This is a genomic window from Bartonella occidentalis (genome assembly GCF_037070875.1).
Taxonomy (GTDB): Bacteria; Pseudomonadota; Alphaproteobacteria; order Rhizobiales; family Rhizobiaceae; genus Bartonella.
This window is the reverse complement of the sequence record NZ_JAYMZJ010000001.1, coordinates 785,724-838,558: the sequence shown is the minus strand read 5'-3', so window position 1 is coordinate 838,558 and position 52,835 is coordinate 785,724. Positions and strand designations below refer to the sequence as shown.

At 36.9% G+C, this 52,835-nt stretch carries 44 protein-coding genes and 3 tRNA genes (1 of these 47 only partly in view); 7 read left to right on the top strand and 40 right to left on the bottom strand.

All coding sequences use genetic code 11. The features are described from left to right. The 3 genes from WCP78_RS03485 to WCP78_RS03475 all read right to left on the bottom strand — a co-directional run. Positions 1 to 127: GTP-binding protein (locus tag WCP78_RS03485; RefSeq protein WP_234924853.1), on the bottom strand; the 127-nt coding region annotated here is incomplete at its 3' end. A 147-nt stretch (positions 128 to 274) separates the two neighbouring features. Then, positions 275 to 348 (bottom strand) — tRNA-Gly (locus WCP78_RS03480). A gap of 30 nt (positions 349 to 378) precedes the next feature. Further along, a tRNA-Tyr gene (locus tag WCP78_RS03475) sits at positions 379 to 462 on the bottom strand. 204 nt (positions 463 to 666) lie between these two features. Between WCP78_RS03475 and WCP78_RS03470 the strand changes: the two genes are divergently transcribed. Next, positions 667 to 1,497, top strand: coding sequence for a TrmH family RNA methyltransferase (locus WCP78_RS03470; RefSeq protein WP_336279095.1), 831 nt, complete (start codon positions 667 to 669; stop codon positions 1,495 to 1,497). Here WCP78_RS03470 and WCP78_RS03465 read toward each other — a convergent pair. From WCP78_RS03465 to WCP78_RS03440, 6 genes are all read right to left on the bottom strand, one after another. Further along, the gene (locus WCP78_RS03465) at positions 1,487 to 2,230 is read right to left on the bottom strand and encodes a rhomboid family intramembrane serine protease (RefSeq protein ID WP_336279094.1); all 744 of its coding nucleotides are present in this window, start codon (positions 2,228 to 2,230) and stop codon (positions 1,487 to 1,489) included. The genes WCP78_RS03470 and WCP78_RS03465 overlap by 11 nt on opposite strands. A 552-nt stretch (positions 2,231 to 2,782) precedes the next feature. Beyond that, complete coding sequence (locus WCP78_RS03460) at positions 2,783 to 3,181, bottom strand: DUF2155 domain-containing protein (RefSeq protein WP_336279093.1); 399 nt, start codon at positions 3,179 to 3,181, stop codon at positions 2,783 to 2,785. A 42-nt stretch (positions 3,182 to 3,223) separates the two neighbouring features. Continuing rightward, the gene (locus tag WCP78_RS03455) at positions 3,224 to 3,634 is read right to left on the bottom strand and encodes an NADH:ubiquinone oxidoreductase subunit NDUFA12 (RefSeq protein ID WP_336279092.1); all 411 of its coding nucleotides are present in this window, start codon (positions 3,632 to 3,634) and stop codon (positions 3,224 to 3,226) included. A 191-nt stretch (positions 3,635 to 3,825) separates the two neighbouring features. Next, positions 3,826 to 5,325 carry an Asp-tRNA(Asn)/Glu-tRNA(Gln) amidotransferase subunit GatB gene (gene gatB / locus WCP78_RS03450; protein WP_336279091.1) on the bottom strand — a complete coding sequence of 500 codons (1,500 nt, stop codon included), beginning with the start codon at positions 5,323 to 5,325 and terminating at the stop codon, positions 3,826 to 3,828. Positions 5,326 to 5,454: 129 nt separating this feature from the next. After that, entirely contained in the window at positions 5,455 to 6,918 is a 1,464-nt protein-coding gene (gene tig, locus WCP78_RS03445) for a trigger factor (protein ID WP_336279090.1), read from the bottom strand. 131 nt (positions 6,919 to 7,049) lie between these two features. Then, positions 7,050 to 7,132 (bottom strand) — tRNA-Leu (locus tag WCP78_RS03440). Positions 7,133 to 7,297: 165 nt separating this feature from the next. On the opposite strand from WCP78_RS03440, the gene trmFO reads away from it, so the two are divergent. After that, positions 7,298 to 8,695, top strand: coding sequence for a methylenetetrahydrofolate--tRNA-(uracil(54)-C(5))-methyltransferase (FADH(2)-oxidizing) TrmFO (trmFO, locus tag WCP78_RS03435; protein WP_336279089.1), 1,398 nt, complete (start codon positions 7,298 to 7,300; stop codon positions 8,693 to 8,695). Positions 8,696 to 9,283: 588 nt separating this feature from the next. On the opposite strand, the gene WCP78_RS03430 is transcribed toward trmFO, so the two are convergent. From WCP78_RS03430 to WCP78_RS03400, 7 genes are all read right to left on the bottom strand, one after another. Further along, positions 9,284 to 9,562: an HU family DNA-binding protein gene (locus WCP78_RS03430; RefSeq protein WP_336279088.1), complete on the bottom strand. Its 279-nt coding sequence runs from the start codon at positions 9,560 to 9,562 to the stop codon at positions 9,284 to 9,286. A gap of 232 nt (positions 9,563 to 9,794) precedes the next feature. Then, positions 9,795 to 12,218: an endopeptidase La gene (gene lon, locus WCP78_RS03425; protein ID WP_336279087.1), complete on the bottom strand. Its 2,424-nt coding sequence runs from the start codon at positions 12,216 to 12,218 to the stop codon at positions 9,795 to 9,797. 187 nt (positions 12,219 to 12,405) lie between these two features. Further along, complete coding sequence (gene clpX / locus WCP78_RS03420; protein ID WP_336279086.1) at positions 12,406 to 13,680, bottom strand: ATP-dependent Clp protease ATP-binding subunit ClpX; 1,275 nt, start codon at positions 13,678 to 13,680, stop codon at positions 12,406 to 12,408. A 178-nt stretch (positions 13,681 to 13,858) separates the two neighbouring features. Then, positions 13,859 to 14,491, bottom strand: a complete 633-nt coding sequence (gene clpP / locus WCP78_RS03415) for an ATP-dependent Clp endopeptidase proteolytic subunit ClpP (protein WP_336279085.1) — start codon at positions 14,489 to 14,491, stop codon at positions 13,859 to 13,861. Positions 14,492 to 15,397: 906 nt separating this feature from the next. Next, a complete protein-coding gene (trkA, locus tag WCP78_RS03410; protein ID WP_336279084.1) occupies positions 15,398 to 16,774 on the bottom strand; it encodes a Trk system potassium transporter TrkA in 1,377 nt (458 codons plus the stop codon). 3 nt (positions 16,775 to 16,777) lie between these two features. After that, the gene (gene ntrX, locus WCP78_RS03405) at positions 16,778 to 18,136 is read right to left on the bottom strand and encodes a nitrogen assimilation response regulator NtrX (RefSeq protein WP_336279083.1); all 1,359 of its coding nucleotides are present in this window, start codon (positions 18,134 to 18,136) and stop codon (positions 16,778 to 16,780) included. A gap of 2 nt (positions 18,137 to 18,138) precedes the next feature. Then, on the bottom strand, positions 18,139 to 20,406 hold the full coding sequence (locus WCP78_RS03400) for a sensor histidine kinase (RefSeq protein ID WP_336279082.1): 2,268 nt from the start codon (positions 20,404 to 20,406) through the stop codon (positions 18,139 to 18,141). A 173-nt stretch (positions 20,407 to 20,579) separates the two neighbouring features. Here WCP78_RS03400 and rirA point away from each other — a divergent pair, with 173 nt between their 5' ends. The 3 genes from rirA to WCP78_RS03385 are packed head-to-tail and all read left to right on the top strand — an operon-like array spanning position 20,580 to position 22,730. Next, the gene (gene rirA, locus WCP78_RS03395; RefSeq protein ID WP_336279081.1) at positions 20,580 to 21,032 is read left to right on the top strand and encodes an iron-responsive transcriptional regulator RirA; all 453 of its coding nucleotides are present in this window, start codon (positions 20,580 to 20,582) and stop codon (positions 21,030 to 21,032) included. A 19-nt stretch (positions 21,033 to 21,051) separates the two neighbouring features. Beyond that, positions 21,052 to 22,245 (top strand): bifunctional 2-C-methyl-D-erythritol 4-phosphate cytidylyltransferase/2-C-methyl-D-erythritol 2,4-cyclodiphosphate synthase, encoded by a 1,194-nt coding sequence (locus WCP78_RS03390; protein ID WP_336279135.1) that lies wholly within the window; start codon positions 21,052 to 21,054, stop codon positions 22,243 to 22,245. Beyond that, on the top strand, positions 22,242 to 22,730 hold the full coding sequence (locus tag WCP78_RS03385) for a CinA family protein (protein WP_336279080.1): 489 nt from the start codon (positions 22,242 to 22,244) through the stop codon (positions 22,728 to 22,730). Before WCP78_RS03390 ends, WCP78_RS03385 begins: the two co-directional genes overlap by 4 nt. Positions 22,731 to 23,905: 1,175 nt before the next feature. Here WCP78_RS03385 and WCP78_RS03380 read toward each other — a convergent pair. The 14 genes from WCP78_RS03380 to tpiA all read right to left on the bottom strand — a co-directional run bounded on the left by WCP78_RS03380 (position 23,906) and on the right by tpiA (position 37,642). Next, complete coding sequence (locus WCP78_RS03380) at positions 23,906 to 24,367, bottom strand: type II toxin-antitoxin system RatA family toxin (protein WP_332066145.1); 462 nt, start codon at positions 24,365 to 24,367, stop codon at positions 23,906 to 23,908. A gap of 2 nt (positions 24,368 to 24,369) precedes the next feature. Next, positions 24,370 to 25,332 (bottom strand): lipoyl synthase, encoded by a 963-nt coding sequence (gene lipA, locus WCP78_RS03375; protein ID WP_336279079.1) that lies wholly within the window; start codon positions 25,330 to 25,332, stop codon positions 24,370 to 24,372. Between the two features lie 73 nt (positions 25,333 to 25,405). Further along, a complete protein-coding gene (lpdA, locus tag WCP78_RS03370) occupies positions 25,406 to 26,866 on the bottom strand; it encodes a dihydrolipoyl dehydrogenase (protein WP_336279078.1) in 1,461 nt (486 codons plus the stop codon). A 206-nt stretch (positions 26,867 to 27,072) separates the two neighbouring features. Next, the gene (locus WCP78_RS03365; protein ID WP_336279077.1) at positions 27,073 to 28,401 is read right to left on the bottom strand and encodes a pyruvate dehydrogenase complex dihydrolipoamide acetyltransferase; all 1,329 of its coding nucleotides are present in this window, start codon (positions 28,399 to 28,401) and stop codon (positions 27,073 to 27,075) included. A 14-nt stretch (positions 28,402 to 28,415) separates the two neighbouring features. Next, positions 28,416 to 29,783 carry a pyruvate dehydrogenase complex E1 component subunit beta gene (locus WCP78_RS03360; RefSeq protein ID WP_336279076.1) on the bottom strand — a complete coding sequence of 456 codons (1,368 nt, stop codon included), beginning with the start codon at positions 29,781 to 29,783 and terminating at the stop codon, positions 28,416 to 28,418. Positions 29,784 to 29,799: 16 nt separating this feature from the next. Next, entirely contained in the window at positions 29,800 to 30,840 is a 1,041-nt protein-coding gene (gene pdhA, locus WCP78_RS03355) for a pyruvate dehydrogenase (acetyl-transferring) E1 component subunit alpha (protein WP_336279075.1), read from the bottom strand. 116 nt (positions 30,841 to 30,956) lie between these two features. After that, positions 30,957 to 31,286: an FtsB family cell division protein gene (locus tag WCP78_RS03350; RefSeq protein ID WP_336279074.1), complete on the bottom strand. Its 330-nt coding sequence runs from the start codon at positions 31,284 to 31,286 to the stop codon at positions 30,957 to 30,959. 168 nt (positions 31,287 to 31,454) lie between these two features. Continuing rightward, positions 31,455 to 31,859: a TM2 domain-containing protein gene (locus WCP78_RS03345; protein WP_336279073.1), complete on the bottom strand. Its 405-nt coding sequence runs from the start codon at positions 31,857 to 31,859 to the stop codon at positions 31,455 to 31,457. A gap of 46 nt (positions 31,860 to 31,905) precedes the next feature. Further along, positions 31,906 to 32,322, bottom strand: a complete 417-nt coding sequence (locus WCP78_RS03340; protein WP_336279072.1) for a TM2 domain-containing protein — start codon at positions 32,320 to 32,322, stop codon at positions 31,906 to 31,908. Positions 32,323 to 32,401: 79 nt separating this feature from the next. Then, positions 32,402 to 33,670, bottom strand: a complete 1,269-nt coding sequence (eno, locus tag WCP78_RS03335) for a phosphopyruvate hydratase (protein WP_336279071.1) — start codon at positions 33,668 to 33,670, stop codon at positions 32,402 to 32,404. Positions 33,671 to 33,741: 71 nt separating this feature from the next. Further along, positions 33,742 to 34,578, bottom strand: coding sequence for a 3-deoxy-8-phosphooctulonate synthase (gene kdsA, locus WCP78_RS03330; protein WP_336279070.1), 837 nt, complete (start codon positions 34,576 to 34,578; stop codon positions 33,742 to 33,744). 34 nt (positions 34,579 to 34,612) lie between these two features. Continuing rightward, the gene (gene pyrG, locus WCP78_RS03325) at positions 34,613 to 36,241 is read right to left on the bottom strand and encodes a CTP synthase (RefSeq protein ID WP_336279069.1); all 1,629 of its coding nucleotides are present in this window, start codon (positions 36,239 to 36,241) and stop codon (positions 34,613 to 34,615) included. A gap of 107 nt (positions 36,242 to 36,348) precedes the next feature. Next, entirely contained in the window at positions 36,349 to 36,795 is a 447-nt protein-coding gene (secG, locus tag WCP78_RS03320) for a preprotein translocase subunit SecG (protein ID WP_336279068.1), read from the bottom strand. An 82-nt stretch (positions 36,796 to 36,877) separates the two neighbouring features. Continuing rightward, complete coding sequence (gene tpiA, locus WCP78_RS03315) at positions 36,878 to 37,642, bottom strand: triose-phosphate isomerase (RefSeq protein WP_336279067.1); 765 nt, start codon at positions 37,640 to 37,642, stop codon at positions 36,878 to 36,880. Positions 37,643 to 37,794: 152 nt separating this feature from the next. On the opposite strand from tpiA, the gene WCP78_RS03310 reads away from it, so the two are divergent. Further along, positions 37,795 to 39,681 carry a peptidylprolyl isomerase gene (locus WCP78_RS03310; protein ID WP_336279066.1) on the top strand — a complete coding sequence of 629 codons (1,887 nt, stop codon included), beginning with the start codon at positions 37,795 to 37,797 and terminating at the stop codon, positions 39,679 to 39,681. Positions 39,682 to 40,279: 598 nt separating this feature from the next. On the opposite strand, the gene WCP78_RS03305 is transcribed toward WCP78_RS03310, so the two are convergent. The 10 genes from WCP78_RS03305 to nagZ all read right to left on the bottom strand — a co-directional run bounded on the left by WCP78_RS03305 (position 40,280) and on the right by nagZ (position 49,194). After that, positions 40,280 to 41,137, bottom strand: a complete 858-nt coding sequence (locus WCP78_RS03305; protein WP_336279065.1) for a phytoene/squalene synthase family protein — start codon at positions 41,135 to 41,137, stop codon at positions 40,280 to 40,282. Then, positions 41,134 to 41,520 carry an Mth938-like domain-containing protein gene (locus tag WCP78_RS03300; RefSeq protein ID WP_336279064.1) on the bottom strand — a complete coding sequence of 129 codons (387 nt, stop codon included), beginning with the start codon at positions 41,518 to 41,520 and terminating at the stop codon, positions 41,134 to 41,136. The genes WCP78_RS03305 and WCP78_RS03300 overlap by 4 nt, the downstream gene beginning before the upstream one ends. Before the next feature lie 598 nt (positions 41,521 to 42,118). After that, complete coding sequence (gene yajC, locus WCP78_RS03295) at positions 42,119 to 42,559, bottom strand: preprotein translocase subunit YajC (protein WP_336279063.1); 441 nt, start codon at positions 42,557 to 42,559, stop codon at positions 42,119 to 42,121. Between the two features lie 339 nt (positions 42,560 to 42,898). Further along, the gene (locus WCP78_RS03290) at positions 42,899 to 44,074 is read right to left on the bottom strand and encodes a peptidoglycan DD-metalloendopeptidase family protein (protein WP_336279062.1); all 1,176 of its coding nucleotides are present in this window, start codon (positions 44,072 to 44,074) and stop codon (positions 42,899 to 42,901) included. Between the two features lie 169 nt (positions 44,075 to 44,243). Further along, positions 44,244 to 44,903: a protein-L-isoaspartate(D-aspartate) O-methyltransferase gene (locus WCP78_RS03285; RefSeq protein WP_336279134.1), complete on the bottom strand. Its 660-nt coding sequence runs from the start codon at positions 44,901 to 44,903 to the stop codon at positions 44,244 to 44,246. A 133-nt stretch (positions 44,904 to 45,036) separates the two neighbouring features. Beyond that, on the bottom strand, positions 45,037 to 46,314 hold the full coding sequence (gene serS / locus WCP78_RS03280; protein WP_336279061.1) for a serine--tRNA ligase: 1,278 nt from the start codon (positions 46,312 to 46,314) through the stop codon (positions 45,037 to 45,039). A 50-nt stretch (positions 46,315 to 46,364) separates the two neighbouring features. Then, the gene (gene tatC, locus WCP78_RS03275) at positions 46,365 to 47,153 is read right to left on the bottom strand and encodes a twin-arginine translocase subunit TatC (protein ID WP_336279060.1); all 789 of its coding nucleotides are present in this window, start codon (positions 47,151 to 47,153) and stop codon (positions 46,365 to 46,367) included. Next, positions 47,150 to 47,569, bottom strand: coding sequence for a Sec-independent protein translocase protein TatB (gene tatB, locus WCP78_RS03270; protein ID WP_336279059.1), 420 nt, complete (start codon positions 47,567 to 47,569; stop codon positions 47,150 to 47,152). Before tatB ends, tatC begins: the two co-directional genes overlap by 4 nt. Before the next feature lie 102 nt (positions 47,570 to 47,671). Then, entirely contained in the window at positions 47,672 to 47,944 is a 273-nt protein-coding gene (gene tatA, locus WCP78_RS03265; RefSeq protein ID WP_336279058.1) for a twin-arginine translocase TatA/TatE family subunit, read from the bottom strand. A gap of 218 nt (positions 47,945 to 48,162) precedes the next feature. Continuing rightward, positions 48,163 to 49,194 carry a beta-N-acetylhexosaminidase gene (gene nagZ, locus WCP78_RS03260; protein WP_336279057.1) on the bottom strand — a complete coding sequence of 344 codons (1,032 nt, stop codon included), beginning with the start codon at positions 49,192 to 49,194 and terminating at the stop codon, positions 48,163 to 48,165. Positions 49,195 to 50,836: 1,642 nt separating this feature from the next. Between nagZ and uvrC the strand changes: the two genes are divergently transcribed. Then, positions 50,837 to 52,835 carry the 5' portion of an excinuclease ABC subunit UvrC gene (gene uvrC, locus WCP78_RS03255; RefSeq protein WP_336279056.1) on the top strand. The gene runs 38 nt beyond the window's last position, so only the first 1,999 of its 2,037 coding nucleotides appear in the window; the start codon lies at positions 50,837 to 50,839; the stop codon falls past the right edge of the window.

The window sequence follows — 52,835 nt, the reverse complement described above, 5'->3', positions numbered from 1 at the left end:
CATACGCTTTAAATTCACCAAAATATTTCGTGATCGCTGCTGTCAACGAAGTCTTACCATGATCAACATGACCAATCGTACCTATATTAACATGCGGCTTCGTACGTTCAAATTTGCTCTTTGCCATGGCTGTCAATCTCTTGTCTGTTAGAACCTAAAATAGACCCTTATAATTGAATTCAAACAGTTTAATATATCACCCAGTAATTACAACTATTAAATGAAAATCCCGCTTAATTTCCGGTAAAATATCTATACTGTCATAGATGTTTTCTGGAGCGGGTAGCGGGAATCGAACCCGCATATTCAGCTTGGAAGGCTGCTGCTCTACCATTGAGCTATACCCGCATAAATTAACTCAAACTCTCCTTCGATGAATGGTGGAGGGGGTTGGATTCGAACCAACGTAGCATACGCAACGGATTTACAGTCCGCCCCCTTTAACCACTCGGGCACCCCTCCATTACATCGATAAAGCTGTACGATAAAATACACCTACAACCAAACTTAATATCAATTAATTTAAACTGGTTGCCGAGCGGTTATGACGATTAGGATCGTATCTGTCAACAAAATAAATACAATTTTATACAAATTTCCTGATAATAATTTAGAATTATAATTTTTTTCTATCCCTTTTTATCCTTAATACGCTATAAAAAAAATATGAAAGAACAAACATCTAAAAATTCTCATTACGCTCGTTTGCGTCGTCGATATCGCGATGCCAAAGGTTTGTTTTCCACATCTGCAACGCACCCGAAGAAGAGAGGATTTTCCTTTAAACAAGGACGAGTCCACCTTTATGGTATTCATTCGGTTTGCGCGGCTTTAAAAAACCCCAAAAGAGTTTTTTGGCATCTTTATAGTACACCAAACGCCTTAAAACGCTTAAGCATACCCGAATCAGATTTACCCTGTCCAGTAACATTATGCTCACCAAAACAACTTGATTCCCTTGTTGGAAGTGATGCAGTTCATCAAGGCATTGTTGTGGAAACTGATCCCCTTAAACCATGCCAATTATCTGAACTTACACACACCGATCTTGTCATTGTGATGGATCAAATTACCGATCCACATAATGTTGGTGCTATTATGCGTTCTGCAGTCGCATTTAAAGCTGAAGCACTTATTACCACTTATCGTCATTCTCCTCAAGAAAGTGGCGTTCTTGCTAAAGCAGCTTCTGGAGCTTTAGAACTGCTAAATTATATCACCGTACGAAACCTCTCAGAAGCACTTCAAGAGCTCCATAAATCAGGTTTTATTAGCTTTGGACTTGATTCAGAGGGTAGTTTACCTTTAGAATCAGCGTTAAGAGGAAAAAAAATTGCCCTTATCCTAGGAGCAGAAGGTAAAGGTCTACGCAAGAAAACACGTGAAACTGTTTGCACATTGACGCGCCTTGATATGCCTGGATATATTAAATCGTTAAATGTTTCGAATGCAGCAACATTAGCACTCTATGCAGCTCATAAATACCTTAGGCAGTGACTTTTGATTTGTCCTGTGAAATATTAAAAAAACCCACCAACAAAAAGCCTGAAACAAGCCCACCAACATGAGCTTCCCATGCTATTGAGACATTATCCCTTTCAAATACAGAAGAAAAAACACCTACAATAAAATTGATAATCAGCCATACACTAATGTAACTCAAGACATTCCTTGAACAAAGCGCTTTTTTAATAGATAATAAAGCTCCAATTTTTTTTTCATTCTCTGGACTGGCAGCTCCCAAATGAGTAAAAAAAGAATCATAACGTGCAACCGCTCCCATCATTCCAGAAATAGCTCCTGATGCTCCAACAAGCGATACTATGCTATTTTGATGAAATATAAAATAAGTTAACGCAGAAATAATTGCTGTTAATATCCAAAAAAATAAAAAACGCAAACTACCAAAATGTCTAACCAAAGGAGATCCAAAAACCAAAAGCCAAGCCATGTTAATGGCAATATGTTCAAAGCTACCATGCATAAATGAATAACTAACAATGGTATGACAAAAAGCTAAAGGATCGCCTTTGAATAACATTGGTGTAAATGAAAAAAATTTAAAACTTTCAATGAAGAGCTGGTCAGAAAAAAAATACTGAGAAACAAAATAAATCAAAAAACAAAGTGCTATTAAAGCAACTATAATGAACGGAACATTTAATAATGATTCTTTATACTTTTTTGGTAATAATAAATTATTGTCATCCGGGAAATCAGTATCTTTCATTGTATAAAATCTCATAATTTTTGTAGAATTCATAATTTTTGTACAAAACAGATATATCAGTTTTGATAATAAAAAATTTCTCAGCCTAGTATTACTGTAACTCCACCTCCTAAATACCAAATATTTTTACGTAAAATATTCGATAGCTTATAAAAAATATTCTAAGAACTGGATATCAAGAACATCATCCTTAAAATTTCCATACCATCCTAAAACTTCAACTACTCTCACTTAAATTAGATGGAACTTCTATTGTAAACATGATATGGGCGAGGTACGAATTCATTAATTCATCTCCCCATCAAAATAAAAAAGCCAAGCCGTTATTAAAAAACACGCCAGCTCATAACGGCTTTATCATTTGCCTTTAATAGCTAGATGTGCGCGAAAACAACCATAAGAACCACAGACTGAAATTTAAGTTACAGAACCTGAATCCTGTAATTAAAAATACTTCTAAGAAAGACTTATAAAATCAACAAAATAAAAATTAATTTTAGCTTTAGTGTTAATTCTGGCTAATAAATTATCAGACTAGTAAATTTAGAAATTTTACTTACAATCCTTTAACCACACATCGTAAATAGGATGCTCTACAGCATTCAAGCCAGGACTATCTGCAAACATCCAACCAGTAAAAATACGGCGTACCTTTTTATCTAGAGAAACTTCTTTGACCTCAACGAAACCAGTCGTACGAGCTGGTTCATCCTTAGAACTCGTATAACACACTCGTGGTGTCACCTGCAAAGCACCATATTGATAAACCTCACCGAGAGAAACTTCAAAACGAGTAGTCCGACCAGTAATTTTATCAAGACCTGCAAAAACAGCAACTCCATTGCTAACACGTTTAGCACATACCCCATTGATTAAAGATAGAGCTATTATAATTACCACTAAAGAAATATAATAAGCGCGTTTCAATCCTGACAATACAAAAAAATCCATAATATCAAATCAATTGCATAAAAAAACAGTCCAAACCACAACTTAATTTCCTAATCTTTTAGTAGGTGACCATGCATCATAATCCTCATGCATGTGGGAACTATCACTATTGTGGATAATGGATCCTTTTGGTCGATAAGCGGCACTTGTTCCTGTCATATTTGCAACATGGGATCTTTCCCACTCATATGGCTGATAGTTTTCTTGTGTAGGTGGTATATCACAGCGATGATGAATCCACCCATGCCAACCTGGTGGAATACTGGAAGCTTCAGAATAGCCTTTATAAATCACCCAACGACGCGGATAACCATCTTTATGATAATTACCTTCATAATAAGTATTCCCGAATTGATCCTCTCCTATACGCTTACCTTCACACCACGTAAAGAAGCGTGTACTAACGGTACTACCATTCCACCATGTAAAGATTTTCTTTAAAAAACCCACCATCCTCTATTCCATTTCTTAGAATACCTAAAAATAAATCCTCGAAATCAATTTTAGTATGACCCTGACAAGAGCTTAAAATAAAAAACTATTGATAAAATGCGTCATAATTTTATTTGATAGAAAATCCTATTTTATTTTCTAATTCTAAAAATATCATATTTATAAATTTTGCTCCACCCTATAAATTTATATTAATCTATACCAAGTTTTACCTTGATTAATTCATTAACAATTTGAGGATTTGCCTTACCACCTGTTGCCTTCATTACTTGTCCAACAAACCAGCCAACCAGAGCTGGCTTTTGTTTTGCTTGCATAACTTTATCAGCATTGTTGACAACGACTTCATCAATAGCCTTCTCAATAGCTTTTGTGTCTGTCACCTGCTTCATATTACGCGCTTCTACAATCTGACGCGGGTTCCCACCCTCATTCCAAATAATCTCAAAGAGATCTTTAGCAATTTTGCCAGAAATAGTTCCTTCTTTAATAAGATCAATAATACTTCCTAATTGACTTGGCGTCACTGGTGTCTCTTCAATATCGCGATTATCTTTATTTAAAGCGCCTAAAAGATCATTAATTACCCAATTCGCAACTATTTTTCCATCACGCCCACACGCTACTTCTTCAAAATAATCAGCGATAGCTTTCTCTGTTACGAGAATGGAAGCATCATACGCGGTCAATCCCATCTCATTGATAAAACGCGCTTTTATCTCATCAGGCAATTCCGGTAACCCTGCTGCTAAAGCATCCACAAATGTTTGATCAAATTCCAATGGCAAAAGATCAGGATCAGGAAAGTAACGATAATCATGCGCTTCTTCCTTTGAACGCATAGATCGCGTTTCACCTTTAGAAGCATCAAAAAGCCTAGTCTCTTGATCTATTACACCACCGCTTTCCAAAACCGCAATTTGACGACGCGCTTCATACTCAATCGCTTGTCCAATAAAGCGGATAGAGTTAACATTTTTAATCTCACAACGCGTTCCAAATTTTTCACCGGGACGACGAACTGATACATTAACATCCGCACGCATGGAACCTTCATCCATATTGCCATCGCAAGTGCCTAAATAGCGAACAATAGTACGCAATTTTGTCATATAAGCTTTGGCTTCATCAGATGAACGCATATCTGGTTTAGAAACGATTTCCATCAGAGCTACACCAGAACGATTAAGATCTACAAAAGACATGGTGGGATGCTGATCATGCATTAATTTTCCTGCATCTTGTTCAAGGTGCAATCTTTCAATGCCAATCTCAATATCCTCAAACTGGCCATTTGAATCTGGACCAACAGATATAACAACCTTCCCCTCACCTACAATCGGATATCGAAATTGGGAAATCTGATACCCCTGCGGTAAATCTGGATAAAAATAATTCTTACGATCAAAAACAGATTTCAGATTAATTTTAGCCTTTAACCCTAAACCAGTTCGAACAGCTTGGCGAACACATTCCTGATTAATAACAGGCAGCATACCAGGCATAGCAGCATCAATGAGCGATACATTACTGTTCGGCTCAGCACCAAATTCAGTTGACGCACCTGAAAAAAGCTTTGAATTTGATATGATTTGCGCATGAACTTCCATGCCAATGATGACTTCCCAGTCACCTGTAACTCCAGAAATAAAACGTTTAGAATCAGGTGTACGCGTATCAATGATGCTCATTGCTAATCCACTATCAATATTTTTAATATACCCGATGGCTACCTAAGATTACACTATAAGTGCAAGCTCATAATAAAAATCTAATATGACAAGCCCAAGTTCAATGGGCTTGTTAGGTTAAAATAAAGATCAACCTTTTTTAGGAGATTTTTTCTTAGCTACAACGCCCTCTACACTCTTTTCTTTCTCTACTTTTTTTTCTTTAGCTGCTGACTTTTCTTTAGCTGCTGATTTTTTCTTTACAGCTTTTTTTTCAGTTAAATCTGATTCTTCATCTTCTTTCATCAGCTCTTCAACTGTAACTTCTTTATCTATAACTTTTATATGTGCCAGCAAATGATCAATAACTTTTTCTTCAAAAATTGGCGCACGTAGATTTGCAACAGCTTCTGGTGAATTACGGAAAAAATCCATAATCTCTTTTTCCTGCCCAGGATATTGACGAACCTGATCAAAAACTGCCGCTTTTAGTTCCTCATCACTGACTTGAACACCTATTTTCATGCCAATTTCAGAAAGCACCAAACCGAGACGAACACGACGCTGTGCAAGCACACGATATTCCTCCCGTGCCTGCTCCTCTGTAACGCCTTCATCTTCAAAACTACTACCAGCCTTTTTAAAATCTGCATTAATCTGATTCCAAATATTATTAAATTCGACTTCTAACAGACCTTCAGGAATCTCAAAATTATAATCAGCATCTAAAGCATCAAGAATTTGACGTTTAATTTTTTGACGTGTCACTGAGCCATATTGACTTTCAATCTGCCCACGAACAACTTCACGTAAACGATCCAGAGACTCCAAACCAACTTTTTTAGCTGCTTCATCATCAATCTTTAACTCATCAGGTTTAGAGACAGACTTAACAGTGATATCAAACTCTGCGTCTTTACCAGCCAAATGCACCGCACTGTAATTATCAGGAAATTTAACAGAAATTGTTATCGTATCACCTGCTTTTACACCAACCAATTGTTCTTCAAAACCAGGAATAAATTGTTTTGACCCAAGAATTAATTGCGCATCATTATCTGCTCCACCCTCAAATGGAATACCGTCAAGTTTACCTAGGTAATCTATTGTAATACGATCACCTTCTTCAGAAGACCCTTCCTTCACAGAGTAACTGCGTGTAGAAGAAAGAACGCGCTCTACTTGTTCATCAATTTCTTGGTTGGAAATAGCCGCAATTTCACGAATAATTTCGATATGCTCAAAATCTTTAATTTCAAATTTTGGCAAAACCTCATACTTTAAACTAAAAATAAAATCGGCTTGACCATCTAAAATTTTTTCATCTTCATTTATATCAACCTGCGGCTGCATTGCCGAGCGTTCATTGCGATCAGCTAAAATAGAACGGGGAGCATCACTAACTATCTCATTTAAAATTTCCGCCATAAAAGATTTGCCGTACATTTTACGTAAGTATCCGGTAGGCACCTTACCTGGACGGAAGCCATTAATCCTGACTTTACCCTTGGCATCACCCAATCGCTCATTTAATTTTTCTTCTAAATCTCTCGCCGGAACCACGATCTTAATTTCGCGCTTCAGTCCTTCATTAAGCGTCTCGGTAACCTGCATCAAACAACCTTCATTTTTCTAAAGAGGGATAATCCACTCTGATAACAATTACATCTTAACACTCACGTGTTAAATCACCATGAAGCAGACTTACAAATACGCAGAAATCCATAATATCAAAAGAATTTCTTTGGTGCGGATGGAGGGACTCGAACCCCCACGGTCGCCCGCCAGAACCTAAATCTGGTGCGTCTACCAATTTCGCCACATCCGCTCCAATTTATAAACCGATAACCTCATATAGGCGGCGTTTCTATACCATTAATTAGAGAAAAAAAGCAAATAATATATTCAAAAATATAAATATGTATTCTTATTGCAAATAAAAGAAACAAAATCTATGCTTTTCTGAAGAAACCATTTTCGCTAAAAGTATATTATGTTAGATAAATTCAATACTCCAATTCATGTTATAGGTGGCGGGCTTGCAGGCAGTGAAGCAAGCTGGCAAATTGCTCAATCAGGAATTCCCGTTATTTTACATGAAATGCGGCCTCACAAAAAAAGTGATGCTCATAAAACCGATAAGCTGGCAGAACTAGTTTGTTCCAATTCGTTTCGTTCTGATGATTCATCATCAAACGCTGTAGGGCTTCTGCATGCTGAGATGCGATTAGCAAACTCCTTTATTATGCAAGCCGCAGATACTAATAGAATACCAGCAGGAAGTGCACTCGCTGTTGATCGAGATGAATTTTCAAAACACATAACCACAGCACTTGAACTTCATCCTCTTATAACTATAAAACGTGAAGAGATTCGAAAAATTCCTAATGATTGGGATCACATTATCATTGCCACTGGTCCCCTTACCTCACCAGCACTCGCTCAAGAAGTACAAACAATAATCGGGACAGAACAACTTTCCTTTTTTGACGCTATCGCACCTATTATTTATACCGATAGTATCAATATGGATATTTGTTGGCATCAATCTCGCTATGATAAAATTGGTTTTGAAGGTACAGGAAAAGATTATCTTAACTGCCCCCTCGATAAAGAACAGTATGAGGCTTTTGTTCAAGCATTAAAAGATGCAGAAAAGGTAGAGTTTCGCGACTTTGAAAAAACACCCTATTTTGATGGATGTCTGCCAATCGAAGTCATGGCTGAACGTGGACTTGAAACTCTAAGGTACGGTCCCATGAAACCTATCGGATTAACGAATGCCCATAATCCAGAAGTTAAAGCTTACGCTGTTGTTCAGTTACGCCAAGATAATAAACTTGGAACTCTTTATAATATGGTCGGCTTTCAAACAAAACTAAAATATAGTGAACAAGTTCGCATTTTTAGAATGATCCCTGGTCTTGAGAAAGCAGAGTTCGCACGCCTTGGTGGGCTTCATCGCAATACTTATCTTAACTCCCCAATTATTCTTGATAAAGCCCTTCGTTTAAAACAAAGACCTAAATTACGTTTTGCAGGACAAATTACAGGATGTGAAGGCTATGTAGAATCGTCTGCAATAGGACTCCTTGCTGGACGCTTTGCTGCCGCTGAGTATAACCATAATTTCCCTTCCTTACCGCCCTCAACAACAGCATTAGGAGCTCTTTTAAACCATATTACTGGTGGACATATCGCAACTGCAGAAACAGAAAAGCAATCTTTTCAACCAATGAATATCAATTTTGGTCTTTTTCCACCTATTACTTTTATTCAGCCCTCAGAAAAACGCTTATCGAGCAAAGAAAAAAAATCAGCAAAAAGGCAAGCTATAACTGTCAGAGCTCTAAGTGATTGTAATAAGTGGTTAACAAATGAAAAAAAATAGCTCCGAAACCAATTGTCGTCTCAAATTTTTATGAATTTTATCTAGATAACAATCATCTACCTCTAACCTCATAAAAACCCCGTATTTACCATACAAAAACTCCTATGGTATGGGCAGACTTATTTAACAATAAAACTACTGCATAGCCTATCATTTATTGGAATAGTATGAGCAACTTCAGAGATTTTTACTACAATGAACATTATATAAACGGCTTTCAAATAAACGTAATATAAAAAGAAAGATACAAAGTACGCTCCTATAGCAGTACAAATTAAATATATATCAAATCCTATAACTGATATTTTTAACTGTTACCATTAACTCCTCCCTCTATAAGAAGCAGAAGAAACCTCTGGCGTAATAAAAATCTATATTTTCAATATCAGACTTCCCATACAGTCCAATATTGCACTTTGCAATGCAGAAATAAATGACACACTGCTACACAAATCTCACCGCTAAAAATATACTCAAAAAGTGCTCATCACAATTGAATCCAACACACGCTTAAAAATTTTATATATAATAGAAACGCCGTAAAAAAACCCGCTTAAGTAAACCGGGTTTTTTTAAAAACAGTTCAAATTATTTTTTATTAACAGCCTCTTTAAGACCTTTTCCTGCAGAAAATTTAGGGACTGAACGTGCTGGAATATGAATCTCAACACCGGTTGAGGGATTACGCCCCTTCGTAGCTGCACGATGAGAAACTTCAAAAGAACCAAAACCCGGAAGACGAACATCATCTCCTGAAGCCAAAGCCTCTGTTACAGAATTGATAAAAGCGTCGACAATAGAACCCGCCTGCGCTTTTGAAACACCTGCCTTTTCTGCAACGGAGCTAACCAATTCACTTTTATTCATTGAATATTTCCTTTCCCTATATTACCGAACGACATAACCCAACCCGTCATTGATTAGTTTATTTAAAAGTACAGCAAACAGAAGTCTTATTTTTATCCAAAACATTGTTTTTTAGCAAAAATCACAGTTATTCACGGTTTTTTTCACTTTTTTTCACAAAAAACAAAACAAAAACTCAAAAATAGGTTGCTATAGCTTTTAAAAATGCCACATCGACAAGCTAAATAATGAATCAATGGGCAACTTGTATTCCTCCATTATCGCTCTCTGTCCTGACAGTTGCAGAAACATCAGGAGATTCTGTCCATTCAATAGCATCAGGAAAACGAACCAAAGCATGTTTAAGGACTTCACTTACATGATTGACTGGGATAATTTCCATATTATTTTTGACATCATCAGGAATATCAATCAAATCCTTTGCATTTTCTTCAGGAATGAGCACCTTCTTTATCCCCCCCCGAAGCGCCGCAAGGAGTTTTTCTTTTAGCCCACCAATCGGTAAAACACGCCCGCGTAAAGTAATTTCTCCAGTCATCGCAATATCTTTATGCACAGCTATCCCCGTCAATACCGAAACAATTGCTGTCACCATTGCAATTCCAGCTGATGGTCCATCTTTTGGCGTAGCACCTTCTGGAACATGAACATGAATATCGCGTTTATCAAAAAGTGGTGGTTCAATACCAAAGTCGATAGCACGAAAACGCACATAAGATGCTGCAGCAGAAATTGATTCCTTCATAATGTCACGCAAATTCCCCGTGACCGTCATCTTTCCTTTGCCTGACATCATAACACCTTCAATGGTTAATAATTCGCCACCAACTTCAGTCCATGCAAGCCCAGTAACAACACCAACCTGGCTTTCGCCTTCGATCTGGTTACAACGATAACGCTTAACACCTAAAAAATCACCAATATTGTCTCCAGTAATTTTCACAGACTTTTGATCTGTTTTAAAAATCTTTGTGACAGATTTACGTGCCATCTTCATTAATTCACGTTCAAGACCACGAACACCGGCTTCACGCGTATAAAATTGAATAATTGAGCTTATAGCATCATCAGAAACACTAAACTCTCTTTTAGAGAGGCAATGATCTCTCAAAGCCTTTGGCAAAAGATGCCGCTTAAAAATTTCCACTTTTTCACATTCAGTATAACCAGCAATACGAATAACTTCCATTCTATCCATTAACGGCCCTGGAATACTAAGCGTATTTGCCGTCGCAACAAACATTACATCAGAAAGATCATATTCCACTTCTAAATAGTGATCAATAAATGTGCCATTTTGTTCAGGATCAAGAACTTCTAATAAAGCAGAAGAAGGATCTCCACGGAAATCTTGCCCCATCTTATCAATTTCATCAAGTAAAAAAAGTGGATTAGACTTTTTAGCCTTTTTCATGGACTGGATAATTTTTCCAGGCATAGATCCAATATAAGTCCGACGATGTCCACGAATTTCTGCTTCATCGCGCACCCCACCCAATGAAATACGAACATATTCACGACCTGTCGCTTTTGCGATAGAACGTGCAAGAGATGTTTTTCCTACACCAGGAGGGCCTAGCAAACAAATAATAGGGCCTTTGATCTTTGATGCTCGACTTTGTACTGCTAAATATTCAACAATTCGCTCTTTAACTTTTTCAAGACCAAAATGCTCATTGTCCATGATTTTTTCAGCAAAATTCAAATCATTTTTAATCTTCGACTTTTTACCCCAAGGTATCGCTAAAAGCCAATCGAGATAGTTACGCACAACGGTTGCTTCTGCAGACATAGGAGACATATTCCGTAATTTTTTTAACTCTGCTACAGCCTTTTCACGTGCCTCTTTCGAAAATTTAGTCTTTGTAATACGTTCCTCTAATTCAGATAATTCATCGCGACTATCATCACCAGCGCCCAACTCTTTCTGAATAGCCTTCATCTGCTCATTAAGATAATATTCTCGTTGGTTCTTTTCCATTTGCCGTTTGACATGCGAACGGATGCGCTTTTCAACCTGCAAAACAGAAATTTCTCCTTCCATAAAAGACAGAATACGCTTAAGACGGTCACGTATAGGCAATAAAGCTAACATTTCCTGTTTTTCCGAGAGCTTAATTACCAGATGCGAAACAATCGTATCAGCAAGCTTAGAAGAATCATCGATTTGCCCAATTGCATTGACAACTTCAGGAGAAATCTTTTTATTAAGCTTTACATAATTTTCAAAATAAGAAATCACAGATCGAGAAAGCGCTTTAATCTCAACGGCATCTTCTTCAAGTTCTTCTGGAATAGTGGCAAGAGCCTGATGGTAATCCTTACTTTCAGTAAATTGACTAATTTTTGCACGTGCTGTACCTTCAACCAAAACCTTCACAGTTCCGTCAGGAAGTTTTAAAAATTGAAGAACATTGGCAAACGTACCAATATCATAAATATCTTCTGATTTTGGATCATCGTCAGAAGCATTTTTTTGCGTGACCAGCAGTATTTGCTTATCGGCTGCCATTGCTTTTTCAAGAGCACGAATTGATTTCTCTCGCCCTACAAAAAGCGGTACGATCATATGCGGGAAGACAACAATATCGCGAAGAGGTAAAACAGCATAAAGCCCCTCTCTCACCTCACCCGTTTTTTCATCAATATATTGCATAATTTTCCTTTCTGTAGCTATGGTCTACCCACTACACAAACCGCCTTTATAAAATCCTCCAATTCTTTACAATGCACGAAGTGGTAACTGCGAACACATAAATCAATCATTATATATCTGTAATATTCAGAAACATCTACTCTCAAATGATTATCATTTCTACTTTCCACACCAGCGCAGCACAATTTCATGCCGATACGTTTTCTTTATCTTCTGTGCGTTCTGAATAAATGTAAAGAGGACGAGCTTCTCCATCAACAACATCACTTGAAATTACCACTTTTTGTACTCCTTCAAGAGAGGGTAGTTCAAACATAGTCTCAAGCAGAATCTTTTCCATAATAGATCGTAAACCACGCGCACCAGTTTTTCGTTCAATTGCTTTTTTAGCAATAGCTCGCAAAGCATCTTCATGAAAAGCTAATTCAACACTTTCCATTTCAAAAAGACGCTGATATTGCTTCACCAAAGCATTCTTTGGTTGCGATAAAATTTTAACAAGCGCATTAACATCCAAATCCTCTAATGTGGCTACAATAGGAAGACGACCAATAAACTCCGGAATCAAGCCAAACTTTATAAGATCTTCAGGTTCTAAATCACGAAAAATTTCACCAACACAACGCTCATCAGGCGCCTTAACAGTAGCAGAAAAACCTATAGAAGTTTTTTCACCACGTCCCGAAATAATCCGTTCCAAACCAGCAAAAGCTCCTCCACAAATAAATAAAATATTTGTTGTATCAACCTGAAGAAACTCCTGCTGTGGATGCTTGCGCCCACCCTGCGGAGGAACGGAAGCAATCGTCCCTTCCATGATTTTCAATAATGCTTGCTGAACACCTTCCCCAGAAACATCTCTTGTAATAGAAGGGTTATCAGCTTTACGCGAAATCTTATCGACCTCATCAATATATACAATACCACGCTGTGCACGTTCTACATTGTAATCAGCAGATTGAAGAAGTTTTAAAATAATATTTTCAACATCCTCACCCACATATCCTGCTTCAGTCAAAGTAGTCGCATCAGCCATGGTAAAAGGCACATCAATGATGCGCGCCAACGTTTGTGCTAGATAAGTTTTACCACACCCTGTTGGACCAACAAGAAGAATATTCGATTTCGCTAATTCAATATCATTGCTCTTAGACTGATGCGCAAGCCGTTTATAATGGTTATGAACAGCAACAGAAAGAACGCGCTTTGCATACTGTTGACCAATCACATAATCATCGAGAACTGTTATAATTTCCTGTGGAGTAGGAACACCATCACGCGCCTTAACCCCAGAAGATTTATTTTCCTCACGAATAATATCCATGCACAGCTCTACACATTCATCACAGATGAATACGGTAGGTCCCGCGATGAGCTTACGCACTTCATGCTGACTTTTGCCGCAGAACGAGCAATAGAGAGTATTCTTTGATTCGCTCCCACTATTGCCAATTTTGCTCATTTCACTTTCCTTTCACCACGATATATGAAGACTTCGTCTTTTCAAAGGAAGTTTTTCATAATAACAATTATAAAGACATGGACAAAACCACACGTATCACAGTACCTTTAGGTGTTTATCTTATTTTGAAATATCTTACGAAATTTTCTATTTTAAATAGCTATATTTTTAAAAACCTTTAATCTTTTTCTTCTTTTTCAGTTTCTGCACGATATTGTATAACATCATCAACTAAACCAAATTGTTTTGCTTCTTCTGCTGTCATAAAATGGTCGCGATCGAGAGTTCTTTCAATGACTTCATAATCCTGACCTGTATGTTGAACATAAATTTCATTTAAACGCTGTTTCATCTTTATAATATCTTGAGCATGCCGTTCAATATCCGAAGCCTGACCTTGAAAACCGCCTGATGGCTGATGTACCATAATACGTGCATTTGGCAATGTAAAACGATGACCCTTCGCTCCAGCTGTTAAAAGTAATGACCCCATCGATGCTGCCTGTCCCATACAAAGCGTAGAAACAGGGGGACGAATGAATTGCATAGTGTCATAAATCGCCATACCAGACGTTACTACACCTCCTGGAGAATTAATATAAAGATTAATTTCTTTTTTAGGATTTTCAGCTTCCAAAAAAAGCAATTGCGCACAAACGAGCATCGCCATACCATCTTCAACGGGACCATTAATAAAAATGATTCGCTCTTTTAAAAGACGAGAAAAAATATCATAGGCTCGCTCGCCGCGGTTAGTCTGTTCAACAACCATAGGAACAAGACTTAACATTTTTTTCATTGAATTACTCATTTTTCCACTTCCAATCGTATAACAATCGCTCTTTACTCATTCAATTCTTGTATTTATAAGCTAACATAACTCTTTTACACAAACTACAATCAAAGCTATTCAAGAAAAATTAAAATCTCATTAGTTTAAATAACAATAACGACCATATTTAAATAAATTCATGAATGCCCCAAAAATAGATCTCCTAAAGGGAGGGGGAGCTTCTTTTTTGATATTTAAAATAACCTTTACCTTTCTATGAGTGTAAGATATCAACGAAAGTAAATTTGCACATACCTCAGCACAAAGGCCAGATGAGAAGTACATTCAATTTTTTGCCCAATTCAATATAATAACGCTTCCTTTTCAATTAGCTTATACAAATATGCCGTTTGATTAACGACAGCATACTATCACTGCCAAATACTGCAACTTATAGAATTATTATAAAAAACTAACATTCTCCTTATCTCAAGAAAAACAATTATTAACCACAACGTTAATACCTTGCTAATCATAGCAGTTTTGTGCCTATCCAATAATCATCAAACATCTTTATAAAGAGTTATCAATAATAAAAACACAGAAGTTTTTACTCTTTACAGAGTGTCTTTATCCGCCTAAGAATAAAACCTTTGAACTAGGTAAATATCTATCTCCGATAGAACACAATATAACATGAAAAAAGTCCTAAAACTGGGCAAATCCCCTCGTTGAACGCCAAAAATTAAAATCAAAGAAAATATAACTAACCAAACCTGATGGTTTGATTTAGCTTCATGCAACTCAATATCAATAAATAAATTTTCATTTTATATAATAGTTTAAATGCCTAGAGCTTTACACAACTTCAATCCTTAAGAATAAGCGCTGTATACTAATCTTAATTGCCCACCACATCAAAAAGTTAAATATTACAATGGAAAATTAAAAATACTCTAAACTCACTCGAAATAATTGCTCAACATCATGAACACTATCAGCAAGAGCAAAAATCACTATCCTATCACCAGGTAAAACTCGTGTATCTGCCGAAAGCTGTATTATTGTCTTATTGCGATAGATAGCACCAATTCTCAAACCATCTGATAAATTTAATTCAGACAATGTCTTACCAACCATTGAAGATGTTTGCATAACTTCAGCCTCAATAATCTCTGCTTGACCATTAAAAACCGAGTGAACAGCACGTATACGCCCACGACGCATTTGTTGCAAAATTTTTGATATAGTAACACTATGGGGATTAAGATATGCATCGACACCAACCGCGCGACTAAACTCTTGGTAGACAACATTATTGATTAATACCATATTAGCTCTACATCCCAGTCTTTTAGCAATAATAGCGCTTAAAAGATTGACCTGATCCTGGTTAGTTAAAGTAATTATTAAATCAGCCTGACCAATTCTAGCTTCTTGAAGAATCACTGGATCTAAGACATTACCGTATAAAACTGTTGTTCTCTCAAGTTGATCAGCGATTGTCAGAGCTCTTTCTTTGTGTGATTCTATAATTTTCAATTTTGATTTATGTAAGCGTTTTTCAATAGCTTGAGCAACATAAAGCCCAATATGACCGCCCCCAGCAATAATCATGCGATGAGCATCCTGTTCTGTATGACCAAAAAGTCCAACTGCTCGGCGTATCTGATCACGAGCAGCAACGAGATATGTCACATCGCCAACGCGTAATTGTGTTTCTGAGTGCGCTACCAATAATTCTGACCCGCGTTTTATAGCAGTAACTGTTGTTCGAAGATCTGGGAAAAGCTCTGTTAGCTGACGCAAAGGCGTATTAATAACTGGACAATCTTCCATACATTCTAAAGCTAATGCAACAATATCGTCATTACAAAAATGTAGAACATCTATCGCACCAGGTAAAGCAATACGACGTAAAACCATTTCCCCAACTTCAATTTCTGGGGAAATAACCACATCGATAGGAATATTTTCTCTAGCAAAAAGGATTTTATAACGTGGCTCTAAATAAGATTGTGAGCGAATGCGTGCTATTTTGGTCGGAACATTAAATAATGAGTGTGCCACTTGGCAAGCCACCATATTGACCTCGTCAAATAAAGTTACTGCAATCAACATATCAGCTTTATCCGCACCTGCTGCCAAAAGTACCTCAGGCTGCGAACCATGACCAACAAAACTCCTAACATCCAGCGTATCACGGATTTTTTCAATTAACTTAACTTCAATATCAATAACAGTGACATCATGATTTTCAGCAGCAAGACGCTCCGCTATTCCATAACCAACCTGCCCCGCTCCGCAAATAATAACACGCATAATCTACGAAACTCCAAGTGCCTTCAGCTTACGATGCAAAGCGGAACGCTCCATACCTATGAATTCAGCTGTACGAGATATATTTCCACCTAGACGTCCAATTTGCGCTGCTAAATACCTCTTTTCAAACAATTCTCGTGCTTCACGCAATGGTAAATCCATTATATTCTCATCGGCATCCATTTGCAAACGTGGCAAGGAATCGCTCATTTCTGGGGGAAGAAGATTCGCTGTTATTGGACCATCACCATCACGGACAAGAATAAGAAGACGTTCAATATTATTGCGTAACTGCCTTACATTACCTGGCCAAGCATGAGTCTGCAAAATAGTTATGACATCATCACTAATTTCGCGTGGCTTAATACCAACTTGTTGAGATATTATTTTCACAAAATGGTGTACAAGTTCTGGAATATCTTCACGACGTGTAGAAAGTGGTGGAACAGAAACAGGAACAACCGAAAGACGATGGAAAAGATCCTCTCTAAATAATCCCTCAGCAATAAGATTTTCAAGATTTTGCGCGGTTGAAGAAATTACACGAACATCGACTTTAACACGCTTTGTGCCGCCAACTCTTTCAAATGCCTGCCCTGTTAAAACACGAAGAATTTTACTTTGAGTTTCACGCGACATATCAGCAACTTCATCAAGATATAGTGTTCCTCCATGTGCTTCTTCTAATGCACCAATCTTGCGTTCACCTCCTTCCATTTCATTGCCAAATAATTCAACCTCCATCTTTTCTGAAGTGATCGTTGCTGCATTTATTGTAACAAACGATCCATTTGAACGTGCTGAAAGGGCATGAATGGCGCGCGCTACTGTCTCTTTTCCGGCGCCTGAAGGGCCAGTAATCATAATGCGACTATTGGTCGGCGCTACTTTTTCTATGGTTTGACGCAAATGTTTCACAACAGATGATGTTCCAAGCAACTCTGGTGTTTCATTCGAACGCTTGCGTAATTCTAAAAGCTCACGTTTTAATTTTGAATTTTCAAGAGTTCGTTCAGCAACCAGCAAAAGCCTATCAACTTTAAAAGGCTTTTCAATAAAATCATATGCTCCTCGTTTTATAGCAGAAACAGCCATCTCAATATTACCATGACCAGAAATCATAACCACTGGAAGAGCAGGATATCGCGTTTTAATTTCATCAAGCAACGCTAAACCATCAAGACAGCTCCCTTGTAACCAAACATCCAAAAAAATGAGCTTTGGAATACGTTCACTAATTTGAGCTAGCGCTTCATCAGAATTACATGCAACACGTGTTTCATAGCCTTCATCATCTAAAATACCAGCAACAAGCTCACGAATATCCGCTTCATCATCAACAATTAAGATATCTGATACCATCCTTATTCCCCTATTTTATAACTTGTAGCTTGCATACTGACGTCTTGCACAACTGTTCCATCCGCTGAAAATACCAAACGGATCATTGCACCACGACCTCCATAAAAATCTTTTGGTGCATCATGTAACTCCATATAACCACCATGATCTTCAATAACTTTTCGCACAATAGCTAACCCAAGTCCTGTTCCCTTTTCTCGTGTGGTGATATAAGGTTCTAACAATTTTTGCCTTTGCTCTTTAGGCAGACCTTTACCGTTATCAACGACATCCACAATCAAGAACCCTTCTTGCTGATAAGAACGTATAAGAATATGACCACTAATGTTTTCTTCTCGCATCACTGAATCAATAGACTCACTCGCATTTTTGATAACATTGCAAAAAGCCTGAACAATGAGACGGTTATCAAATGCACCTACAAGTGGTATATTTCCTAAATCTTGCTCAAAATGAATATCATGTCGGGCAACTTCTATCAAGAAACACGCTTCACGGAGCAATTCACGTATATCTAAAATACGCATTCGTGGTTTAGGCATACGAGCAAAAGAAGAAAACTCATCAACCATGCGCCCAATATCCCCAACTTGTCTAATAATTGTATCAATACACCGCTCAAAGACCTCGCGATCCTGTGTAATAAACTTGTTGTAACGTTTAAGAATACGTTCAGCAGATAACTGAATAGGTGTAAGCGGATTTTTGATTTCATGTGCGATACGGCGCGCGATATCCGCCCATGCTGATGAACGCTGTGCTTCAACAAGATCTGTAATATCATCAATTGTTAAAACCCAAGATTGTCTCTGCCCGTCATCCTCTTCCATCGTAATTTGTACATTGCAAAAGCGCTCTTGACTCGCAACATTTAAAGTTACTTGCTCACGGTGATTTTTACGACCCAACGAACGTGCACACTTAAAAACTTGCCAAATTTCAGAACTCAATAATAGAAGACTGCATCCAATAACCTGTTTAGAACAAATACCAAACATTGCTTCAATAGATCGATTGATAATTGTAATATCACCGTTATTATCAATTCCAGCCACACCTGCTGTTACACCAGACAAAACAGCTTCAGAAAAACGCCGTCTTTCATCAATTTGATCGCGAACTGCAATCAATTCATTGCGCCGACTTTTTAATTCACTTACCATGTAATTAAAAGTTTTTGATAATTGCCCAATATCCCCATCGCGCGCGCGTACTGGTACAAAAACCTCCATATTCCCAGACGCAACATCATCAGCTGCACTAATGAGAAGACGAATAGGACGCACCAAGCGATCAGCAACAGCAATACCAGCCCAAATAGCTGATAAGAATAAACTTAAAAAAAGACACAAATAGAGCATCCCGAATGCAATTTGCGTAGGCAGACGATTCGCATTTAAATCATTATAGCGATCTGTATTAATCTCTGTTAACCGTAAAGCAGATAAAACATTTTTGTCAACGTCACGTACCAAATACAAAAACGTGTTTGGAATATTAGTAAATTTTAGAATAACACCAAAATAATCGTGAACCCCCGGTTGAAAAGAAAAAGGGCTCGTGCTAGTTGCCCGCTTTATAAGGCTGGACGGTGGGATAGGCAATTCACTTTCATCGCCAAAATCGCTAGATATAAAAACAGTTCCGCTCGAGCTTAATAAAAATGCACCACGAAGATTTCGCCCCGCAGCATGACGTGTTAATTGTACCCGATATCCAGCTAGGTTGCGCTCCAAGAGCTTTTTATTATCGAGCGCAAATGCCATAGAGTAAGATAAATTTTTCAAATTTTGAAGCATTTCATCCGCATAAGCGTTTGCTAAATCTATAGAGGAGCCTACAATTTGCCGAGTTGTCGTATCAAACCATCGATCAAGCCCCACATTAAGAGCAGGACCTGATACGAGAGCTACAACAACGGCTGGTACCGTCGCAACAAGCGCAAACAATGAAATAAGTCTAAAATGCAGACGTGAACCAGCACGCTTTGATTGCCACGCGTTAATAATAGGAACCATCTCGTAAAAAACGATTACAACAAGCCCTAAAACCCAAACACTGTTAACCCCTATAAGAATTAGTGTTACAACTCTACTGGGAACAATAGGCGTTAATCCGATAAGAATGATAAATGAAACAGCAGCCGTTAATAACGCCAACGCAACAATTATAATACCTAAAAATGTATGCATTTTGCTTAAACGATATTGCTCATCATTATGAGCATCTTGATCCATGTCTTGGCAATTTATTACAGATGTTGTATTCATGATCAGCTTACATTACTTTACCCGGTTGCTCCCATATAACCTCTTGTGATAAAAATTGACAATACTAATACCATGTTTAGGGACAGCTATTTAATAAATAGAGGGAAATTTTTTATACTTCTCAGGGTATATTAAAAATAAAGCGCGTTCAGCAATTATATTAAGGAGGTGAAATGCGATTAACCAAACAGACAAATTACGCCCTACGGATGCTTATGTACTGTGCGGATAATCAAGATTCTCTGAATCGTATTCCAGAAATTGCTAAAGCATATGCTATTTCTGAGCTTTTTTTATTCAAAATTCTTCCACCACTCATTGAAGCAGGTTTTATACAAACAGTACGGGGGCGCAATGGAGGCGTTAAATTGGCAAAGCCTGCAGCAGAAATCTCGGTGGCAGATGTTGTAAAAGTAACGGAAGATAACTTTTCGATGGCCGAATGTTTTGATACTGCAGAGCCTGAGTGCCCATTAATTAACTTTTGCAGCTTAAATACCGCACTAAAAAAAGCATTAAATGCTTTCTTTGATGTATTATCGGTTACATCTATTGCAGATCTGAAAAGACCATCATTTCAAAATCAATTTACAACTAAACAACCACAAAACAATCAGTCGGGATAATAGAATAAGGAGATTAAGCATTTCTATTGCAGCTATAATACTAGCCGCCGGGCGCGGTGAAAGAGCACAATCTTCACAAAAAGTTCCAAAACAATACCGACTTTTAGGACGAGAGCCGGTCATCTATTATGCTGTACGTTGTTTTTTGCAACATCCAGCGATCACAAAAATTGTTTTAGTCATTCATCCAGAAGATCATAAAATCTGTAGACAAGCTATAGCTGATTTTCAAGAACACCTTATCATCGTAGAAGGAGGTGCTACACGTCAAATGTCCACTTTACATGGACTTCGAGCACTTAAAAATATTAAGCCTACATATGTTCATATTCATGATGGCGCACGTCCTTTTATTGAAAATAAGCTCATCGAAAAAATCCATACAGCTATAAACCATCAAGAAGGGGTTCTCCCTGCTCTTCCTATCTCTGATACCATCAAACGCGTAAATAAAGAGCACCATGTCTTAGAAACGATTTCACGAACTAATCTTTATAACGTACAAACACCACAGTGTTTTCCATTTGAGCGCATCTTAACCGCACATGAAAAAGCAAGACAAATCTGCGATCAGGAATTCACCGATGATTCGGCAATTGCAGAATGGTTTGGTATTCCCATGCGTACTATCCCTGGAGATCCGAACAATATAAAAATCACATGGAACGAAGATTTTGATATTGCATATTCATATCTACAAAGGAAATTACAAATGTCTCCCGATATCCGCATTGGAAATGGCTATGATGTTCATTCTTTCGAGGAAGGAACTTTCATTACATTATGTGGTATAAAAATTCCTTTTCACAAAAAATTAAGTGGGCATTCGGATGCCGACGTTGCTTTCCACGCACTCACAGATGCTCTGCTCGCTACTCAAGGTGCTGGAGATATTGGCACACACTTCCCTCCTTCTGATATTCAATGGAAAAATACATCATCAGAAATTTTTCTGCGTCATGCCATTAATATTATTAAGAAAGCAGGTGGTCGTATTGTCAATGTTGATATCACACTGATAGCTGAAAACCCTAAAATTGTCCCATATCGCCATGCAATGGTAACAAACCTCATGACTATACTCACAGTTTCATCTGATCGAGTGTCCATTAAAGCAACAACAAATGAAAAACTTGGATTCATTGGTCGTGAAGAAGGCATTGCTGCTCTCGCATCTGCTAGCGTTCTTTATCCAGGAGAAATTCTTACATGATGCATTTTTGTGAACAACAAGCACATGCAGTTCTTAAGGCTTGTCGCCAAAAAGGCTTGCTTTTAACAACTGTCGAATCATGTACAGGAGGACTTATCGCTGCAAACCTTACTGGTATTTCAGGATCATCAGATGTACTTGATTGTGGATTTGTTGTGTATTCTAATGAATCTAAAACACGTCTTGTTGGTGTGTGTGCTGAACTTATAAAGACATATGGTGCAGTCTCAAAAGAAGTTGCTATTGCAATGGCTGAGGGTGGATTAAAATATTCACAAGCTCAAATTGCAATTGCTGTAACAGGAATTGCAGGACCGAAAGGAGCATGTCCTGATAAGCCTGTGGGGCTTGTCCATTTTGCCGTCGCTCGCAAAAACTATGAAAGCCTGCACACAGAAATGCGCTTCAAAAATTTTGAACGCAATGCTATTCGCTATGCAACTGTTGAAAATGCTTTTAAAATGATCCTAACATCTCTTCAGTAAATCCCTTTTATCCAATTTTCAAACCTCATTTCAACTCATAATCTTATAATTCAAATTTGCCTTTAATTTATAAAGAAATCACAATTAAATAATTTCTCAGAAATGTTTATTAGTATTACAAACGAATTTATTGGATTGTAAGTTCTTAGCTTTTCAGTTTTATAATCTGCAATAATATTCTAAATGTAGGCAAGCATATGACCTTTATCATTATACTAGTCTGATTCTATTTCTTCTTCATCTTGCATCATAAAACTCTTAAGAAAACTAATATCAGCGCATCTAAAAAATCCAATATCAACTTATCGTTAAGTGTTCTCTCTGAATCATTTTATGATTATATTCTACAATCAAGTAAATAGGAGTTTGCTGTTTTAATTTTTCTTTATCTACAAACCCTATTTTAAGGGCGAATTCTCTTCCCTGTAAAGGTTTCATGAGCAAAAAGCCAAACTCACAAACACCCTTTCCAGGTATTTTAGGGGAGTAAGATTAATGTGTTTTAGCTGAATGTCAAAAGTAGCAACTTTTTTCCTCCAAACTCTAATTTTAAAAGAACAAATAAACTTTTAGGAAGAAGTTTTACATACTGTATAAAAATAAATGACTTTGCAGAATTACAAACAACTAAGATGTATTTAATTTTTAATCACCTTGATTATTAGTTTGATCATCTTTACTTATCAATCATATGATCATTAACAAGCTGCAAATAATCATTTTTTTCTCTTTAATTTTTTATATATTTCGCATACAAAAACAATGAAATAGATAACTGAATTTACAATAATCTCCATATTAAAACACAAAATAATACATAAGCTAAGTGCTCAAGAGATAATGAACTTTTTTACGTTTCTTGGTAAATAAATTAAGAAATATCAGCAATTTATAAAAATCTTTATAGATTTTCATTATTCAACAAAAATACAATTCATAACTTTTATGTGAATAACAACATAAGTAGTGCATAATAAACTAGTACTTTAATACAAGATTACAAAAAGAAATTGTTGTTTTGTCAACTCATCACTGTGTCACATATACAGTAACGACAAATATGCCTAATATTTTGGATAGGAATCAATCTTGGTGTTTTAGCAGGATAAATAGTGAGATATAATTATACAGACTATGGATGCTTTTATTCATATAACAATATTAACCCGAAGACATTACACTATTGGATAACCATAAATTTGATGAGCACGCATTTCAAAAGCGTCAGTAAATTTACGAAAAGCAATATCAAACATTGACCCCATCAATAATCCAAGCATTTTGCTTTTGAATTCATAATCAATAAAAAATTCTACATCACACGCATTTTTATCTTCAGTGTGGTGAAACATCCAACGATTTTCAAGGTATTTGAATGGACCATCAATATATTGAACCTCTATGAGATTTTCCTTGGGCTGAAGAACTACTTGAGTTGTAAAAGTTTCTCGAATAACTTTATATCCAACTGTCATATCAGCGAGAAGCAATGATTTTTCTTCACACTTTTTCCGAAAACGCACCGTTAAAGCTTCACACATCGGTAAGAATTCGGGATAGCGTTCAATATCTGCAACAAGATCAAACATTTCATGGGCGCTATGGGCAATCTGCCGATGTGTTGAGAAAGTCGGCATGGTTATCTCTGTAAAGCAAATTTTTCATCACGCGCTTTTTGCAAAATTTTGAAGTCATCCCCTGCATGATGAGATGAACGCGTCAGAGGATTAGAAGCCATATGCAAAAAGCCCTTTACTTTACCAATTTTGGCGAAAGATTCAAATTCTTCAGGAGACACAAAACGAATAACCGGATGATGCTTGCGTGTAGGCTGCAAATACTGTCCAATTGTCATAAAATCAACATCAGCAGAGCGTAAATCATCCATTAATTGAAGAATTTCATTCCGCTCTTCTCCGAGACCCACCATAATTCCTGATTTTGTAAAGATTGTTGGGTCAAGCTCTTTAACGCGTTGTAATAACCGAATTGAATGAAAATAGCGCGCCCCTGGACGAACCTTCAAATATTTAGATGGAACTGTTTCCAGGTTATGGTTAAAAACATCAGGCTTTGCAGCAACAACAATTTCTAACGCACCATCTTTATGACGAAAATCAGGGGTAAGAACTTCTATTGTTGTCGTAGGTGCCTTTTTACGAATTGCATAAATAACTTTCGCAAAATGCTGCGCTCCCCCATCAGTAAGATCATCGCGATCAACAGACGTAATCACAACATGTTTTAATCTCATCTGCGCAACAGCATCTGCCACACGCTCTGGCTCTTCATCATCAACTGCAAGCGGGATACCTGTTGCAACATTGCAAAAAGCGCAAGCTCTGGTACATATTTCACCCAAAATCATAAAACTGGCATGCCTCTGGCTCCAGCATTCACCGATATTTGGGCAACCCGCTTCCTCACATACGGTCACTAGTTTATTGATACGTACAATATTGTGCGTTTCCTTATATACCTGTGACGTTGGCGCTTTTACACGAATCCAATCCGGCTTTTTCTGAATATTTGTATCCGGACGATGCGCCTTTTCAGGGTGACGCAAGCGTCTGTTTGTAACTCTATCAACAACCGTAACCATTTAAGCCTCTGATCCGTATATATGGAACGCCAATGAAATCACAAAATACAAAGCTTTTCATGCAATCCAGCCGTTAAGCATTTAAAACCTGATCATAAGCATCCAATACACTTTCTTTCATCATTTCCGACAATGTTGGATGTGGAAAGACGGTACGCATCAATTCTTCCTCGGTTGTTTCAAGATTCATAGCAATAACAAAACCTTGAATCAATTCTGTCACTTCTGCACCTACCATATGTGCACCAAGAAGCTGCCCTGTTTTTTTATCAAAAATAGTTTTGACTAATCCCTGGTCTTCACCTAAAGCAATAGCCTTACCATTAGCTGAAAAAGAATAACGACCAACACGCACATCATAACCAGCATCTTTTGCTGCTGCCTCTGAAAGTCCTACAGACGCAACTTGCGGTGTGCAGTATGTGCACCCTGGAATTTTTCTTTTATCAAGCGGATGAGTATTCTTTAAACCCGCAAGATGTTCAATACATATCACACCTTCTTCTTCGGCTTTATGAGCTAACATAGGAGGACCTGCCACATCACCAATAGCATAAATACCTTCCACGCCTGTCCAACTCCATTCATCGGTTGCAATACACCCCCGATTAGTTTGTATACCTAATGCTTCTAACCCAAGATTTTCAATATTACCCTGAACCCCAACAGCTGAAATCAATCGATCAGATACGATCGTTTCTGTCTGCCCCTTAACATCAACATATGCAGTGACAGAATCAGAAGATTTTTCAACCTTCATTACTTTTGCTTCAGTCAAAATACGAATACCTTTTTTCTCTAATTGCTTACGAGAAAATTTGGAAATTTCAACATCTTCGACTGGCATAATGTAAGGCATCATCTCAACAACAGTTACCTTGGCTCCCATATCATGATAAAAAGAAGCAAATTCAATGCCGATTGCACCAGAACCCATGACCAAAAGTGATTTTGGCATTACACTTGGGATCATAGCATCAAAATAGGTCCAAATGAGCTTTCCATCTGGTTCAATACCAGGAAGAGAACGAGGGCGTGCACCAGTTGCAACAATTACATGCTTTGCTTGATAAATGCCCTCTCCTAACGTCTCTTTAGGCACTGGATTTTGCGGTTGCATAATCGGCTTAGATGATGAAGAAACCATAATTTCTGCAAGCTGACTTCCTTTTGCCGCCTTAGTGAGCTTTGCCTCTCCCCAGATAACATCTATTTTGTTTTTTTTCATCAAAAAACCAACACCGGCATTCAACCGTTCTGAGACCCTACGTGAACGTGCTACAACATCTTTAATATTTGCTTCAATTGAACCATTAAGTTTTAATCCATAATCTTTCGCATGTTCAGCAAAATGCTTCATTTCAGCCGAGCGTAAAAGCGCCTTTGTTGGAATACAACCCCAATTCAAACAAATTCCACCTAAGTGTTCACGTTCAACAACCGCGGTCTTAAAGCCACATTGCGCTGCACGAATCGCAGTTACATATCCGCCAGGCCCTGAGCCAATTACAATTACATCATAAAGATTTGTCACAGTAATTCCTCCATGGATATACACCAAACGGATATCCATTCTCTGATCTTAAAACTGAAAACCGATATAATAAAACTTTCTCGCATCTATCGGCTTTTATTACATCAGAAAAAGCAGCAACATCGCCATTCAAACTCTTTAAATCTGCTTTTATCATATTAACATATCACTATTATACATAATTACGTGAAGCATTTTTAAATAGCTCAAATCAACATTGCGAATGGATTCTCAATTATCTTCTTAAATGTCTGAGCAAGTTCTGCAGCCAATGCACCATCAACAGCACGATGATCAACGGAAATTGTAACAGACATGACGGTGCCAATCGTTAATGCACCATTCTTAACAATTGCACGTTGTTCACCTGCACCAATAGCAAAAATAGTTGCATGTGGGGGATTAAGAATAGCAGAAAAGCTTTTTACACCATACATCCCCATATTTGATACGGCTGTTGTTCCCCCTTGATATTCCTCCACTTTTAACTTGCGCTCACGTGCACGCTTTATAAGATTCTTCATCTCATCAGAGATAGTTGACAAAGACTTTTCTTCTGCATGACGGATAATTGGTGTAATCAATCCATTTGGGATAGAAACAGCAACTCCAATATCACAGTGCTTGTGTCGAAGTATCCCTTCTTCAAGCCAAGAAACATTAGTATCAGGAACAGCTGTTAAAGAAAACGCTACAGCCTTAATAACCATATCGTTCACTGAAATCTTATAAGCAGGCTTAGATCCTTCCTGCGTTGTAACCGTTGGAGCAGAAGCATTTAATTGCGCACGTAACTCCAATAACGCATCGAGCTGACAATCTACCGTCACATAAAAATGCGGTATTTGTTGCTTTGATTCAACCAAACGTCTAGCGATTGTTTTACGCATATTATTATGGGGTACGAGTGTATATTCATTCTCTTTGAAAAGTTTCAGTATTTGCCTATCAGAAGAATCTGCAGCCATTAACTTTCCAACTTGTGAAGAATAAGAAGACTCCACAAGACCATCGCTCATAGCCTTTTCTACATCGCGCTTGATAATACGTCCATGTGGACCACTGCCAGAAATAAGAGATAAATCAAGCCCCGCCTGAACTGCTAATCGCCGCGCCAAAGGAGAAGAAAAAAGACGTTCACCCTTTTTATCTTTCTGTATAAATTGTGAATCTGATGATGAACAAGATATCTGTATCACTTTTGAATCCGCTTGTTTCATACCTTCTGACTCTTTATTTTGTAAAGATGTAAAATCTTTTTCTATATCTTCCGCAGCTTCAGCTAAATCTTCACCTTCTCCCGCTAAAATAGCAATTAAAGTATTAACTTTAACTCCCTGTGTCCCAGCAGGAACAACAATTTTAGCAACCGTTCCTTCATCAACGGCCTCTACTTCCATTGTCGCCTTATCCGTCTCAATTTCAGCAATGACATCCCCAGAGGAAACTTTATCACCTTCCTTAATATTCCACTTTGACAAGTTTCCTTCTTCCATCGTAGGAGAAAGCGCAGGCATCGTAATCTTAATGGGCATAAAGCTCTCCTCCGTTACGCTTTATAAGTCACAGCCTTAACGGCTTCAATAATCTCAGAAATGCTAGGCAAAGCTAATTTTTCAAGATTAGCAGCATAAGGCATAGGAACATCTTTGCTGGCAATTGTAGCAACTGGAGCATCAAGATAATCAAAAGCCTGTTGCATAACCCGCGTTGCTATTTCAGTTCCAACAGATGACTGAGGATACCCTTCCTCAATTGTTACCAGACGACCTGTCTTTTTAACTGAAGCAACAATTGTCGGAAGATCCATTGGACGAATAGTCCGTAAATCAATCAATTCGATATCAATACCAAGTTTTTCGATTTCGGGCAAAGCTTGAACAGCGTAATGCATCCCAATCCCACACGCAACAATCGTAACATCTTGACCAGATTTATGAATACGCGCTTTACCAATAGGTAAAACAAAATCATCTATTTTGGGGACATCAAATTGATGACCATACAAAATCTCATTTTCAAGGAAAATAACAGGGTTGTCATCACGAATAGCAGCCTTTAGCAAACCTTTTGCATCTGCAGCACTATATGGCATAACAACCTTAAGACCTGGCACATGACTATACCAAGAAGCAAAACACTGAGAGTGCTGAGCACCAACACGCGCAGCCGCGCCATTAGGGCCACGAAAAACCATAGGAGCCGACATTTGTCCACCAGACATATAACGGGTTTTTGCTGCAGAATTTATAATTTGATCCATTGCCTGCATAGCAAAATTAAATGTCATAAATTCTACAACGGGGCGTAACCCTCCAAATGCAGCTCCAACAGCCAATCCTGTAAAACCATGTTCTGTGATAGGAGTATCAATTACTCGGCGTGCACCAAATTTTTCTAACAGACCTTGGCTAACCTTATAAGCACCTTGATACTCTGCTACCTCTTCCCCTAAAAGAAAAACCATCTCATCACGCAGCATCTCTTCAGCCATAGCCTGATTGAGAGCTTCACGCACTGTCATCGCAACCATTTGCGTCCCCGCTGGAATATCAAAATCACGAACGATATCAACAGCAGGAGGCTTCGGGATAGAAAGAGATGAAGATCCTTCTGCAGGCTTTTTATGAAAATTTAAAGTATCTATAGGCTGGACAATATCTTCAGCGTTTTCCCCTTCCTCTAACAACACTGCAATCACGCTATTGACCTTCACCCCTTCAGAACCTTCAGGTACAATAATTTTACCAATAACGCCCTCATCAACAGCCTCTACTTCCATCACTGCTTTATCGGTTTCAATTTCGGCAATCACATCACCAGAGCTAACTTTATCGCCTTCTTTTTTAAGCCATTTAGATAGTGTACCTTCCTCCATTGTTGGCGAAAGTGCTGGCATCAAAATATTAATAGACATACTTGCTCCCCTCGCATCAAACTAAAACATCCGTATAAAGCTCAGAAGCATCTGGCTCTGGATCACTTTGCGCAAAATCTGCCGCATCAGAAACAACAGCACGCACCTCTTTATCAATAGATTTTAAATCATCTTCATTCGCCCAGCCGTTCTTCAAAATCCGACTTTTTACCTGATCAATCGGGTCATGTTCTTCCTTTACTTTCTGAACTTCTTCCTTTGATCGATACTTTGCTGGATCAGACATAGAATGACCCCGATAGCGATAAGTCTGCATATCAAGAATGATCGGCCCTTTGCCGGAACGTGTCCAAGCAATGGCTTCATCAGCAGCTCCTTTCACTGCTCGCACATCCATACCATCAACAACAATACCTGGAATTTCAAAAGAAAGACCACGGCGAGAAAAATCTATCTCTGCAGATGCACGCGCAACTGATGTCCCCATAGCATACTGATTATTTTCAATAATATAAATACATGGAAGCTTCCAAAGTGAAGCCATATTAAAACTTTCGTAAACTTGCCCCTGGTTTGCAGCACCATCCCCAAAATAAACCAATGTCACGTTATCTTTACCGAGATATTGATTAGAAAATGCCAAACCTGAACCAATTGGAACCTGAGCACCAACAATACCATGTCCACCATAAAAATTCTTTTCTTTAGAGAACATATGCATTGAGCCGCCCTTTCCTTTAGAAAAACCACCCCGCCGTCCTGTTAGTTCTGCCATTACACCACGTGGGCTCATACCAACTGCTAACATATGACCATGATCACGATAAGATGTAATAACCTGGTCTCCTTCTTTTATTGCGCTTAGCGTCCCGATAACAACAGCTTCCTGCCCGATATAGAGATGACAAAACCCCCCGATAAGACCCATGCCGTAAAGTTGCCCCGCTTTTTCTTCAAAACGCCGAATCAAAAGCATTTTTCGGTAGGCATCCACTTCCTCTTCTTTAGTCAAATTAGCTATTTGTGCTATTTTCGTGGTATTTGATAATGCAGAATGCGCTACCGACGCAGAATTTTTTTTCAGCTTTTCTGCCATATTAAACTCCCTTTTATGATTAGCCAGGAATAACCTTTACGAGCAAAAGTTACAAGCATTATCAATAAGATTAAATGATATCATAAAAAATTATTTTAAAAACAAACGACTTTTTATTAATTTTTAATATCATCAAGAGGACTTAAAATTGTCAATTCATTTGGCTTAGAGAAATTCAAATTCTTACGCACATATTCATCCAGCATATCCTTTTCAATGTGTCCGTCACGCAAAAGAGAAATATGCTTTTCAACGAATGCCCGTTCAGCTTCTATTCTCTGAAGCTCCTCTTTTAATTCGATAATATGCTGGTTAACGTCACTAAGAGAATACAGTCCATACTCACCATGATACATATGATAACCGAAATAACTTAGAACGCCCGCTGTTATAAGCGGCAATACAAAGCGAATTTTAGTCGATCTGCGTTTCTGCTTTGTCCACATAAAATAGCACAGTCTTTTTTAATATCATTTTCTAACTATACATATTTTTATTAACACTTTGTTACAAAATATTCATACTCCAACAACTTGCTATTGCATACTAATATCAACACGCTGTTTATAAAAACTATATTTTTTACTTTTTGTACTTTTACATTACAATAGATTTCAATTTGTAATTTTATTCCCATTTTTATCTGAAAATTGCCCAGCTAAGATAAGTATAAAATCAACAAACATCCAAACCCCACTAATGAGCAATCCAACAAATGATATAGATAAAATCAACATTAAAGCACCAGTCCAAATTTTACCAACCATAAAACGATGAACGCCAAACAGACCTGTACACCAACAAAGAAGTGCAAACATTACTTTTAATTGTTCCGGCTGTTGCCTAATTAACGGAAAAACAGAACTGGCAATACCATCATTACATACAAAATCAACAGATTCACCGACCTTCGGTGTAACCTTCCCTAACCAATCCAACAACGCAAATTGATAACGCTTACCATCATCACCAGAAATAAGATAAATCCCTTGGTTCTGATTAATAATTATACCTCTCATCTTTACTCCCTAAAAAATTATTATTCATGCATCACATAAACAACAGCTAATCTGTGATTTTATTCCCATTTTTATCTGAAAACTGTCCAGTCGCAATACATATAAAATCAACAAGCATCCAAACCCCACTAATGAGCGTTCCAAAAAATGATATAGATAAAACCAACATTAGAACACCCGTCCAAATTCTACCAACTATGAAACGATGCACACCGATTGGCCCCAGAAAAAGACAGACAAACAAAAGCACCACCCTTGAATACTTTTGTTCCACTGACGGCACAACAGGACTTAATGGCACAACAGAACTAGCAAGATCATCATTACATATAAAATCAACAGATTCACCGATCCTCGGTGCAACCTTTCCTAACCAATCCAATAACGCAAATTTATAACGCTTACCATCATCACCAGAAATAAGATAAATCCCTTGGTTATGATTAATAATCATACCTTTCATTCTCTCATCTCCACAGTTTTTGTTAAAGACGATTTAATAATATATAAATATAAATTAACGCAACTTTTTCTTACAATCATTAGCGATAAAAATCACCAATATAATTGGCTTGCACTCCTAACATTTCTTCAATACGAATCAATTGATTATATTTTGCTAACCTATCCGAACGCGCAAGTGAACCAGTTTTTATTTGCCCGCAATTTGTTGCAACAGCAAGATCAGAAATGAAAGAATCCTCCGTTTCTCCTGAACGATGAGATATAATAGCACGATAACCTGCCTTATGAGCAACTTCTATAGCATCAATCGTTTCACTCAACGTACCAATCTGGTTAACTTTAATAAGAATAGAATTAGCAACCCCCCTTTTAATACCTTCACGCAAACGTGTAGAATTGGTTACAAACAAATCGTCGCCAACAAGCTGACACTTTTTACCAATTGAGTCAGTAAGCAACTTCCAACCTTCCCAATCATCCTCAGCCATTCCATCTTCAATGGTAATGATTGGATAAGTGTCGACAAGTCGCGTCAAGTAATCTACTTGCTCCTGAGCATCACGGGACTTCCCTTCACCTTTATAAAAGTATGAACCATTTTTATAAAATTCTGTTGAAGCACAATCCAAACCAATAGCAATTTGCTCACCTGGTTTATATCCACATGCTATTATGGATTCTAAAATAAAGTTAATTGCTTGCTCAGCATCATTAAATTGAGGCGCAAAACCACCTTCATCACCAACATTAGTATTATAACCTGCGTCTTTTAAACGTCTTTTTAATGTATGAAAAACCTCAGCACCGTAGCGGACTGCTTCTTTAAATGTAGGAGCTCCTACAGGAATAATCATAAACTCTTGAAAATCAATTAGATTATCAGCATGTACGCCACCATTAATAATATTCATCATTGGAGTCGGAAGAATATGCGCTTGTGTACCGCCAATATAACGATATAAGGGCAAACGCAATGATTCTGCTGCAGCTTTTGCAACGGCCAACGAAACGCCAAGAATAGCATTAGCACCCAAACGCGCTTTATTTCTTGTCCCATCCAAGGCTATCATCGCTTTATCAATAGCTAGTTGGTTTCTTGCATCTCGTCCACCAAGTTCCTCAAAAATTTCCCCATTTATTGCAGCAACTGCTTTTTCAACTCCTTTACCTTGATAGCGCATGCTGCCATCACGTAGTTCCATAGCTTCATGGGTACCCGTTGATGCTCCTGCAGGAACACTAGCACGACCAAAAGCTCCATTTTCCAAACGAACATCGACTTCTACTGTTGGATTACCTCGGCTATCAAGTACTTCACGCCCAATAATATCGATAATCATAGTCATATGCGCCCCCTATCCAACAAAAGATTTATTTTAAACTTCATAGCGATAAAGCATTCTCTATAATTGTATGTTCAATTTATTTTTTTCGACACACTGTCAAATTCCATTAAAGTCTCAAGTAATTTTTGCAAATTATCAATCTTAACCATATTAGGTCCATCAGAAGGAGCATTATCTGGATCTTGATGTGTTTCTAAAAAAATACCCGCAACTCCAACAGCGCAAGCAGCACGTGCCAAAACTTCAACAAATTGACGTTGCCCACCAGATGAATCTCCTTGACCACCTGGCTCCTGCACAGAATGCGTTGCATCAAAAATAACAGGAGCCCCCAATGACCGTAAAATAGGCAAGGAACGCATATCAGAAATCAGTCGATTATAACCAAATGAAGTGCCACGTTCACACAACATAACATTAAGATTGCCGCTTTGAGTGATTTTCTTTAAAACACTCTCCATATCCCATGGAGCCAAAAATTGACCTTTTTTAATATTGATAATACATCCCGTTTTGGCTGCAGCTACCAAAAGATCTGTTTGACGACATAAAAAAGCGGGTATTTGTAAAACATCTACTGCTGAAGCAATAACCCTACATTGCTCTTCTGTATGCACATCAGTCAATACCGGACAGCCAAACTCCTTCTTTATATCAGAAAAAATAGCCATTGCTTTTTCAAGACCAACACCACGTGCCGCATTAAGAGAGGTTCTATTGGCTTTGTCGTAACTGGATTTATAAACAAATCCAATACCTACTTGATCAGCAATTGTTTTAATCCGACCAGCCATTTCAAAAGCATGATCTCGGCTTTCCATCTGACATGGACCCGCGATTAATGAAAGAGGCGCTTTATTTGAAAAAATAACATTTCCAACTTGTACAATAGCATTTGGTTTAAACACATTATACTCCTCAAAAAATAACTAAATTTATAAACTAAACTAATCTACTTTGTTCTATAGCGGCTTCAATAAAAGAAGAAAAAAGTGGATGCGGATCAAAAGGACGTGATTTTAATTCTGGATGATATTGTACACCAATAAACCATGGATGATTTGCATATTCTATCGCTTCTGGCAAAATACCATCTGGGGACATACCAGAAAAAATCAAACCACATTTTTCCAGCTTGTCTTTATAATCAATATTGACTTCATAGCGATGACGATGCCGCTCATAAATTTTTGTCACCCCATAAATTTTAGCAATATGACTATCTTTTTTTAGTTCGGCTGCAAAAGCACCAAGACGCATTGTGCCACCAAGATTTTCATACTGTGTACGTTTTTCAAGAATATCTCCTTTGAGCCATTCTGTCATTAAGCCTACAACTGGATTTTTTGTCTCACAAAATTCACTTGATGAAGCATTCTCAATATATGCAATATTGCGTGCAGCCTCTATACAAGCCAACTGCATTCCTAAACAAATACCTAAAAACGGAATTTTACGCTCCCGAGCAAATTGAATTGCTTTAATTTTACCCTCTGCACCGCGAGCTCCAAAAGCACCAGGCACCAAAATTCCGTGAACTTTTTGTAAATAAGACGCAGGATTTTCCTTTTCAAAAAGCTCTGCTTCAATCCATTCAATATTAGCTTTCACTTTATTGGCTAATCCGCCATGCGCAACAGCTTCCGTGAGAGATTTATATGCATCTTTCAAACCAGTATATTTTCCAACAATTGCAACCACCACCTCTCCTTCAGGATGGTGAATTCGATGTGTAATATCTTTCCAACGATCCATTTTAGGCTTAGGCGCTGGATCAATACCAAATGCAGCAAGAACTTCTGAATCTAGACCCTCTCTATGATAGGCCATAGGAACATCATAAATTGTTGGCATATCAAGTGCCTGAATAACCGCACTTGGACGAACATTGCAAAAAAGTGATAATTTGAATCGCTCTGTTTCTGGTATAGGTCTATCCGCGCGCACCAGCAAAACATCAGGAGCAATACCAATTGACTGTAACTCTTTGACCGAATGCTGTGTAGGCTTTGTTTTTAATTCACCCGCTGAAGAAATATAAGGCATCAATGTAAGATGTACATAAACAACACTTTTTCTTGGCAATTCATTTTGAAGCTGACGAATCGCTTCAAGAAAAGGCATTGCTTCAATATCACCAACAGTACCACCTATTTCACATATAACAAAATCAAATTCTTCATTCCCCGTCGTAATGAATCTCTTAATTTCATCAGTAACATGAGGAATGACCTGAACTGTTGCTCCTAAATAATCACCGCGTCGTTCTCGTTCAATAATATTGCGATAAATACGACCTGTTGTGATATTGTCTTCTTTATTTGCAGAACAGCCAGTAAAGCGCTCATAATGACCAAGATCAAGATCGGTCTCAGCACCGTCATCGGTTACAAACACTTCACCGTGTTGATAAGGTGACATCGTACCTGGATCAACATTCAAATAAGGGTCAAGCTTGCGAAGACGTACATGATACCCGCGCGCTTGCAATAATGCGGCTAAAGCCGCCGCTGTGATGCCTTTCCCAAGAGAAGAGACTACACCACCAGTAATAAAAACATAATACACCATGGGCTTATGGTGATAAGCAGTTTATGATGATTTTTCCAGAAAAAAAATGCAAAAAAACAATTTTTCTTCACAAAAATAAAAAAGGTGAAAATCACCTTTTTAAAAAGCTATTTTGTACTATCGTCAGGAATTGGACTTTCAGGAAGTGATGGGACTGGATTTTCAGTTACTGGAACAGCAGGATCGTTTTGTTCGGTAGAAACCGTACCGCCGCCCAGCTGCTCAAGAATAGAAGGCTGAGAACTACTTTCCGATGAAGGTATACCCTCTGAAATTCCTTTATTTATTGAATTTTGTTCTGTATCAATCCTCTTGAGAATATCAGAATTGGAGTTTGATAAATTCCCAACCACTATAAGTCCAATGGATATTACAAAAAAACAGAATGCTAAGATAGCTGTCAAACGCGTTAACGCGTTTTTAGCGCCACGAGTTCTCATAAGTCCTGAACCACTACTAACGCCAAGTCCGCCGCCCTCTGAAGGTTGGATCAACACAACACCAACTAAAGCAATGACAACTAAAAAATGAATAACAATGAGTACTGTTTGCATAAATCCTGCTCTTTATAATAACTATTTATAGCTATTTACACGTAAACTATACAGAATCCAAGGAAAAACCAATGTTCCGTCGTTATAATTTACGATAAACATCGCAAATAGTTAAAAAATCAATTGCTTTTAGGCTTGCTTTCCCTACAAGAGCACCATTAACGTCGGCAGTACTCAAAATCTCAAATGCATTGGATGCCTTGACTGACCCACCATAAAGTAAGCGGATATCGCTCCCATGACTACCAAAGCGAGAGCGCACTTGATGACGAATAAAATTATGTACTTCTGCAATATCCGCCGAAGTAGCTGCATTACCTGTACCTATAGCCCACACAGGTTCATAAGCAATAATTACATTCTGCGATGTAGCACCATCTGGTAAAGATTCCTCAAGCTGTTGCGTAAGGACATCTAACATTTTATTACTTCTACGCTCCTCCAATGTTTCACCAACACAAACAAGCGCTATAAGACCTGCTCGCCACGCCGCTTTCACTTTAGCACAAACAATTGCATTACTTTCATGATAAGCTATGCGACGTTCTGAATGTCCAATAATGACATGGCTTGCCCCCGCCTCTTTGAGCATAAAAGACGAAATATCTCCAGTATAAGAGCCACTATCATCAAAATGACAATTTTGCCCACCTAAGAGGAGATTTTCATTGCCCAGTATATCAAAGGCACGTGATAAAAGCGTTGCTGGAACACAAATAAGAGCTTCCAATAAACGACCTAAATCAGAGCTAATCCCAGCAGCAATAGCGCGTAATTCCCCAAGAGATTCACCGGTTCCCTTCATTTTCCAATTTCCAGCGATCAAAGGCTTAACATTTGAAGACATATTTTTACCTCAAAAGCTATTATGACAATTTTTTATCTTTAGTAACAAATAAAAAAACGAAAGCAAGTCTTTAAGACTTGCATCTTATGCGTCTTTATTGCAAATTTCATCACTGCTTTGATAATAATTGTAACAGCAAACGGGATTGAAAGATGCTTGACATCATAAGAAATGCCACAAATTCCTGGATCGCCAGATTTTTTCTTGTAATTTTGCTCTTATGCTTCGTCTTGTTATGGGGCATACCGCAATTACACACAAAAAGTGAAAGAGATCTTATAACTGCTGGAAAATCCACAGCAACAGTCGACGATTATTATCTTGCACTCACTGATCACAGCTCACGCTTAGCATTTGCTTATCATCTTGGACGCATGTTTACACCAAATGAAATGCAGGAATATAGAATACCTGCTTTTGTTTTTAGTCAGCTACAACAAAATGTATTATTTGATGAACAGGCACGAAAAATGAAAATTAGCCTTTCAAAAGACGCTATAGCTTATCGAATGAGCACTGATAATATGTTTCAGATAAATGGAAATTTTAACAAAAATTTATTTCTTAACTATCTGCAGCAATTACATATCAGCGAAAACAATTTCCTTAATTATTATGCTAAAAATGAAAAGCGTAATCAGTTAGTTTTAGCGTCTTTATCTGGTATGAAGGCACCAGATACCTTTTATAAAGCACTTGCTCGTTATCGTGAAGAAACGCGTACCGCGGATTATATAGTTATAGATCTTAAAGGAAAAGAAGAAATTTCTGCCCCAAATCACGACGTATTGCAAGAATGGTTTGAGACTCATAAGGATGAGTTTCGTACTCCAGAATATCGTACTGTTTCTTTCCTATCTATGAAACTTTCTGAATTTTTAAAGCCAAATGATATTTCAGTAGATGAAGCTAAAGCTTATTATGCACAAAATTCTTCACGCTTTATAACTCCTGAAAAACGTACTATTGAAGAGTTGCGCTTTCCTACACGTGAAGCTGCTGATAAGGCGGCAAAAAAGATAGCTGATGGATTAAGTTTTGATGATTTGGTTAAAGCTGAAAAAAAGAAGCTCGATGATATTACAAAAGGTCCTTTAGCAGAAAATGAACTTCCTAATCACTTAGCATCTGAGGTTTTTGAACTTAAGCTAGGACAAGTCAGCGATGTGATCAATGATTTACAAGGACCTGTAATCATTCGAGTTACACATATTGCAGCTCCAAGCCCCATTCCCTTTGAAAACGTTAAAAATGATATTCGTCAAAAACTTGCTCAAAGCCTTGCAGAAGATGATATACGAAACAATTATACAGAAATTGAAAATGCTCGCTTTGAAGGAGCTTCCTTTAAAGAGCTTGCTAACCAATATAAATTGTCTCTGCAAACTATCACTCTTGATAAAACAGGAAAAACCATTGAAGGAAAAACGCTTACGGATTTACCCCAAAAAGACGTCTTATTAAACTCCATCTATCAAACAAGCGAAGGAACTGATCTTGATCCCCTCATTCTTCAAGAAGGTGGATATCTTTGGTATAAAGTAGATAAAATCATACCATCTCGTTACAAAACTCTCCAAGAAGCTAAGCAGGATGCTATTGCACAGTGGAAAAGTGGAGAAATCCAACAGATTCTTGATGAAAAAGCCCAAAATTCTCTCAAACAGCTCAATGAAGGAAAGAGCTTTGTTTCTCTTGCGCATGAACTTGGAATCACTCAGAAAACGACAAAAGCCTTGCGTCGCCAAGATTCATCTGAATTTTTTGGATCTGAAGGCATCAAAGCGTTATTTTCTAGTTCTAAAAATCATTATGGTATAGTAAAAGGCTCAGATGCAACAAACCGTATCATTTATCAAGTAAAGACAGTGACAATACCTAATATCACTGCCCACACCCTTTCGCACGATATCCGTACCAATTTAGATATACAGATAAGAGAAGATCTTAGATTGGAAATGTTAAAGGCTGCCAATAAGGAATATCCTTTGAATATTAACAGCAATAATTATAATAGAATTTTCAATGCTTTTCAGTAACATGTTATAAGAAAGTTTAAGAGAAATTATTTTAACAATTATAATCATACTTCTAGACATTAATAATAGCAGTAAAGTGCGATTTTTGCTAATGTTGAGATGATTAACGTCTGTATAAATATCCAGATATTCTGCAAATTCTAAGAAGATCGTGCACAAAATTTTGAAAACAAGTTCTACAATATATTATCAAAAATAACGCTATCCACGAAAGTAATCCTTTTGATATTATACTGTGATAAAAAGTATTATCTCTTGTAGTTTAATTAACAGTCTACCACAACATTCATCAACAAATATAAACTTATATTGTCAATAAATAGAGAGACTTTTCTCTCCAAAAAAATAGTTAATATAGTACATAAATTTTATTTTATGTTACTGTGTTTTTCGAAACTTTCATTAATGCATAATACTAAGAAAAATGACAAAAAATGAAGAAATACATGGAGTTTTTATTAATATCATAAATTCAACTTTAATAATCTTTTAAATTATACCCATCAATTTATCTAGATTCATAAGTCAATTTTATTCCAATGTAGGAAATATATCCATATTTTATTGATTTTTCTATTTTCAGGAACAATCTTTTTCCTTATATTTTCGGAAAAGTCCTACTCATCGCCGCTTTTGTGATTAACCAATAGCGATGAAGTAACGATAGAGTTGCATTTTTCTGAAAAACTTCTTCCCCTAATTGTGTCGCTTTTTGAAGAGATTCTGGTATAATTGCCAACGGAAGAAATGCTGGTATAAGCGCTTTAGGCAAAGTATTAAGATGCTCATAAAACTTAATATAATGATCTCGCGATAACGCTACCATAGCTTCAATGATACAGCGTTTTTGCTCTTCATTAATACGATTAAACTCTAAGTCTTCTCTATCTACTCCTAGAGCTTGTAGCATATCAACAGGAAAATAATATTGATATCGTGATCTCATAAATGATAAAAGACGCAATACACCGCTTAATCCCTGAGCGATTCCCCCATGTTTACAGGCATCTGTAAAATTTTGTGCACTATCAGAATCTAATATCTGACAAGAAAGCTGTAAAATTATACTCACTGTCTTACTACAATAGGCTTCAAGATCGACAATAGTTGCTATTGGATCTTGATAAAGATCTAAAATCTGCGCATCACAATAACGTAACAGCGCTGCCTTGGGTAAATTGAAGGAAGTAATTGCTGTAAATAAATCATTCAAGATTGGATTGCTTTTATTATTTTGCACTTCATCATTAGCGATAGAATCATACCACCAGCGTAATCTCATCTCACCAATAAGCGGATCATGAACACTTTCACGAACACGAACAATTTCTACGTTAAAAGCATAAAGAGCAGCCAATGCTCTGCGCTTCTCTTTAGGAGCAAATAAAACCGATATATAACGATCTCGATCTGTAGCACGTAAAATATCTAAACTGTAAGGAAGATAGCTTATCATTCTACTGCAAACAATAATGCAGCAACTGCACGATCTTCGGCTAACAGAACATTAAATGTACGCACTGCTGCTCCCGTACTCATTGTATCTGATGAAATGCTCTTTTCCTTTAAAAGTACTCGTAATTTTTCAGGTAATTGTAGTAATTCAGCTCCAGTACCTACTAAAAAAACCTCAATCTCATCTGCTTCTTCCAAAACGCGAGATATATCCCCTTGAGTAGGAATAGGCGCTACCATATCAATACCGTAAATACCTGATGGTACACAAATAATAGAACCTTTATGAGACATATCAGCGAAACGAAAACCACCATTTCCATAAGCATCAATAGGGGCACGCCCTGGAAAATGAGCCTCACGGATTTGAATTGCATGAAACATATTTAAGTGTCCTTTATTTTTGAAAACCCAATTGCGTCTTTCTTATCCCCCTAAAAGTCACCAAAAAACCAATAACAAACGATTAATATATTGATCTTAACCAATATAGCAATATTGATACAAAATCTTTCACCCCCCAAATACCGTTCTAATAATACAAAAGACAACATATAAAAATTATTATTTCAGACAGTATGAAGAAAGTCTACAATGAACACGATTAAATGTTATGTTCATCTATGAACATATCCTATCTAATCTAAAAAGGAGAATTGATTTTAGATAAACAAGCAATAAATGTTATCTATCGTACGGAACAGTGATATTATTTTAAACTCAAAGAGTGTCAAAAATTGTTGTAATACTCCTAAAATGAAACAACTCTTTTAAAAGTAATCCTACAGAAATAAACAAAAATTATGACACTGTTTATAGACTATATAAAACCATTCACCTAAAACAATGGCTTCTATAGAAAAATCAACCATCTTTTATAAAGTTAGCAGCTTATATAAATATATTTTGTTAGATAATGAACCTGTGATCAGGTTAATACACCTTGTCAAACATTCAATAAATAAGCAACAACATTTTATGGTTAATCTTCTTTTGGTGCAGCTTCTTTCTCGTTAGATGCACTTATATCTTCCTTCATTGTAACTTTGGACTTTTTCTGTTCTTTTATTTTAGAGTTAGATTTTAATTTTTTTTCCGGAATTGGTTTACCTTTAACACGAACATCAGTCAATGTAGAATGGATAACACGAATATGCATACCATCACCAACTTCAACCTCTAATTCACCGCTTTCATCATAAACCTTTGTAACTTTACCGATAATACCGCCACCCGTTATAACTGTGTCACCGCGGCGTACAGCATTAAGCATTTCTTGCCTCTTTTTCATTTGCACACGTTGTGGGCGAATGATAAAAAAATACATAATTACAAAAATCAGAATAAAAGGAACAAATGTAACAAGTGATCCCCCATTAGAAACACCGCCTGCAGCTTGAGCATAAGCGTTGGTAATAAACATTTTGATCTCCTATAGATTAAGCTCTAATATTTCCTACTCTACTAAAATAAGCTTCTCACTCGAAAGAAAAAAGCCTTTTTTAGAATTATCGTGACATAGCGATAACCACACGGCTGTAGCCATAGCCTTATTAAGAAGCAATAAATCCTTAAAAAATAGAAGGCAACGGACAAAAACCTTTAAAGAATAAATTTATTGTTATTATATATAACGCAAAACTATTTTTTACCTTTCCAATTTTAATCAATAAATCACCGCTATAACACTTATCAAATTTTTACCCCAGATTATAAATATTATAAACTCAATTCATCTATTACTTTTATGATCCATCATTCATTAATTTTCTAAATACTCATTTGGATCGACAGGTACAGTATTTTTGCGTACTTCAAAATAAACACGTGGCGTTTTAACATTTCCTGAAATACCAGATTTAGCAATTTCATCGCCACGCCGTATTCTTTGTCCTTTGTCAACAACGAGCTTACTGTTATGCCCGTAAATAGTGATAATATTATTTTCATGCCGAATCATGACAACATTGCCGAGCTCTTTTAACCCATCACTCGCATAGATAACAATACCATTTTCTGCTGCCTTTACCGATGATCCTTCAGGTGCAGCAATATCTATTCCTCGATTAGTTGCCGTTCCCTTTTTTTGGCCAAATCTGCTTAATAAACGCCCTCTTACCGGCCAACGCATTCTAGAAATCCCTGTAGCTTGCGGGGTATGTGTATTATTATCTCCATTCATCATTTTATCTGAAGAATTAGCTCCACGATTTGACACTATCGTCTGTCTAGAAGACTTTTTCTCAATACTTGATCTGTTAACTTTTGCAGAAGGTATAGCTGTTATAGGAGCTGTATATACAGATGAGCCTTTCTTGTGTTTCATGGATGACATAGCCTGAGATTGCACTGAGGATTTTGTTGTAGATGCAAAAGAATTATCATTTTGAGTGTTTAGAGTTTCTACTGTACGCTTATCCGGAATCATGAGCACTTGACCGATATAAATAGAATTATTGTTTATACCATTTGCTAATTTTAATGTGTCAATACTAACTCCTGTTTGCTGCGCAATGCTTAACAGTGTATCCCCGCTTTGGACAATATAGGAGTTTTGTCGAACAACACGAGAATCATTCATTTGTGAACGAGACAGCGTTCCAAGATTGCGTGGTGGTTCCCCCATAATCCGCCCATCAGGAGAAAGTACCCCACCGTGCCTTGAAGAATTATACGGAACATCATTATAAGCCCATGAATTATAACTTGGCTCAGCAGGTGGTAATTCAGTACTTTGTATCACACCATCCGATAGCGCTTGCACGTTAGCAGGCGTAGTTGCTGAAACGTTTGACTGAGTCGAAACTGTACTCTCAGAAAAAATATGAGAGAAACGCTGCGTACCGGAACTACATCCTACAAGCGCTATCATTATCACCCCCAGCACTATCCCTTGAAAGTTATACCTAAGAATATTACCCAAAACTTCTAAATACATAGTTTTGCTCGCTCACCAACACTCAACTTACTTTATTAAAGCTTTTTAGTATTACCTAAGAGTTAAAATTAGATATTCCGCTCAATAAATATCCTGAATAAAATCAATAGAGATTTTTACCATTAAATAGAAAGACAAAATATCTTATTCAACGCCTTAGCTTAAAAAATTAAAGCACTTCCGCAATACCTTCAATAAAAGGTTGATAGCGTACTTGAAACATTTTTGAGCACTGAAATTGGCTACCAGTTTTTACATAACGTGTAACCATCTGCACCCCTTCATCTGGTCCTATAGCTTGAATGAGAATTCCATTTTCAGTTAAAAGTTCTAAGATTTTTTTTGGTTCATCAGAACGTGATGGCCAAATAAGAATGCGATCAAATAATCCAAACCCTGTAACAGTATGGCTTCCATCAATCTGCTGTACAATGATATTTTCAAGTCCCAAATTTTGAAATTTCTGGCGCGCCAAATCGACAAGTGTTTTATAACGATCAACTGTTATCACGCGATCACTCAGACACGCCATCAGGGCAGTACAAAAACCAGAACCTGTACCTATTTCTAAGACACGATGTTGTTTTTTCAACGATAAAGCATAAAGAATCAGAAGCTGCTCTTCCAAACGCTCAATATATTCACCACACTCAATCGGAATAACTTTATTATCATAAGCACTGTTGAGCCAAGGAGCAGTTACAAATTGCTGACGCGGAATTTTTTCAAACGCTGCAAAAAAGCGAACATCATCAATTCCTTTGCTGCGCATCTTCAGGACAAGACCCGCCAGCTCCTCACGAAATTGTAAAATACTCCTTTGCCCCATAATTTTATCAAACTTGCATGGAATAGCTATCTCGCTGTATTCGCAAGCCATTTCTTTTAGAAACGGAAAACCTTGCACTTATACGTCTTACATCTCTCCAATATAAATGCATATCAATTCTCTTTCTGCAAAATTAAGCAGTAATACAACGTATTCCTTTCATATAGGGCTGTAAGACATCTGGGACAATAATTGATCCATCAGCTTGTTGATAATTTTCTAAAATAGCGATAAGACAACGGCCAACCGCTGTACCAGAACCATTCAGGCTATGAACAAAGTGTAATATTTTATCACCTTTTTTACGATACCGAGCGTTCATGCGTCGTCCTTGAAAATCTCCACAAACTGAACAACTGGAAATTTCACGATAACGCCCCTGACCAGGAAGCCAAACTTCAATGTCATAAGTTTTACGTGCAGAAAACCCCATATCACCAGTCGAAAGAACCATCGTACGAAAAGGTAAATCTAGTCGTTTCAACACATTTTCTGCACACTCTGTCATACGTTCTAATTCAATTAAAGACTGTTCCTCAGTGGTAATAGATACCATTTCAACTTTCCAAAATTGGTGTTGACGAAACATACCACGTGTATCACGACCTGCAGATCCTGCTTCTAAACGAAAACAAGGTGCTAGGGCAGAAAAGCGCAACGGCAGATCTGATGCATCAAGAATTTCGTTGTTTACTAAATTAGTTAACGGCACTTCTGCTGTAGAAATAAGCCATCGACCATCTGTTACCTGAAAGAGATCATCAGCAAATTTAGGTAATTGCCCTGCCCCATACACGATCTCATCACGAACAATAAAAGGTCCTGAAACCTCTGTATAACCATGCTCATCAATATGCATATCAAGCATAAATTGGCCTAATGCACGCTCCAACCGTGCCAATGCACCTGAAAGAACTGTAAAGCGTGCGCCCGATAAACGACTCGCCCGTTCAAAATCCATCTGCTTAAGACTTTGACCAAGATCAAAATGTTGCCTTGGTGTAAAATCAAATACCCGAGGTTTACCAAAATGCCGAATGACAACATTATCGCTCTCATCTTTGCCTTCCGGAACATCATCCAATGGAATATTTGGAAGCTCTGAAAGAACCTTCTCAAGGCTTTCAGTTAACCGCTTCTCTTCCGCCATAGCAGAAGAAAGAAAGACTTTAATCTCTTCCACCTCAGCTCTAAGGCATTCAGCCATTTTTTTATCAGATGCAGCTAAAGCCTGCCCTATTTCTTTTGAAGCGGTATTGCGACGCTCCTGTGCAACTTGCACTTTAGAAACATACGACCGACGTTCAAGATCAAGTTCTATTAACTTTTTAGCTTGCGGTTTCATGCCTCTATTTTTAAGCGCTTTATCTAACTTTTCAGGATGTTCACGAATCCACTTAATATCAAGCATAAAAATTCCTTGTTCGTATTATGTCCGTTAAGTTCCTACCACATAAGATATTAATTATGAAGAGGATTTTTCTTCCTTTCTATGTAATAGGCAAGTAAAATTGAGAGCTCGTAAAGAGCTATCGTTGGTAAGGCCACTGCAAACATAGTGACAAAATCTGACGGAGTTACTATCGCTGCAATTATAAAAGAAATAAGCATAGCCCACTTTCGTATGGATACCAACGTATGAGATGTTAAAAGCTCGACTTTCGTTAAAAGACCAATCACAAGTGGAAGTTGAAAAATAAAACCAAAAATCAAAATAAATGATGTCATAAAGCTTAAATAATCAGAAATACGAACTACAAATTCTATTCTTAAATGAACATCTGGAAGAAATTGCTGAGAAAGGCTAAACAAAAGTATTATAGGTGCCAAAAGAGCATAGACAAACGCACCCCCAATAAAAAATAAAACAGGCCCACCAATAAGAAATGGAACTAAAGCCATCCGCTCATTTTTATACAATCCTGGTGCGATAAAACTATATAACTGAAAAGCCGTATAGGGAAATGATAAAATAGCTGCCCCAAAAGCAGCAAGCTTCATTTTCGTTAAAAAAGTTTCCCATACTTGCGTCGATTGTAAACGAATACTTTCAGGATCACCACCTGATATTTTCATTGCCCATTGATAAGGCCATATCAAAAAATTTAAGATATAATCCTTTATAAAAAAGCATATAATAAAAGCTATAAAAAATACAATCAAAGCAGCAATAATCCTCTGACGTAGCTCAATTAAATGTTCTAAAAGCGGCGCCATATTAGCATCAATTTGCTCTTTCTCAGAATTCATAACGTATTTTCTCTACGTTTAGAAATTATAGAAACTCTTCCAGAGTTACGGAGATCAATAGCTTCATTTTTATCATATCCCAAAGTATCTTTGTCTTTTCCTAATTTATGATGAGTTATGTCTACATCAAAACTGTTATTCATATCCTCCACCGCGTCGTGGACTGGATTTAAAATCTCTGTTAATTCCTTACGTGGGTTAATATCTCTGATCTCTGATAATGTTTTTTGCAAACTGTTGAGCTCAGCTTGTTTCATTGCATCATCAAATTGATGGCGAAATTCATTCGTTGTTGAACGGATATAGGCTATCGCCTTAGCCATTGCTTTCAACATTTTTGGTAAATCTTTTGGCCCAACGATAACAATAAGAACAAGTAAAATTACAAAAAACTCTGATCCATCAATCCCAAACACTACTCACGCCCATTTCTTTATTTTTAAAATAATGCACAATTATTATTGCTATTGTTGCATTTTATTACTTTACATGCTGTTTTTTAACAATAAACATCTCATCTATTTTAGAGAAGAAGACTTTTTTCTACGTGCTGTTGTACGCTTTTCCGATAACGGTTGAGACTGTTGAGATTCAACATCAATTGTTTTGGAATAATCATCCATTTCAAGCTTATCCTCAGCACTACTTTCGTCTTCCTGCATATTTTTTTTAAAAGCTTTAATACCCTTAGCAATGTCACCCATTAATTCAGAAACTTTACCACGCCCAAAAAGCACAAAGATAACCAATAGAATTACAATTAAATGTGTTGGTGAAAAAATATTACCCATTACTCTCTCTCTATGCGTTTACGTTTGACTTCATCCGCTTATATTTAACTTGTAAGAAATATAGCAAATACAACCCTAAGCTTATTTGTACATTTATTCTTTAGTTAAAGGCAATTACACGTTTTTTCTTGCAAATTAATTTTTAATCTGTCTCCGCTTTTTCAGTGCATTACAATAAATTTAAATAAGACAACAATGACAGACTTATTTATAAAAATTTATATAAAAGCTAAAAGATTTGAAAATTCTTCTCTTAGATCAGTCTCATCTGATTTATCAAATTGCAAAACTTTGGTGCAAGCACTATATGCGCGTTCCAATGATTTTCCTTTTAAAAATGAAGCCGCATGTGCAACAGCAAGCATCTCTTCCAAATTACCATTACAATGAAGAACAATATCACAGCCTGCCGCAAAAATTTTACGCGTTAAATCTGATAAACTTACTGAGAATGTACTCCCTGAAAGAGCTTTCATTGACACATCATCTGACATTAAAAGACCATCAAAACCTATATTTTTACGAATAACATCTTCAATAACTCTCTTAGAAAGCGTTGCAGGAAGCGTATTATCAATTGCTTCATAAACAATATGAGCAGTCATCGCAGCTGGCAAATCAGCCAAATTTTTAAATGGGAAAAAATCATATTTTTCTAAGATATTAAATGGCACATCGACACGTGTTAACTCTAAATGAGTATCAGAAAATGCCCTACCATGTCCAGGAATATGTTTCATCACTGGTAAAACACCCCCATCCAAAAGACCCCTAGCAGCGGCGCGCCCTAAAGCTGTAACTGCTTCTCGCTCTTGTGCATAAGCACGCGTTCCAATAATATCATGTGCTCCTACCACTGGTATATCTAAAACAGGAAGACAATTGGCATTTATGCCAAACTTCATTAAATCAAAAGCATGAAGCCGAGACATGATCCATGCAGCACGAATTCCCTTATCTTGATCCTTTTTATAAAGTTTCCCCAGAACTTCCGCTGCTGGATAACGAGGAGCCAAAGGTGGAAGCAGACGTTGTACCTTCCCACCTTCCTGATCAATAAAAATAAAAATATCATCACGCTCACTTACATCGCGTAAAGACGTAGTAAGAGCCTTGACATCAGATTCCGTACCAATATTACGTGCAAATAAAATAAAAGCCCAAGGTCGATGCTCAATAATGAACGCTTTTTCATCATCTCTTAGAAAAAAACCAGAAATACCAGTAATCATCGCTTTTATTTCTGACATTATTGTAATACCTTGCTGTTTATGCTTCAATATTGTTAGTTTAATTGAGATAGCTCGTACACCTTACATCAATTTTTAAAAGCTATATTGCGATAACAAATAAAATAACCTCATCATTTATCATATATTTGTGCTCCGATTAGTAAAAATCTGTTTGCACATTAACACATATTTTTGGCAATGTTTTTTACAAGAGTATACTAATTTTCTTAAAATAAGGAAATAATAAGTTCAAAATATTTTATATAAAATATTAAAAATTCATAATTTTTCAAATAGTTGATAAGTTTATTAAATGTGTTAATTTAATTTATAATTTACAACTGATTTCAGTGTTTCTATGGTTAATTTTATCTTACACGCTCTCTTTAAAGCAACAACAATAAAAAAAACTCTATAAAAACTATTACTGTACAATATACATAATGAGAACATTTTTTTATTGCCTCACAGATCGTTGTTTAGTTAATAGGATCTCATTTTTAGAACTATGACCTAGAGAAATTTAAGCAATATTGTTTTGAATACAGGTGATCATCTCTAATTTGTAGATGCCTTATTTTATTATAATAAATGAAGATGTTTCTATGAATCAGCGAATGTTTTTTTGCATATTGTACAGTTCAATCAAATTACTTAGAAGCATATCACAATTATTCATTGGTTAATGAATTCGTATAGTACCTCTTCAAGATCACTTTCTTATTTAAAAAATACCACGATAGATAGTATTTAGTCATATCAACAGTTTCTTATTTTATAAGATAGAATTTCTCTTTTAACTAATTCAACCAAAATCATCCTCATTTTGCCACTATCCAACAGTGTCTTAATTTTCCTTTGTATTGAAAAAACAATATCTATATTATTAATAGCCATTATTGTTTTTAGTTTGCAATTTGTAGATTTTTATTTTTTTGCTTTATAATAATTTGGCTTTTTAGATATAGTGAACTCATCATCCCTTACAGATAAAAAATTTGCATATTTTAAGTTAGTTAAAGAAGCTTTCTCAGCTTCTTTTCAAAGACATGCAATGAAGAAAAAATAACAATTAGCGCACACATGTAAGTGATAAAAAAGTAAATATTTTTTAGTTACTTTATGAAATATTTCAGAAGCTCATCCTACTAATTTAATTTAGAAAAATTGTTAAAGGTTCTATTTATATGACTAATTAAATCACATTGTAATTGCAATAACTTGCATAACCTAGCCACAATATACAAAGATAAAAACTACTTTGATAAAGAGTTTTTAAACTTCATAGGAAATATTCCGCAGACTAGTCTAAGAATTGTACACTGTGGTAAAAACTAAACGATAAAAAACACCTATAACTGCCTACATTATATGAAATTACTTAAAGGTTTTTAGAAGAAACTCCAACTTTAGGCGTAAAAACCTCTCCCACAAAAAAGATGGATTTTAAGTTTATGCAAAAGAAAGCAGTAAATAATGTTTAACTATCACAAATTTATTATTCTAATCAATTAATATAATAGGCAAAGTCAGTGGCTTCACAAAATTCTTCTTTAGAGTGATCTTCACCTTTTTATAAAAAAGTGATCCTCCAAAATCATGATATCTCGTGTCATAATGCGTTATGATAAAAGGTATAGACGTAAAATAACAGTATCCAATGGAAAAAAATATTTCATATGACCAACACAAAATGTTTCTGAATCAGTTAAATGATTCTGAAAACAGTATAGGCTCCCCTAAAAATGAAAGAGAAAATCTACCTTTTCTCTCTAATATTATATGGGACAATGCCAACCAAGGAAAAAATGAAAACCAGCTCAATGGATCAAAATTGATACAAGAATTTGTGAAACACCTTCCTCATAAACCAGGTGTTTATCGCATGTTTGATGAGAATGGTGATGTTCTATACGTTGGCAAAGCACGTAATATAAAAAAACGCGTTTCAAACTATGCCCGTGAACAGGGACACAGTAACCGTATTGCCAGCATGATTCGTGCAACATATCATATGGAATTTGTCATCACCCACACAGAAACAGAAGCGTTACTTTTAGAAGCTAATCTCATTAAAAGGTTAAATCCACGTTTTAATGTGTTAATGCGTGATGATAAAAGCTTTCCTTATATCGTTATTACCGATGATCATCGATCACCCGCACTTTACAAACACCGCGGTGCCCGAACACGAAAAGCACATTATTTTGGTCCTTTTGCTTCTTCAAGTGCTGTGACACAAACAATCAATGTTTTACAACGCGCCTTTTTATTACGCACCTGTACTGACTCAGTTCTTGAAAATCGTACACGCCCCTGTTTGCTTTATCAAATCAAGCGATGTTCTGCACCCTGTACAAATAAAATTAAGGACAGAGACTATATGGAGCTAGTTAAAAATGCAAAAGCGTTTCTCTCAGGGAAAAGCCAATCAATCAAAAACGATATGGTAAAAGCTATGAATAAAGCTGCAGAAAATCTTGATTTTGAACAAGCTGCTGCCTATCGTGACCGTTTATCAGCTCTATCTCACGTACAGAGCCACCAAGATATTAATCCTCAAACAGTAGAAGAAGCAGATGTATTTGCAATTGTACAACGAGAGGGAATCACCTGTATTCAAGTATTCTTTTTTCGTATGAAGCAAAACTGGGGAAACCGAGCCTATTTTCCTAAGGCGGATTCATCCTTTTCCAGTGCTGAAATTCTAGCAAGTTTTCTTGCTCAATTCTACGATAATAAGCCTATTCCAAAACTTATCCTTTTATCTGAATCAATTGAGGAAAAAACACTTCTTACAGAAGCATTCAGCCTAAAAGCAAATCGTAAAATATTCCTATCTTTACCAAAACAAGGAGAGCGCAAAGCTCTTGTTAATCATGCCTATACCAATGCTTATGAAGCGCTTGGACGCAAGCTTGCTGAAACAGCTACACAGACAAAACTGCTTAAAAGCATTGCTGAACTATTCAAATTACCTCATACTCCATATCGAATAGAAGTCTATGATAATTCCCACATTATGGGAACAAATGCAGTAGGTGCAATGATTGTTGTAGGTCAAACGGGATTTATAAAAAGTCAATATCGCAAATTTAACATTCGCTCAACTGATATCACGCCTGGAGATGATTTTGGTATGATGAAAGAAGTCATTAAACGAAGATTTTCACGCCTTATAAAAGAGCATGGACGGCCTAATAAAAGCAACGACATAAAAAATAAAGGTGATGATTCTTTTCCTATTTGGCCTGATCTGATGTTAATCGATGGTGGTGAAGGACAAATAAACAGTGTTCACACGGTATTATCTGGATTAGGACTAGACGATTTCATCAAAATCGTTGGGATCGCCAAAGGTGCCGACCGTGGAGCAGGACGTGAACGTTTTTTTATAAAAGGTCAACCATCCTTTACACTTCCTCCGCGTGACCCTACCCTTTATTTCTTACAGCGTCTGCGCGATGAAGCTCACCGTTTTGCAATTGGAACTCACAGAGTAAAACGAAAAAAAGAAGCATTCAACAATCCGCTTAATGAAATCAAAAATATTGGCCCAACAAGAAAGCGAGCACTCCTTCATCATTTTGGAAGTGCCAAAGCTGTTGCTGGGGCTTCCGTCGAAGATTTAACAAAAGTTACAGGAATTTCTTCCGCGA

Excerpts from the sequence above, each read along its gene's own strand:
- WCP78_RS03470 (WP_336279095.1), top strand. The coding sequence starts at position 667 with ATGAAAGAACAAACATCTAAAAATTCTCATTACGCTCGTTTGCGTCGT.
- WCP78_RS03465 (WP_336279094.1), bottom strand. The coding sequence starts at position 2,230 with ATGAAAGATACTGATTTCCCGGATGACAATAATTTATTATTACCAAAA.
- WCP78_RS03460 (WP_336279093.1), bottom strand. The coding sequence starts at position 3,181 with ATGGATTTTTTTGTATTGTCAGGATTGAAACGCGCTTATTATATTTCT.
- WCP78_RS03455 (WP_336279092.1), bottom strand. The coding sequence starts at position 3,634 with ATGGTGGGTTTTTTAAAGAAAATCTTTACATGGTGGAATGGTAGTACC.
- gatB (WP_336279091.1), bottom strand. The coding sequence starts at position 5,325 with ATGAGCATCATTGATACGCGTACACCTGATTCTAAACGTTTTATTTCT.
- tig (WP_336279090.1), bottom strand. The coding sequence starts at position 6,918 with ATGCAGGTTACCGAGACGCTTAATGAAGGACTGAAGCGCGAAATTAAG.
- trmFO (WP_336279089.1), top strand. The coding sequence starts at position 7,298 with ATGTTAGATAAATTCAATACTCCAATTCATGTTATAGGTGGCGGGCTT.
- WCP78_RS03430 (WP_336279088.1), bottom strand. The coding sequence starts at position 9,562 with ATGAATAAAAGTGAATTGGTTAGCTCCGTTGCAGAAAAGGCAGGTGTT.
- lon (WP_336279087.1), bottom strand. The coding sequence starts at position 12,218 with ATGCAATATATTGATGAAAAAACGGGTGAGGTGAGAGAGGGGCTTTAT.
- clpX (WP_336279086.1), bottom strand. The coding sequence starts at position 13,680 with ATGAGCAAAATTGGCAATAGTGGGAGCGAATCAAAGAATACTCTCTAT.
- clpP (WP_336279085.1), bottom strand. The coding sequence starts at position 14,491 with ATGAGTAATTCAATGAAAAAAATGTTAAGTCTTGTTCCTATGGTTGTT.
- trkA (WP_336279084.1), bottom strand. The coding sequence starts at position 16,774 with ATGCGTGTTATTATTTGCGGAGCGGGGCAGGTTGGTTATGGAATAGCG.
- ntrX (WP_336279083.1), bottom strand. The coding sequence starts at position 18,136 with ATGGTATCAGATATCTTAATTGTTGATGATGAAGCGGATATTCGTGAG.
- WCP78_RS03400 (WP_336279082.1), bottom strand. The coding sequence starts at position 20,406 with ATGAATACAACATCTGTAATAAATTGCCAAGACATGGATCAAGATGCT.
- rirA (WP_336279081.1), top strand. The coding sequence starts at position 20,580 with ATGCGATTAACCAAACAGACAAATTACGCCCTACGGATGCTTATGTAC.
- WCP78_RS03385 (WP_336279080.1), top strand. The coding sequence starts at position 22,242 with ATGATGCATTTTTGTGAACAACAAGCACATGCAGTTCTTAAGGCTTGT.
- WCP78_RS03380 (WP_332066145.1), bottom strand. The coding sequence starts at position 24,367 with ATGCCGACTTTCTCAACACATCGGCAGATTGCCCATAGCGCCCATGAA.
- lipA (WP_336279079.1), bottom strand. The coding sequence starts at position 25,332 with ATGGTTACGGTTGTTGATAGAGTTACAAACAGACGCTTGCGTCACCCT.
- WCP78_RS03365 (WP_336279077.1), bottom strand. The coding sequence starts at position 28,401 with ATGCCCATTAAGATTACGATGCCTGCGCTTTCTCCTACGATGGAAGAA.
- WCP78_RS03360 (WP_336279076.1), bottom strand. The coding sequence starts at position 29,783 with ATGTCTATTAATATTTTGATGCCAGCACTTTCGCCAACAATGGAGGAA.
- pdhA (WP_336279075.1), bottom strand. The coding sequence starts at position 30,840 with ATGGCAGAAAAGCTGAAAAAAAATTCTGCGTCGGTAGCGCATTCTGCA.
- WCP78_RS03350 (WP_336279074.1), bottom strand. The coding sequence starts at position 31,286 with ATGTGGACAAAGCAGAAACGCAGATCGACTAAAATTCGCTTTGTATTG.
- WCP78_RS03345 (WP_336279073.1), bottom strand. The coding sequence starts at position 31,859 with ATGAGAGGTATAATTATTAATCAGAACCAAGGGATTTATCTTATTTCT.
- WCP78_RS03340 (WP_336279072.1), bottom strand. The coding sequence starts at position 32,322 with ATGAAAGGTATGATTATTAATCATAACCAAGGGATTTATCTTATTTCT.
- eno (WP_336279071.1), bottom strand. The coding sequence starts at position 33,670 with ATGACTATGATTATCGATATTATTGGGCGTGAAGTACTTGATAGCCGA.
- pyrG (WP_336279069.1), bottom strand. The coding sequence starts at position 36,241 with ATGGTGTATTATGTTTTTATTACTGGTGGTGTAGTCTCTTCTCTTGGG.
- secG (WP_336279068.1), bottom strand. The coding sequence starts at position 36,795 with ATGCAAACAGTACTCATTGTTATTCATTTTTTAGTTGTCATTGCTTTA.
- tpiA (WP_336279067.1), bottom strand. The coding sequence starts at position 37,642 with ATGTCTTCAAATGTTAAGCCTTTGATCGCTGGAAATTGGAAAATGAAG.
- WCP78_RS03310 (WP_336279066.1), top strand. The coding sequence starts at position 37,795 with ATGCTTGACATCATAAGAAATGCCACAAATTCCTGGATCGCCAGATTT.
- WCP78_RS03305 (WP_336279065.1), bottom strand. The coding sequence starts at position 41,137 with ATGATAAGCTATCTTCCTTACAGTTTAGATATTTTACGTGCTACAGAT.
- WCP78_RS03300 (WP_336279064.1), bottom strand. The coding sequence starts at position 41,520 with ATGTTTCATGCAATTCAAATCCGTGAGGCTCATTTTCCAGGGCGTGCC.
- yajC (WP_336279063.1), bottom strand. The coding sequence starts at position 42,559 with ATGTTTATTACCAACGCTTATGCTCAAGCTGCAGGCGGTGTTTCTAAT.
- WCP78_RS03290 (WP_336279062.1), bottom strand. The coding sequence starts at position 44,074 with ATGTATTTAGAAGTTTTGGGTAATATTCTTAGGTATAACTTTCAAGGG.
- WCP78_RS03285 (WP_336279134.1), bottom strand. The coding sequence starts at position 44,903 with ATGGGGCAAAGGAGTATTTTACAATTTCGTGAGGAGCTGGCGGGTCTT.
- serS (WP_336279061.1), bottom strand. The coding sequence starts at position 46,314 with ATGCTTGATATTAAGTGGATTCGTGAACATCCTGAAAAGTTAGATAAA.
- tatC (WP_336279060.1), bottom strand. The coding sequence starts at position 47,153 with ATGAATTCTGAGAAAGAGCAAATTGATGCTAATATGGCGCCGCTTTTA.
- tatA (WP_336279058.1), bottom strand. The coding sequence starts at position 47,944 with ATGGGTAATATTTTTTCACCAACACATTTAATTGTAATTCTATTGGTT.
- nagZ (WP_336279057.1), bottom strand. The coding sequence starts at position 49,194 with ATGTCAGAAATAAAAGCGATGATTACTGGTATTTCTGGTTTTTTTCTA.